We start from the raw sequence: 47785 nt of genomic DNA, 5'->3' as shown, positions 1-47785 counted from the left end.
GCTGATCGGGTTCGCCAATCTGACGGTGCAGGAGCGCGAGGAGTTGGCGGCGGTGATGCAGTCGCTGGTGAGCGGGATCGACCGCACGCTGAAGGAGATCGGGCAAACGGTGAAGACCGTCTCCGGCGTGGCGCTGCCGTTCGACAGTATGCTCGACGATAATGAGGATATTCGCGATGTGCTGGAGTATATCGGTGATACGCTGGTCAATACGTCGATGAGCTCAGAGGAGAAGACGCAGCCCGATCAGACCGCTCTTCAGCCATCGCGTGCAGAGCGTGAATCTCGCAGTCGCGCACCGCACACCGATCCGCGGGAAGCCGCTTATTATCAGAGCCGTCTCCGCACCCGGCGCCTCCAGCACAACGATGAAGATGAGGAAGATGAGTAAGGACGATGTCGCATCTTCCCGACGCTGACGGAACCCTCTCGGAACAGGATCTGTACGAGTATGCCGACATGCTGACGCTGCGGCTCTACCACGATCTTGGTCGTCGCAGCTATCTGCTGAGTCGTCAGGATATCATTGAACTCATTCATCCGTATGTCGCGCACCTCGACCGCCGCGACCGCCGTGCGCTCTCCTGGCTGGTGTGGAACCTGCTGCAGGAAGGCGCCGAAATTGAGTACGAGATCGACCAGGCATGACCACCGGACGCACCGGTATCCTTGGCGGTTCGTTCGACCCGATCCACTACGGGCACCTGGCGATTGCCGAGGAGGCGCGCGTCGTTCTTCGGTTGCAGCGCGTTCTGATTATTCCGGCAGGCGAACAACCGCTTAAGCCCGGCGGCAGTGTGGCTTCCTCAGTCCATCGCCTTGCCATGGCGCGCCTGGCATGCGCCAGCAATCCTTTCTTCGAGGTCTCCAGCATCGAGATCGATCGCCCTGGTCCGTCGTACACGTATGTCACGCTGCAGATCCTCCACGATCAGGGGTTCGATGACCTCTACCTGATCCTTGGCGCCGACTCGGTGGCCGACATGCCGCGTTGGCATGAGGTTCGACGCATCCTGAAACTGGCGCGGATCGTCGGCATGTCTCGCCCTGGCGCCTCCTTCGATCCGGCGCATCTGTCGCAGATTCTTCCTGGATTGATGGAACGCCTGATCGTGATCGATGGTCCGCGCCTTGATATCTCCAGCACCGACCTTCGCCTGCGCGTCGCACAGGGCAGACCCATCCGCTACCAGACTCCCGACGCCGTCGTCGCCTATATTGAGACGAATGGATTGTATCGATAACTGTTCGCCTTTGCGTCAGCCGCATCCATGGACGAACTGCTGAGGATTGCAACATCGTGGGAGCTGCGCCTCGATCAGCGTCAGATCGAGCGATTTGCCCGCTACAGCGCCGAACTTCGCGCCTGGAATACGCGCGTCAATCTCACGTCGATCACCGATGAGCGCGAGATCATTCTTCGCCATTTCCTCGACTCGCTGCGTTGTGCGTTGAGTTGGGGCGATACGCCTTCCCGTTTGATCGATGTCGGCAGTGGGGCGGGATTTCCAGGGTTGCCGCTCAAGATCCTGCATCCGGAATTGCACGTCATCCTTGTGGAAAGCGTTGGCAAGAAAGCGGCATTCCTCGAGCACGTCGTTGCGACGCTCGCTTTGCGCGACGTGACTGTGGTCGCTGCACGCGCCGAACTCGTGGGACACGACCCGCAGCACCGTGAGCAGTATGATGTCGTTACTGCACGCGCCGTGGCGGAACTGGCGACGCTTGCCGAATACTGTCTCCCCCTCTGTCGCATTGGCGGACGGGTCCTGGCGCCCAAGGGGAGCGATATTGACGACGAGGTTGCACGTGCGCGCGTCGCTATAGCTCGACTCGGCGGGCAGGTGATCGGCGTCGAGCCGGTGGAGATACCCGGCGTTGAACCACGGACCCTGGTGGTCATTGCCAAAATTGCTCCTACGCCTGCCGCCTACCCGCGCGCCGTCGGTATTCCTGCGAAACGCCCCATCCGGTGAGCGCGAAACACGCGGATCATATCACACGGAGGCACAAAGGCGCAGAGTGTGGGGAACAGCATTTCTCATACCAGGTGGCGTTCAGTCCGACACGATGTTCGCGCGTGCGTTGGGCAAGGCGCAACGGTCAACGCGCACCGGCAGTCCAGCGTTGTGGACGCATGACTGCGCAGCGGCGTCAGCAGCCCCGGCGGGGCTTTCACGTGCGGTGAGCGCCGTCGAACCGCGTGCGGTGAGCGCCGTCGAACCGCGTCCTCAGCGAGGGCTTCAGCCCGCAGCGCGCCGGGTGCGCAGCGGCAGCAGCAGCCCCGGCGGGGCTTTGATGTCCTCAACGAGGGCTTCAGCCCGCAGCGCGCCGGCAGTATGGTGCAAATGACCGCGCATTAGTATCACAATGCCGGCGCCCGATGGCAGGGTGCCGGCTTCGACCCGCTCAGTCCGCGCAAGACTGCACAATGGTTCGTGCAGTGTTCATGGCGCTGCAAGAAAGGTTCTGTTCCGGGCATCTCCCGCAACCGCCACCGTTGTCCAGTCCTAACCAGAACGCACTGCTACCTGATCGGCGCTGATGTACCCTTCGGTCAGCAGTAGTGCGATGCCGCCGCCATCCAGTCGATCGTCCCGTGCAGTCAGGGTGATGCTGGCGCCGTCGGGAGCGTGGATGACTGCGCTCAAATCATGGCCAGCCACGCGCAGATCAAACGTGTATGGTTGGTCATAGGTCCAGGTGAACGGCGCTTTGGCGAGCGGTGTGATCCCATCGAGCGCACGCACCAGTTGCACTGCGCCCGCCCCGTTAGCTCTGTGTATCAGTAGAAGCGCATAGTAGCGGCGCATACCCTGCACGCGCGCCCCTATGCCAAAGGCTTCCGCCAGGTGCGGCGTCACGGTTGCACCGACGCGGTAATTGCGCCACTCGCGCGCCCCCTGGATCAGTAGCCCCGTGCCCTCGTTCTGAATCAGGCGGTAGGGTGTATCAGCGCCTTGCTCGTATCCATCGACGCCATTCACCCAGGCGCGACGCCGCATATCGCCGCCGCCCGCCGGTTTGCCGAATGTCGTCTCTGGCGCACGTTCCCAGGACAGATAGTCGAGGTACACCGTTCCATGGCCGCGACCGCGCAGTTCGATGCCGACCGCTGCAATCGGCTGACCGCCGGTCTCTGGTGCGCGCCAGGCAAAGACGTGTTCTGAACCCGGCGTCAGCGTCGTTACGTCACCATATTTCCGAATGAGTGCATCACACGAGTCGTAGACCATCAGGTAGAGACAGCACTGCACCGGCGAGGGGTTAGCGCTATCGGCACATACGAGCGCCTGGATGTGCTGATCCGGATACAGCGTCGGGGAGGCGAGTATAGCATAGCCAGGCATGTGTCGCGTATCAGGCGGCAGAAACGTGGCAGTCGCCGCTCGTGCTGTGCATCCCGGCGCGAGATGACGATAATGGAGCGCCAGACTCCGGTTTCCGTGCATGCTATGGCCAGCGACGTTTTCGATGCGCAACGTCCCTCTGGCATCGGCGCTGTCGTCAACAACAAACCCCCTGGACGCTTCCCGGCAACTCGAAGTGGAAGCGTGCGGCGTGCTTCGGCGCCAGCGGCGCCTCACCTGCCAGCGCCCTGCCGATGTTGACGACGGCATACGTCTCACGTACCGCATCGGTCACTGCCCGCCCGCCGTCGGCAGTCGGCAGATACAGCCGATCCGCCACCGGACCACGCCAGTCAGGACCGGCGTCGATGCCTGCCAGCCCGTTTTTGATCCCTAACAGGCAGCCGACGTTGCCGGCGTTGCAGTCGGTATCCCAGCCAGCAGTGGCTGTGATCATGAGCGACTTCTGAAAGTCATCGTCGCCGTAGAGCAGCCCCGACAGAATCAGTGCGTGATTGGGGACGATGTGGCAGTTGCCTGGATAGCGATCATACCCATACCGTGCCACGATCTGCTCACGCGCAGCGCGCCAGTCGGGAAAGCGGGCGCGCCACTCGCACAGGTCGGCAATCAAGCGGAAAATGGTCGATTCTTGCGGAATACACCTGACAGCGGCATCGATCAGCACGTTCAGATCACGCTCGACGAATGCCAGTGACTCTATCGCTGCAATCAACCTGTGCGCCGTAGATCGCCTCGCCATCGTGACTGACCGAGGCGGCGCGACGCGCCAGGTCGGCAGCCAATTCCGGGTCGCCGGGTGCAACCATTGCCCAGCCGTCGATGAAAATCTGCGCGCCAATTTGTTCAGCGACCACCCTCCCGTTCAGCGCCGCCGAACCGCTGTGAGGCGCGGCTATCCCGCGTTTCAGGCGCAGAAATGCCGTATGTTCGGTCGAACGCCCCATACCGCCCCACCAGAGAATGGCGCGATTCTCGATGATATAGTTGAGCCAGGTCTGTCCAATTTGCGCCGGGGAGAGTGCGCGTGTGGCGCCGTAATCCGGCAGCGCTCGCAAAAAGGTGAATGTGCCGGAAATGTCATCATCGGTCACAATCAACGGCACGCCACGCCGTTCGTGAACATAGTGCCAGACTTCGCCCAACTCCGCCATGATCCGGTCATACGTCCATCCCTCGAACGGACGTCCCAGGTAAACACCGATGATCTTCCCCAGCACGCCCGCGTAGACGCGCTCAACATAGTCGGCAGGAAGCGGCATGATACAACCTCTTCCTAGCCATTGCGGCGCATGAAATCGGTCATAAACGCCGCCAGCGCATCGCACCCTTCCTGTCCCATCGCGTTGTAGATCGACGCACGAATGCCGCCGACCGACCGGTGCCCTGCCAGTCCGACCATGCCCTGCGCGGTCGCTTCGGCAACGAACCGCTTCTCCAGCGTTTCGTCCAGCAGGCGAAAAGTGACATTCATCAGCGAACGATGCTTGGGATCGGCATGCCCACGATAAAACCCGCCGCTCTCGTCGATCACGCGGTACAGCGTCGCCGCCTTACGCCGATTGCGCTCCTCAATGGCGGCGAGTCCACCCTGCTCCTCGATCCATGCAAGCACCAGGTTCACCATGTAGACCGCGAACACCGGCGGCGTGTTGTAGAGCGAGCGGTTTTTCGCGTGCGTGGCATAGCGCAACATCACCGGCAGATGTGCCGACGCGCGCTGGAGGAACGCATCACGAACGACTACAATCGTGACCCCTGCCGGTCCGAGGTTTTTCTGGGCGCCGGCGTAGATCAGCGCAAAACGATGCATTTCGAGCGGGCGCGAGAGGATGTCGCTGCTCATATCGGCGACCAGCGGCACATCCCCCACGTTGGGCCAGGCGTGCCACTGCACGCCCTGGATCGTCTCGTTGCTGGTGATGTGGACATACGCCGCCTTGGGATCAAGCGTGACATCCGCCTGAGATGGCACGCTGCGATAGCCTGTTTCGGCGGTGCTGGCAGCCACCCGCGTCTGCCCGACGCGCAATGCTTCCTCATACGCCTTTTCCGCCCATGCGCCGGTAAGCACGTAATCCGCCGATGCACCTGGCGGCAAGAAATTGAGCGGCAGCATGGCAAACTGCATGCTGGCGCCGCCCTGCAGGAAGAGCACATGGTACTCCTCGCCGACACCGAGGAGACGTTTGAGGCGTTCCGTCGCTTCGGCGTTGATCGCCTCGTATTCAGGCGAACGGTGGCTCATCTCGAGGATCGACATCCCGCGACCCTGGTAGTCGCGCAGTTCACGCTGCGCGCGATCCAGCACGGGCGCAGGGAGGATCGCCGGACCGGCGTTGAAATTGTAGATGGCGCTCATATGGTATGCCTCCTGATAGTTCCTGGAACAACCACAGTGTAGCATATGCCTCTAATACGTTCGTTGGTTGCGACACTGTCTTGCATATTCCCGCTAGAGTCCGATGCTGCTTGACAACCGGCAAAACACTGATACTCTTCTGACAGAGATTTTACACCATCTCAGATGGGGAGTAGCCTTCCACTCTTTGCGTGGAACTGAGCGTCGCCAGTACGGCTGAAACGCCGTGATGGTCTCGCTTTTTGGTGTGCACGAGATCTGACAGCTGGAGGGCAAACCATGGATTAGGTTACGACTCTGCTGATGCTGGCGACAGGGCTTGCGCTGCTCGCGGCAGGTGGTGAGTTGCTGGTGCGAGGGGCGTCAAGCGTTGCGGCGGCCTTCGGCATCTCGCCGCTGGTGATTGGTCTGACGGTGGTCGCCTTCGGGACAAGTTCGCCAGAAATGGCGGTGAGCATCCAGGCTGGTCTGTCGGGCGACCCCGACATCGCCGTCGGCAACGTGGTGGGATCGAACATCTTCAATGTGCTGTTTATTCTGGGCGTCTGCGCCCTCATTCTGCCGCTGGTCGTCTCGCTGCGCCTGGTGCGGCGAGAGACGCTGATCATGGTGGGTGTGTCGATCCTGTTGCTGTTGCTCTCTCTCGACAGGAGGATCGGCTTTCTCGATGGCGCCCTGCTCTTTGCAGGGATCGTGGTCTACATTGTCTGGTTGATCGTGCAGAGTCGCAAGGAGACAGCGGCACGTGCGGCAGTTGCGGATGCGACAACCATCGACGCCATCGCGGGCAAGAGTCCGCTCTGGCTCGGCGGGGCGGCGGCAGTGGCGGCTCTGGCAACCGCTGGCTATGTTCTGGGATGGTTCAGCATAGTAGTAACTGGCTTCGTCGTCGTGGGCGCCGGGCTCTTCATCGCTGGCTCGCTCTTTGGCAAGGGCGGAACGACGAAAGGCGGCGACATCGCTCATCAGGTCGGTTTCATCGCGGCAGGGCTCGGCGTTCTGGCGCTCGGATCTGACTACCTGATCGCCTCATCCACAAGCATTGCCCGCACCTTTGGCGTAAGCGACGTGATCATTGGACTGACAATCGTCGCCGCTGGCACCTCGTTGCCCGAGGTAGCCGCTTTGATCATCGCCACCATTCGTAAGGAGCGCGACATCGCTATTGGGAACGTCGTTGGCTCGAACATTTTCAACATCCTTGGCATCATTGGACTATCGGCGATGGTTACTCCGGGCGGGCTCAGTGTTCATCCGCTCATTATTAGATTTGACATGCCAGTAATGATTGCTGTGGCGGTGGCCTGTCTGCCGATCTTTTTCACTGGCTTCGCCATTGCCCGCTGGGAGGGCGTTCTGTTCCTGGGCAGCTACATCGCCTACGTGCTCTTCCTTATTCTGGTCGCTACCCGCAATCCAGCATTGGAGACCTTTACCAACGCGATGTTGCTGGCGTTGCCGCTGATCGCCGCAACCCTGATCTGGACCAGCGTGCAATTCTTCCGCACCTGGCGCAACACCCGCTCGTCAAAGAGTGGAAGTTAAGGTAACTGTTCACGGTTGAGAGAAACGATGCCGCTCCTCAGGATGCCAGGGCGTTTTTTGATCAACTGGCGAAAAAGTCCGGCAAAATATGCGGGTGAGAGCACATGTCGCCCGGTGGCGCGGTGCGCCGACCCGCCCAGCGACGAAGGTCGCAGGCTGCGAGCAGCGCCCCCCGCCGGGCCTGGTGTGCTCCTGCACCAGGACACGCCGCGCTTGCCTGCAGCGTCTTGCCCAAATGCGGCTTTTGACAATGCGTGAGTGAAGCCTGCACCAGGACACGCCGCGCTTGCCCGCAGCGTCTCCCGCGAGCGCGGGCAGCCCCGCAGGGGCTTGGGCGTCCTCAGCGAGGGCTTCAGCCCGCAGCGCCCCTCTCGCCCGGCGGCTGAAGCCGCAGGCTACGGCGGTTCCCAACAAACCAAAACAGCGCTCCATCTCTCTACTTGACAACCGGAATAATCGGCGCTATGATTACCTTCGCTATGAATCAGACGCCTGACAATCTGCGTACACTGCGTCGCTTCCGTCGTCCGGGTCATGCCGGTCTGGAGGGTTAGCCGCGCGTGCGCAGCACGAGTGCATCGGGCAAGAGAAGCGTCAGCGTGATGATCCACCCTTCGGACAAAAATATAGTCCGAAGGGCTTTTCTTTGGAGGGCGCATGATCCGCGTCGGCATTTTTGGCGCAACTGGGTATGCCGGGTATGAATTGCTCCGCTGGCTGCGACGACATCCGGAAGTGCGCGTTGTGTTCACCGCCTCCGAGTCGTCGGCTGGGGCATCGCTCGCTGATGTCGTGCCTGGTCCCCTCGATGCACCGCTGGTTGCGCCCGATGATGCACCGCTCGGCGATGTCGATCTGGTCTTTCTGGCGTTGCCACACGGCGCTGCGGGAACGATGGCGCGGCGCGCGCGCGCGGCTGGTGTGCGGGTGATCGATTTCTCCGCCGATTTTCGCCTGACCACGCCTGAAGCCTATCGACGCTGGTATGGGCATGACCATCCGGCGCCTGAGTTGCTGCCGGCGCCCTATGGCTTGCCGGAACTCAACCGTGAGGCGCTGCGTGGCGCTGCGCTGATTGCCAACCCCGGCTGCTACCCGACCGGCGTGCTGCTGGGGGTTGCGCCACTCCTGATGGCGGGCGCATTGACCGATCCGCTGATCATCGTCGATGCCAAGTCGGGGGTGTCGGGCGCAGGGCGCGCGCCGAAGCAGAATACGCACTTCGTCGAGGTGAACGAAAATCTCGCGCCATACAATATTGGGCAGGTCCACCGGCATGTCGGTGAAATGCTCCAGGAAGCGCAGCGGATCGCGCGCGGCGTAGCGCCGGAGATCGTGTTCACGCCGCAGTTGCTGCCGGTGAGCCGCGGCATCCTGAGCACGATCTATCTGCGCATCCCGGACGACTGGAGCGAAGATCGGGTGCGGACGCTGTACCGCGAGCAGTACGCTGGCGAACCGTTCGTGCGGGTGTTGCCGGCGGGCGCGCTGGCAACCCTGGCGCACACGACGCACACCAATGTCTGCGCCATCTCGCTGACCCTGGCGCGCCCCGGATTGCTCATCGTCGTCTCCAGTGAAGATAACATGGTCAAAGGTGCAGCCGGTCAGGCGATCCAGAATATGAACCTGATGTTCGGGCTGGACGAAACAACCGGGTTGGCGTAAGGGTCGAGGCGAGAGGCGAGAGGCGAGAGGCGAGAGGTGAGAGGCGAGAGGTGAGAGGCGAGAGGCGAGAGGTGAGAGGCGAGAGGGGAGCGTTGAAAGCGCAACGATACACAAATGCGCAGCAGCTGCAAAGCCCGCCTGCGCGGGCTGCACCGGGCGATGCCGGATGATGTGCTCAAAAACCATTGCTATAAAAAGGCTTAACCACCAAGGACACGAAGCGCACGAAGGTAAATAAACATGAAGTGCATTTCCTTTGTGTCCCTTTGTGACCTTCGTGGTTGCCGCTTTTTGCAGTGAAGTCATATATTGTACAAATGACCGCGCATTAGTACCAGTTCTCGGTTCTCAGTTCTCGATTCTCAGTTCTCAGTTCTCGGTTCTCAGTTCTCGGTTCTCAGTTCTCGGTTCTCAGTTCTCGGTTCTCGGTTCTCAGTTCTCAGTTCTCAGTTCTCAGTTCTCAGTTCTCGGTTCTACAGGAGAGAGGAGATGACAGACCTGAACGATCACCAACCAACGCTGGTGATCAAAGTCGGCGGCAACGAACTCGACGACACAGCGTTCGTTGGCGAGCTGGCGCGTATCGTGGCTGCGCTGCGTCCGTATCCCGTTTTGGTGCACGGCGGCGGTAAAGAAATCGGCGTTTTGCAGGAAACGCTCGGCAGCACCCCCCGGTTTGTCGGCGGGCTGCGCTACACCGATGCAACGGCGCTGACCGCTGCGGAGATGGTGTTGTGCGGTAGCGTCAGCACCCGCCTGGTTGCGGCGCTCATTGCTGCCGGCGCCGATGCGATCGGCATCTCCGGCGTGGATCGCGGTCTCATCCGGGTGGTGAAACAAGAACATCCGGCGGGCGATCTGGGGCGCGTCGGACGACCAACCGCCGTGCGGCGCGAGGTGCTCGCTGAGTTGCTCGGGCACGGCGTCATTCCTGTCATCGCGCCGATTGCGCTGGGGTCGGACGGACCATACAATGTGAACGCCGATGAAGCGGCAGGCGCCGTCGCCGCTGCTCTCGGCGCCGACGAGGTCGTCTTTGTGACCAATGTGCCGGGAGTGCTGGTGAATGGCGATGTGATGCGCCTGCTGACGCGCAGCGACATTGAACGGCTGATCGCCGATGGGACCATCAGCGGCGGGATGATTCCCAAAGTGCGCGCGGCGCTCACGGCGCTTGACGCCGGTGTGCGCGCCGCACGTATTACCAATCTGGAAGGCATGCTCGAACACGGAACCACGATCGTCACGGAAAGGAAACCACACGAATGACCGTACACGTCCGCGAATCGCAGGTCTTTGTCGTGCCGCCGCGCGCGCCGGACATCATTGTGCGCCGCGCTGAAGAGGACGATGTTGACGCCATTGTTGCGATTGTCGCTGAGAATGCCCGTCAGGGTCATCTGTTGCCGCGCAGCGCCGATAACATCCGCGCCACGTTGTCGTCGTGGCTGGTGGCGGAGGTGGATGGCAATGTTGCAGGCATCGGCTCGTTAGTCCAGATGAGCCCAACATTGGTCGAAGTGCGTTCGCTGGCGGTTCTGCCTGCGTATCGCGGGCTGCGTATCGGGCAGGCGATTGTCCGCGGATTGGTGGAAGAAGCGCAGCGTCGCGGGTTTCCAAAGGTGTTTGCGCTGACACGCGCCGTTCCTTTCTTCGAGAAACTGGGTTTTCGCATTACTTCGAAAGAGGACTTCCCTGAAAAAGTCTGGCAGGATTGTGCGATTTGCCCGCTTCAGCATGCGTGTGATGAAACGGCGGTGGTGGTTGAGTTTGAGGGGTGAAAGAGGTCTGGCATGAAACAACGCACACCCGCGATGCTGGCGCTGGAGGATGGCACGATCTGGCACGGATATGCCTTGGGGGCGATTGGCGAGCGCGCCGGTGAGTTGGTGTTCAACACCTCGATGACCGGCTATCAGGAAGTGCTGACCGATCCATCCTATTATGGTCAGATTGTGGTGATGACGGCGCCGCATATCGGCAATACCGGCGTTAATTGCGAAGACGAAGAAAGTCGCCATCCCTGGGTCGCCGGTTTCGTTGTGCGCGCCGCCAGCCCATATGTCTCCAACTGGCGCGCTGCACAGTCGCTCGACGAGTACCTGGCAGAGCATGGCATCGTGGCGATGACCGGGGTTGATACCCGCGCGCTGGTGCGCCACATTCGCACTCAGGGTGCGATGCGCGCCATTATTTCGTCGCAGAACCTGGAACCGGATCGCCTGATCGCCGCTGCACGCGCTGCGCCATCGATGAATGGTCTCGACCTGGTACCGTATGTGACCTGCGCTGAACCGTACCATTGGGTCGAAGGCAATCCGGGGGAGTGGGGTCCGGGTGAGACGCCAGCGCAACGCGGGGAACCCACGTTCCATGTCGTTGCGTATGACTTCGGCATCAAGCGCAATATCCTGCGCCTGCTGGCGGAGCATGGCTGCCGCGTCACTGTCGTGCCAGCCACAACCCCAGCCGCCGATGTGCTGGCACTCAAGCCCGATGGCGTGTTTCTCTCGAATGGACCGGGCGATCCGGCGGCGGTGACGTATGGCGCTCAGGCAGTGCGCGATCTCCTGGGCAAAACGCCGGTGTTTGGCATCTGCCTGGGGCATCAGATTTTGGGTCTGGCGCTCGGCGGTACAACCTATAAACTGCACTTCGGCCACCGCGGCGGCAACCAGCCGGTGCGTTTCAGCGACACGATGCGGGTGGAGATTTCCAGCCACAATCACGGCTTTGCAGTTGATGAGGCGTCGTTGCCGGAGGGGGTCGAGATTACGCATATTAACCTGAATGACGGGTGTGTTGAGGGGTTGCGTGCGCCGGGTCAGAGCGCCTTCAGTGTGCAGTACCATCCTGAAGCCGCGCCAGGACCGCACGATGCACGCTATCTGTTTCGCCAGTTTGTCGAACTTATGGCGCAGGCGCGCAACCGGCGTTCGGCGTCGAGCGGTTGAAGAATGAGGCGATCGCTCGCTGCCTGAAAGCGCCGTTGGCTGACGTTAAACTGTGGTTCATGCGATGCTGCCAGGAGCATGAACCCGACATCAGGGAGAAACGCTATGTCGCTCTACCAGCGCCTGCGACCGTTCTGCCAGCGTTCGCCGGCAGAGCGTGTGCAGATCATGCAGGCGGAACTTGCCGCGCCGCTCGGTATGTTGCGTTGTGCAATTGATGAATTGAGCCGGTTGAGTGCGGATCAGACCGCCTCATTGATGGGAGGTCGATTCGAGGAATTGATCGATGTGCTGCGTGACTCAATGGCACGCCTCGATACGCTGGTTGCTGAAGGCGTTGACCGCTGTGAACGCGCACGTGCGGTCGGCGGGTTGAGCGACCATGAACTGCACGTCTATCGCCATGACCTGCTGACGCCACTCAACAATCTGCGCGGCGTCGCCCGGCTGGCGGTCCGAGTCAGCGATCCCGGTTTGCCAGCGAGTTTTGCGCAGACGACTCGTGATCTGGATACCGCATCCCGTGATGTTCTTGATGTAATCGACGCGCTGACCTCGTCGCAGGAACGAAATGGGTGAGGCGAGCGGCGAGAGGCGCACAGGCAGAGACGTTGCACCGTAACGTCTCTTCTGAACCTGACAGGAGATTGTTTCAGCGTCTTTGGATCGGATTCTGGCGCATGCCACATACCAGGACATCGAGAAGAGAGACAGATTATCAATGCCGCGACGAACTGATATTCATACGATTCTGATCATTGGCTCCGGTCCGATTGTCATCGGTCAGGCATGCGAGTTCGATTACTCCGGCGTCCAGGCGTGCAAGGTGCTGCGCCGCGAGGGGTTCCGCGTCGTGCTCGTCAATTCCAACCCGGCGACGATCATGACCGACCCGCAGATGGCGGACGCCACCTATATCGAACCGCTGACCCCTGATATTATCGAGAAAATTATCGAACGCGAACGGCCCGACGCGCTGCTCCCAACCGTCGGCGGGCAGACCGGGCTCAACCTGGCGATGAAACTGGCGGAGAGCGGCGTGCTCGACCGCTATGGCGTTCAACTGATCGGCGCATCACCCCGGGCAATTGCGCTCGCCGAGGACCGTGAACTGTTCAAGCGCGCCATGCTCGATGCCGGGTTGCGTGTGCCGCTCGGTGAAACCGTCACGACCGTCGATCATGCGCTGGAGGTGGCGGTGCGGATCGGGTACCCGGTGCTGGTGCGTCCCTCGTTCACCCTTGGCGGCAGCGGCGGCGGCGTGGCATACAGCGAAGCGCAATTGCGTGAAGTCGCGGATCGCGGCTTGCGCGCCTCGCCGGTGACGCAGGTGCTCATCGAACAGTCGGTGCTCGGCTGGAAAGAGTACGAACTCGAGGTGATGCGCGACCGGATGGACAACTTCGTGGTCGTCTGTTCCATCGAAAACCTCGACCCGATGGGGGTCCATACTGGCGACTCGATCACCATTGCCCCGGCGATGACCCTGACCGACCGCGAGTATCAGCGGTTGCGCGAAATGGCGAAGATCGTCATTCGCACCGTTGGCGTGGAGACCGGCGGCTCGAATATTCAGTTCGCCGTTAATCCGCGCGACGGCACGCCGCTCGTGATCGAGATGAACCCGCGCGTCAGCCGCTCGTCGGCGCTGGCATCCAAAGCCACCGGTTTCCCAATTGCCAAGATCGCGGCGTTGCTTGCCGTTGGCTACACGCTCGACGAAATTCCGAATGACATTACCCGTGTGACGCCGGCATCGTTCGAGCCGAGCCTGGACTATATCGTGGTCAAAATCCCGCGCTGGGCGTTCGAGAAGTTCCCCGGCGTCGATCCAACCCTCGGACCGCAGATGAAGAGCGTCGGCGAGGTGATGGCGATTGGCGCAACGTTCAATGAGGCGCTCCAGAAGGCGATCCGTGGTCTGGAGATCGGCACCGTCGGGTTGGGTGCGTTTGCCGGGAAACGTCTGAGCGCCGAAACGCCATCGGAGCCATTAGAAGACGACCTGCGCATTCCGACCGCGCAGCGCATCTTTCACGTCGCCAATGCCCTGCGCGCCGGGTGGGACATCGAGCGGATCGCCGCGCTGACCGGCTATGACCCATGGTTTGTGGCGCAGATGCGCGCGATTATCGACCTCGAAGCGGCGCTTGCGTCTCACACGATCGAGACGCTCCCCGCCGATCTGCTGCGCGAGGCGAAGGAAAACGGCTTTTCCGACGCACAGATCGCACTCGTTCTGCAACCGACCGTGCGCGATGGCGCGCCCCACGCTCCCACCGAAATGGATGTGCGGGCATATCGCAAGGCGCTTGGCATTCTGCCGGTCTACCATCGGATCGATACCTGCGCCGCCGAGTTTGAAGCCTATACCCCCTATCTCTATAGCACGTATGCGACATCCGATGAATCGGCGGTGACTGACCGACCCAAAGCCATTATTCTCGGCGGCGGACCCAACCGCATCGGGCAGGGGATCGAGTTTGACTACTGCTGCATCCATGCCAGTTTTGCGTTGCGCGACCTCGGGTACGAGACGATCATGATCAACTGCAACCCGGAAACCGTCTCGACCGACTACGATACCAGCGACCGCCTCTACTTCGAGCCACTGACCCTCGAAGACGTGCTCAATGTCTGGGAGAACGAGTCGGGCATGCGAAATGGCGGAACAGGAACGCCTGTGCCAATGCTCGTGCAGTTTGGCGGGCAGACGCCGCTCAACCTGGCGAAAGGGCTGGCAGCGGCTGGCGTGCCGATCTGGGGCGCCTCGCAGGACTCAATCGACCTGGCGGAGGATCGCGGGCGCTTCAGTGAATTGCTCCGGCAGCTCGACATCATGCAACCGGAGAGCGGCATGGCTGCTGATCTCCAGGCTGCCCGGCGGGTGGCGCAGCGGATCGGCTACCCCGTGCTGGTGCGCCCCAGTTATGTGCTTGGCGGGCGCGCCATGGCGATTGCCTACGATGATGAAGGGCTGGCGCAGTATATCCATGAGGCGACGCAGATCAGCGCCGGTCAACCGGTGTTGATCGACCGCTATCTAGAAGACGCCTTCGAACTCGATGTCGATGCCGTCGGCGATGGCGAGCGTGTAGTGATCGGCGGCATTATGGAGCACGTCGAAGAGGCTGGCGTTCATTCCGGCGACTCGGCGATGGTTATGCCGCCGTACAAGGTGAGCGCCTATCACCTCTCGATCATCCGTGACGAAACGATCCGCATCGGCGAGGCGCTCGGCGTCAAAGGGTTGATGAACATTCAGTTCGCCATCAAGGACGACGAGGTCTATGTGCTCGAAGTCAACCCGCGTGCGTCGCGCACCGTGCCGTTCGTCGCCAAAGCCACCGGCGTGCCGCTGGCGCGGATTGCCGCGCAGGCAGCAGCCGGCAAGAAACTGACCGAACTGGGGTTTACGCATGAGCCGTCACTCAACGGTTTCTTCGTCAAGGAAGCCGTCCTGCCATTCGATAAATTCCCCGGCGCAGCGGTCTTCCTCAGTCCCGAAATGCGTTCGACCGGCGAGGTGATGGGGCACGCTTCGACCTTCGGGCATGCTTTTGCCAAAGCTGAGATGGGCGCTAACCAGCGTATTCCAACCGGCGGCGGCGCGCTGCTGACCGTCAACGATTACGACAAGGGCGCGATTGGGCGCATTGCCCGCGACCTGGTGAAACTCGGTTTTACGATCTACGCCACACGCGGCACGGCGGCATGGCTCCATCAGCTTGATCTACCGGCGATCACGGTCAACAAAGTCTCCGAAGGCTCACCCCACACCGTCGATCTGATTGCGTCGGGCAAGGTCGGGCTGGTGATCAGCACCCCGCTCGGCTCGCGCGCCTATGCCGACGGACAGGCGCTGCGCTCGGCAGCCATCCGCTACGGGGTGATGCTGGTGACGACCCTCACCGGCGCTGCGGCGACGGTCAGCGCCATCAAGGCGTTGCGCCAGAAGGAATTGCGCGTCCGTTCCTTGCAGGAACATTATCGTCTGACGATGACGGCAGAACATCATACAGCGGGCACATCCCTGAAGATCAACAAGGAACAATCATGAGCATCAGAGTCAACAAAGTCGTTCTCGCGTATTCCGGCGGTCTCGACACCAGCATTATCGTCCCCTGGCTCAAACAGAACTACGGCAACCCGGAAGTCATCTGCTACTGCGCCAACATCGGGCAGGATGACGAACTGAGCGGGCTGGAAGAGAAAGCGATTGCGACCGGCGCCTCGAAGTGCTATGTCGAAGACCTGCGCGAAGAGTTTGTGCGTGATTTTCTCTTTCCGCTGCTCCAATCCGGTGCGGTCTACGAACGCACCTACCTGCTCGGCACATCGGTGGCGCGCCCGCTGATTGCCCGCCGTCAGGCGGAAATTGCGTTGCAGGAAGGCGCCGATGCGCTGGCGCACGGTTGCACTGGAAAAGGGAATGACCAGGTGCGCTTTGAACTGACCTATATGGCATTTGCGCCCCATCTGAAGGTCATCGCCCCCTGGCGCGAGTGGAATATCCGCAGCCGTGAGGACGCACTCGATTACGCTGCCGAATATAATGTTCCGGTGACTGCAACGCTCAAATCAATTTACAGCCGCGACCGCAACATCTGGCACATGTCGCACGAAGGCGGCATCCTCGAAGACCCCTGGCAGGAGCCGGAAGAGGCGATGTACACGTTGACGACCGCGCTTGAAGCGGCGCCGCACGAACCGGAGTATGTAATCGTCGGGTTTGAACAGGGTGTGCCGGTGAGCGTCAACGGCGAGCGCCTGGGACCGGTCGATCTGCTGCTGATGCTGAACGACATTGGCGCACGACATGGCATCGGACGCGTCGATCTGGTCGAAAACCGACTCGTTGGCATGAAGAGCCACGGCGTGTACGAGACCCCTGGCGGGACGATTCTGCGAGTGGCGCACCAGGGTCTCGAACAACTGACGCTCGATCGCGATACGCTGCACTACAAGGATGTGATCGCCCATCGCTACGCTGAACTGGTCTACTATGGGCAGTGGTACACGCCGCTGCGCGAGGCGCTCGACGCCTTTGTGCGCGTGACTCAGCGCAACGTCACCGGCGAGGCGCGCCTGAAACTGTACAGGGGGAACGCCATGCTCGTCGGGCGACGCGCCGCGAAGAGCCTCTACAACCCCGATATCGCCAGTTTCACCATGAGCGACAGTTACAATCAGAAAGACGCCGAAGGGTTCATCAAGATCTTCGGATTGCCGGTGAAGGTGCAGGCGTTGCTGGAGGGGCGGTAGGGGTTGAAGGTTATAAGGTTGAAGGTTGAAGGTGGGGCAGGTAGGGGCGTTGCACCGCCACGCCCACGACAGCGTTGCCCGTTGCCCGCGGGACAGCGCACGTAGGGGCGCGCCAGCGGCGCGCCCACCCGACCGTCGCACATCGCCCGTGGGACCGCTATCCGCCTACCCGCCCGGCGACTGAAGTCGCGGGCTACGGAAAGCGAAGCCCGCCTTCGCGGGCTGGACGTGGCGATACCGGATTATTTTCTCAAAAATCATAAGCCGCGGGCTACGGCTGCGAAGCCTGCCTTCGCAGGCTCTACCGGATTTAATTCTTAATGTTCATAAGCCCTTGCTTAGGTCAGGCAAGCCCCTGTGGGGCTGCCACAGGCTCAAGAGCCATTGGCTGCGTGGAGAGATGGCGCAACCTTGTCCGTCATCGCGCTTATTCTTAGCGATTTGGAGCGGCGTCCAGCGTGCGAATCAGCCCCGGAGGGGCTTTCACATTCTCAGCGAGGGCTTTAGCCCGCAGCGGTACGGCAGTTCCTGACACATCATGTCTGCACCCCCGTCACCGCGCAGAGAACCATTGGTGTCTGCACTGCGCAGCGCTTCCGGCAGGGCGGTGTGTTTGGTGCGCACAGAGACGGTCACCCTGGAGTCCTCTCTGAGTTCTCGGTTTGCAGTTCCCGGTTCTCAGTTCTCCCATCAACAGGAATATGACGACAATGTACACCGAGGCAGATATCTTCTCCCTTGCCCCTGGTTTCACGGCGACAGCAACCGCCTGCGGCTTGAAACCGAATGGCGCGCTCGATATGGCGTTGATCGCCGCAGACGCGCCGTGCAGCGCCGCCGGTCTTTTTACCACTAATCGCGTCAAGGCGGCGCCAGTGATCTATGACCAGGACGTACTGGCGACGAATGCAGGGTCTATCCGTGCAGTGGTTGTCAATGCAGGCAACGCCAATGCCTGCACCGGACCGCAGGGCGCCGCCAACTGTCGCGCGATGGCGGAGATGACCGCCGAACGCCTTGGATGCCGCGCCGATCAGGTGCTGGTGCTTTCGACTGGTGTGATCGGCAGGCAACTCGATATGGCGAAGGTCGCGCAGGGAATCGCCGCCCTGACCGGACCGGGCGCGCAACGTGGGGCAGGCGCTGCTGCGCGCGCCATCATGACCACCGACACTCGCCCGAAAGTCGCTGTGCGCACTCTTCCGGTCGCCGGGAAGACCGTCACGATTGCCGGAATGTGCAAAGGCGCCGGGATGATCCATCCCAACATGGCGACGATGCTGGCGATGGTGACCACCGATGCGCAGGCGTCTCCCGCAATCCTTGACCGCGCCCTGCGCTATGCCGCCGACCGCAGTTTCAACCGCGTCAGCGTCGATGGCGACACCAGCACGAATGATACGCTCCTCCTGCTGGCATCGGGAGCGTCTGGCGTTTCGGTGAGCGATGCGTTTGTAGAAGACGAGCTTGCATTCGAGCACTTCGCGGCAGCGCTCACTGAGGTGTGCATCGACCTGGCGAAACAGATCGCGCGCGATGGCGAAGGCGCCACCCGCCTGGTGGAAATCACGGTCAGCGGCGCGGCGGATGAGCAGCAGGCGCACCAGGTGGCGAACGCCATCGCGCGCTCGCCGCTAGTGAAAACCGCCATCCATGGCGGCGACCCGAATTGGGGACGCATTGTGTGCGCCGCCGGGTACAGCGGCGCCGCCATCGCCCCTGACCGGCTGGCGCTCTGGTTTGGTCCGGCGTCGTCGCCGATCCAGTTGGTTGCCAATGGGTTGCCGCTCGATGCCGATCTGGCAGCGGCATCGGCGCTCCTGCGGCAGGACCCGGTCTTCATCACGCTCGACCTGGGGCTGGGCGCTGCGCACACAACGATCTGGACGTGCGATTTCAGCAAAGAGTATGTTGAAATCAATGCGCACTATACCACGTAGGGGTGTGGCAATTGCCGTCATCTGTCTGAGCGCAGTGATTTTTCTCTGGCGTCCGCTCATCGGTGGCGAGGTCTTCCTGCCGCTCGACGCCCTGCTGCACCTGCACCCGTGGCGCTACTCATATGAGCGCGTGCCGGTCAATAACCATATTTCGACCGACTCGATCCGCCAGATCTATCCCCGGCGCCTGCTGACGAACGAAATGGTGCGCCAGGGCGCCTGGCCCCTGTGGAACCCCTCGATTCTGAGCGGCGTCCCGTTGCTCGATGATGGGCAGATCGCCTTTTTCTACCCGCCCAATCTCATCTTTCTCATCCTACCGCTCGATAAGGCGCTCGGCGTCTACGCCTGCGTGCAACTGATCATCGCCGGGTTGGGCAGTTATGCGTTTGCGCGGCGCATCAGGTTGGACGAAGGACCGGCGACGCTGGCAGGCATTGCCTATATGTTCACCGGGCATATGCTCACCTATCTGCCGTTCCCGGAACTTTCGGGCGCGACTGCGATGCTCCCATGGTGTTTCTGGGGCATTGAACGCGCAATACACAGCGGCGCCTGGCGGAGTTGGGCAGCTGCAGCCGCGATGTTGGGGCTCGTGGTGCTGGCGCAGATTCAACTGGCGTTCTACACATATGTGGCGACCGGGTGTTACGCCCTGTTCCGCATCGTGCAGCGCGACGAAGGGCGCACGACGCCGCGCTGGCGCCTGCTGATCGGGCTGGCGCTGGCGTATGCGCTGGGTCTCGGCTTGAGCGCCGTGCAACTGTTGCCCGCAATGGCGCTATCGGCGCAGGGGCAGCGGAGCGACATCGGCTTCTCGCTGGCGCCGCCGGAAGAGCACTTCGGCAGCATGCTGCGGCTCATCTTTCCCGCACTCGGCGGCTTCGAGCGGATCGGACCGCCGCCAGCGTGGGGACCGCCGACCTTCCAGGTTCCTTATCCCTACGTCGGGCTGGCGCCGCTGGCGCTGGCGATCATCGGGCTGGCGCTGGCGCGTCACCGTCTGGCGGCGTTCTTCGGCGTCATGGCGGCGGCATCATTCGCGCTGGCGGTGCGCACGCCGCTGCTCCAGGTCTTCATCGCCCTCATCCCACCATATCGCCAGTTCGAGGATCATACCCGCTGGTACATGGTGTGGGGCTTTGCCGTGGCTCTCCTGGCCGCCATTGCGGCGCAACGGCTGTATGCGCCTGCCAACGCCAGCGCGTGGGAGAGCGCGCCTCCCGGAACAGGCTGGCGCGCTCGCCTGCCAGCCGCTCGTCTCCTGCTCCTCGCTGTCGGCGTGTTCATTGCTGGATGGTCGCTCCACCATCTGGCGCTTTTCACGCCACAGTCGCGGTTCGGTCAGTATCTGACGATGATCCGCACCCAGCAACTGCTTCCGCCACTGATCTTTAGCACCATTGGTCTGGCGAGCATTGTGTTCTTGCGGTTCTACCGGCGCAACGCCGCCGTCGCGTTTGCGCCAGTGATTGCCATTGCTGCGCTGGATATGTGGTGGTACGGCGCTGGATTCAACACCTCGGTCCCGCCGTCGATTGCACAGCCGACGACCGATCTGACCCGCGAACTGGCGACCTATCCGCGTGACCTGCAACTCTTCCACGTCCTCTACCCGCCGACTCGTCAGATCGCGTTCCTGCAAGCGCAACCAGGACCATTCCGCATTCATGGCGCCGACTACGACGCGCTGCCGCCGAACCTGGCGAGCGCGTATGGTCTGGAAGATGTGCGCGGCTACCATTCGCTCTACCCGGCGCGCTACAATCGCCTGGCGCGGCTGATCGACGGCAAAGACTACCGCCGCACGAGCGAGGGGAACGTCAGCCTGCGCGCCTTCCTGACGTCGGCGTATGAACGTCCGCGATTGCTCGACATGCTCAACGTGCAGTACCTCATCTTCCCGCCGGGCAGCACGACCGAGGCGCGCTATCCCGGTCTCGAACTGGTTCACGAAAGCGACGAAGGACGCATCTACCGCAACCCCACAGCGCTCCCACGTGCCTGGCTCGTCTATCGCGTCGAAACCATTCCCGATGACGACGCGCAACTCGATTACATGGCGCGCCCCGATTTCGACCCGGCGACCGTGGCGGTTGTGCCGGACCCGCTGCCCGCAGCCGGACCCGCCCCCGCAACCCCTGATCCAACCCCCACTGTGCATTACACACCGAATGCCGTCACGGTCATCGCGGCGCCTTCCGCACCGGCGCTGTTGATTCTGGCGGACAACTACTACGACGGGTGGGAAGTGATAGTCGATGGAGAGCCAACGCCGATCGTGCGGGCAAACTACGCCCTGCGCGGCGTCTGGCTGCCGCCCGGAACCCACACCGTCGAATTCGTCTACCGTCCGCGCTCATTCCTGATCGGCGGCATGATCAGCCTGGCGGCGCTGGCAATGGTGGCGATCGGGGGAGTGGTGCGGCGATACCGTGGTTGACCTTCCCTGGCGGAGGAATATGCCTGCTTCATCTTGCCTTCGCTTGCCCAACTGCGCCTCGTGAGGCGAGATTTCAGGCACGCTCTCATAGAGCGATCAACCTGATGTTGAACAATTATTGCTCGTATTGACCGTCTTGCGGCTGACGGTGGCTGAGCCTGTCGAAGCCCACGGTGGCTGAGCCTGTCGAAGCCCGCGGTGGCTGAGCCTGTCGAAGCCCACGGTGGCCGCTCCACGTCCTTGATGGTCCAGGTTGTGGGTAATCGCTCTACGTAGAGCCTATTCGAAAAATCGCTGACTGAAGTGCGACCGGGTAGGCGAAGGCATTGCCTTCGCCTACCCAACCTTGAATTGGCAGTACGACGTTGCCGCACGTTTTGACAGAACCAACAAATGCGCCATCATGCAGGTCCTTTCAAATGGATGGTAAAAAATATCTTTCTGTTGATGAAAATTGCCAAAACATATTGACTTTTTCTGATGGCATGATAATATATTGCAAAGAAATGGCCTGAAACGCCATTCAGGTTGAAAGGAGGTGAACGCAATGCCGCTGACCTTTGAGCAATCACTGGACATGGCGCGCGAACGGTATCAGACCTTGCTCGCCGAGGTGGCCGCCGCGCGGAAGGCGCAGCAGGCGCGCACCGTCCCCGCCCGTTGCCCTGCACGACTCGCTGACACAGGGTGGGGCGAACCGGCGCGCGCCGCTGGCGTGTGATGGTTGGTAACGGTGATGGAGTTTGATTATTCGGCTATCCGCCTTGTAGCCCGGCGACTGAAGTCGCGGGCTACGGGAAGCGAAGCCCGCCTGCGCAGGCTTGACCGGGCGATACCGGATTATGTTCTCAAAAACCACAACAGTTACGGTATTTCTTACAATGCTCGTCCTTGCGCATTGCCGGATGCGCAAGGGGCGTTGGCTTCGGCAGGCTCAGCCCACGCCTGCTGCAAGGACGTCGCTCGTCACTTATCACTGACCTCTGAAGACAGGAGATGCCACCTATGAACCCCCTCCTCACCATATGCCCGGTCTGCGGTGAGGCATTGCACGTCACTCGCCTGGAGTGCGACGCATGCCACACCGCGATCGAAGGGCGCTTCGCGCTTGGTCGCCTGGGGCGCCTGTCGCGCGAGCAAGTGGAGTTTGTCGAGTTGCTCGTTAAGAACCGCGGCAATATCAACGGCGTCGCCAGCGACCTCAAAGTTGCCTACAACACGGCGCGCAGCCGACTTGACGACATCGTCGCTGCGCTCGGGTACGGTCCGCCAGCGGAAGAGGCGCGCCCTGACCGGCGCGCCATTCTCGACCGCCTAGCGGCGAAGGAGATTTCGGTCGAGGATGCGCTGCGGTTGTTGAGATCGTAAGGAGCATCGTATGACGACGACCGATGATCGTCTGCGCATCCTGCGGATGATCGAGCAGGGGCAGATCTCTGCCGAAGAAGGAGCGCGCCTCCTCGAAGCCATCGCTGATGAAACAGCGCGCGCCCGCGCCCGAGCTGAAGCGCGCACCCGTTCGCTGCGCGTGGTGGTCACCGACCTGCACTCGCGCCGGCAGAAGATTAATGTCACTATCCCCGCCGGTCTGGTAACCGTCGGTCTCAAGTTGGGCGCGCGCCTCCTTCCACGCGACGCCAGCGTGACGAACGACGATGTGCTGCGCGCCATCGAGCGCGACGCGCCAGGACGCATCTTCGAGTTGCAGGACCTCGAAGAAGGGGAGCGTATCGAGATTTTCGTAGAATAGGAGCAAGAGAATGCCAGCCAAAAACATATCTGTTGGTGATGCGCCGCGCATCCGTTTTGATCGCTGCACCGGCGCACTCCGCGTCGAGCCGGGCGAATCCGGCGTGGTGGAGGTCTGGACCGAAGAGGAGTGTGAAATTGCGCTGGAACGCGATGAACAGGACATCGTGATCGCTGGCGACATCGAGGGCGACATCCGTCTGCGCGTACCAGCGACCGCAACCGTTTCCGGTGGAACCGTCGAAGACGCTGTTCTCGTGACCGGGATTGCGTCGTTCACCCTCGACTCTGCCGAAGACGATGTGCGGATCGAAGGTGTCGGTGGAATGGTGACGCTTGGTAATATCGAGGGTGATCTTGCCGTCAATCGCGCTGCGGCGTTGAGCGTCGGCGATGTAGAGGGAAATGTACAGACGGCAGCAGTGGATGAAGCCGTCGTGGTGCGCCGGATCGAGGGCGATCTGATGGTCAGTAGCGTCGGTTCGCTCGAGGTGCAGTATGTCGATGGCGATCTGCGCGTGGCGGATGTACGCGGCGAAGCGTTGTTCGAACGCATTGCCGGTGATGCGCTGGTCGAGCGGGTCGGCGGTCTACGCGTTGCTGAAGCCATCGACGGTGATGTGCAGATCAACCGGTCTGGCGTGGTGGTGCTGAACGATGTCGCTGGCGACATCGGCGTCGATGAGGTGCAGAGTCTTGCGATTGGCGCAATTGCTGGCTCGCTGCACGCCAGCAGCGTGGCAGAGGTCGTGCGCTTCCGCGATCTGGACGGCGACCTGCGCCTGCGCCGGAGTGATCGTGCTGCTCTCGAAGGGGGGAGCGTCGGCGGTGATGTGCGGATCGATCAGGTGCGTAGCGTGAAGCTTGGTTCTATTGGCGGCGATGCGGATATGCGCGCCATCAGCGGCGATCTCAGCATCGGCAGCATCGGCGGCGATGCTGCCTTCATCGACATTGGCGGCGCACTGAACGCCGGCAGCATCGGCGGCGACCTGACGCTGCGCAATGTGACGAGCGCAACCCACATCGGGCATATCGGCGGCGACCTGGCGTTGGCGATGCGCTTCCCGCCCGATAGCGTCACGAAACTGAATGTCGGCGGCGATGCGCGGATCGAATTGCCGCCCGACGCCAGCCTGACCGTGCGGGCAACCGTCGGCGGGTCGGTGCGCGGTTCGGGCGTGACCGCCGGTAGCGGGATGTTCAGCGCAGTGTACGGCGAGGGGGCGGCGTTGCTCGAACTGTTCATCGGTGGAGACCTGTCGCTGCGTGGACCAACGCCGCGCAGCAGCAGTTCCATGGGCGAAGGCGCTGCCCGGTCTGCCGGCGCCGGACGAACGCCTGATGACGACATTGGGCGCTGGGCGGAGCGGTTTGCCGAAGAAATGGGACGCTGGGGCGAGCAATTTGGTCGGGATATGAGCCGCTGGGCAGAGGAGTTCAGCAGAGAGATGGGCGGGCGCAGCGACGAATGGGTGCGCCGCTCGCAGCGCAAAGCCGAGCGTCTGCGCCAGCGGATCGAGCGCGAGATGCGTGAAGCGACGGAACGCGCCCGCGAAACCGCGCAGCACGAAGGGCGTCCCCGCGAAGTTCGCGTGCGTATCAACGACCGTGAGTGGCGCTTCGATAAAGAGCGGCTGGAACGGATGAAGCGTGAAGCCGCTGCGGCCGCGCAGGCCGGGATTGTTGGCGCACTCGAGGCGGTGGAACGCGCACTCGAGAGTATGGGCATCCCGCGGACGCGACCACCGGCGCCGCCACACCCGCCGCACCCGCCGGAGAGTGCGGGCATCCCGCGTCCTCCGACGCCGCCACTTCCGCCCGAAGCGGCAACGGGTGTCACGACTCGGATCCATGTCGAGCAGGTTGCCGGCGAACCTGAGCCTGCTGCGGTGGAAGAAACGCCGGCGCCGCCAGAGGGGGCCACGCCATCCGATGTGACGACTCAGCCGTCCGGGACAACCCTCGAAGAGCAACGCGCTGCCATCCTGCGCATGGTCGCCGAGGGACGCATTACGCCCGAAGAAGCCGATCTGCTGCTTGAGGCGTTGGGGTAGGGGACAGGAGAACCAAGAACCAAGAACCGAGAACCGAGAACCAAGAACCAAGAACTAAGAACTAATAGGAAGATCGATCTCAACCTCGACAATCAGCACCCGTGGAGCGGTTGGCGTTGGCTGAGCCTGTCGAAGCCAACGCCGATCACGAGATTGCCCAATATCTGGTTGATCTTCCTACAAGACCTGATACTCATGCGCGGTCATTCGTACAATACTGTTGATGCACGGTGCTCGTTGCGCGACGCGAACCGGCGCTCGAATATCTTGCATGACTGACCACCGTTGAGTGTGAGAATCAAGAACTGGGAATTACTCCCCACCTTCAACCTTCCCGCCTTCAACGTGCAACGGTTAACAGACGCCGCTGCCCCCTCTCGCTTCTTTCCTCGCACCTCATTGTTCGTCATTCATCACTCACCCCGCCTCGCATGCCTTTCCGCACTGCAAAGTGGTATAATGATCGTGCAGGTTGCAGGAGCACGTTATGGATGCCTACATGTCAGATGATGTCAGTGCCGAGCTGGAGCGACTGGCGGAGGAGCAGATCATCGACCTCGACGCCGACGCTGAGGATCGCTTCCGGCGCGGTCGGCAGCGTCGTGCTCGCGTCGCAACCTTGTATGCGCAGGGGAAACTGCAAACCGAGCGCGACTTTTACCATGCCTCGCTGGTGATGCTCTACGGCGAAGAACCGGCGCACTGGGAATTGGCGCGCCTGCTGGCGCGCCGCGCGGCGAACCTGGGCGATCCGCGCGCATGGTCGATTATTGCCGCTGCCTGGGATCGATCATTGCTGGCGCGCGGGCAGCCGCAGCGCTTTGGCACACAATTCATCCGCGAAAATGGACGGTGGACGGTCGGGCGTGTCGATCCCGCCGTCACCGACGCTGAACGCGCCTTCTACGGCGTGCCGCCGCTCTGGGTGCAACGGCAGGCCGCCGAACAACTGCAACGTCGCGAAGAGAACCGGTGATACGCTCAGCGACGTGGTGCGCCAGCAGCGAAGAATGCGCGTTGCTCCTCATACCGCTGTGGCGTCACAACATCGAGCGACGCCAGCACCTTCAGCAACTCGGCTCGTGTGTACCCCTGCGCCTCTACTTGCGCAACATATTCCCTTAGAGGCGACCGTCTCTCTGCGAGAGTCGCCCAATACGTCCGTGAATATGCGTCGCCGCCATCTCCAGGCGCTCCCCATAACGGCGACTCTCCATCGACGACAATCGCCTGATAATTCCAACGGAGACCTGGACGCAGCCAGACCCCATACGCTCCCACACGAACCCGATCAACATCGGCGTTGATGAACTCGTCCAGCGCCTGAACGTCAGCAGCAGGCAGCACCCTGATGCTCAACCGTCGCCCTGAACCAATGTAGATCGCAATGTGCCCGCTGCCAACATACCATGCGTCGTCATCAACGCTCCACGCGCCGCGCGCCAGGATTGCCTCGACGGTATCAGGCGGCGGGTCGGGGAGCACGATCATCTCACGCATCGCCTCTTCGAGTGGAATGATCACCTCCGGCGGTACAAGCGGAAGATAGGGCGAGACAATCTCGTCCCGCGCGGTGAACGTTCCCCGACCATTCCACGCAAATGCAATGCCAAAAATTCGCGCTTCCTCGCGCGGATCCACTTCGCGCCCGCCGTCAAATGTCCAGACTGTGCGGCTCACCTGCTCGCCCTCAGATGGACCGATCAGTTCACGGATTTCGCGCAAGGAACCGGTCGCTCCATCGATCGCCAGCAGAATCGTGGCGCTTGTGTCGCCAGCATTGGGTGCATCGGGAGGGAAACCAAGCAGGCTTACGCCGCGAAATCCGATCACCTCGACCTGTGTGCCGTCGTCAAGGTGCTGTCGTCCCCAACTCTGCACCTCTGCCGTGCGCGCCTGCGCCAGATAGAGGCGCGGCGTCGCCCACGCTCCGCTGTTCAACCGCGCCCCTAACAGACGCTGCCGCATGTCAGGGTCGGCATTCGCCTGAATGCCCTGTGAGTCTTCGCCCGCGAACGGCAGTCCCAGCGTTGCGCTGTAGGCTGGCGCGACTGCGTACCACGCTTGATCCCGGCTATCGGCCAGTTGAAATTCGTAGGGAGCGCCCCCCTGCTGATGAACCAGCTGGATGCGGTGCTGCCCGGTCTCGCGGTCGATCCAGAGATCGCCGCGCAGGTTGGCATACGTCTGGTCGACAAACGTCCAGCGAATGAGATACCTGCCCTGCCAGCTTCCCTCACCAGGCGATGGGGTATACAGGGTCTGCTCCACGCGTGCGAGCAATTCGCGGGGCGAATAGGCGGGAACAGCGGGAACGGACGACTCCTCCGCCTGCCCGCGGGGCCAGACGATCAGTACGATCAGGAATAGCACTGCCAGTGGTAGCAACGCACGACGCGACCAGCGACTTTCGATCAGGCGCCGTCCAATTGGACGCGGATCATGACGCGCTGCGGCGATTGCCTGTGCCGCAACGTCTTCCGGCAGCCGACATGGGCGCAACGCATCGCGCAGCGTCTCTTCCACGTGCATCGCCAGTCGCCGCCAGTTGCGCGCCGCCTGCCGGCACGTCTCGCAGAGCGCCAGATGCCCGCGCACTTCGGAACGCTCGGAGGCGGCCGTCAGGTCGAGGATCAGCGCCGCTCGCGTTGCCCGACATTCTTCGGGCGCCTGATCGGGATCGAAGCGTGATGGATCGATCTCAGGATCAATGGCCGGCAACGACGACAACAGCGCATCCCTCACCAGCGCGCGCCACTCTTGCCCGGCAATGGCGTATGCTGAACGATCCGCGCCATCGAAGGCATGCAGCACCGTCATCCCCAACGCGAACCGTTGTGCATCTGGTAGGCGCGCAATTGCAGTAAGCAACGGCGCGGCCTCGGGCTTGACGTCAGGCGCAGTCGTCCAGCCAGGTGATGCGTTGCGGCGCAGCGGGTTGTGTCGTGTGTATGCATGTTCGAGCAGGGCGCGCGCCACTTCGAGCACATCGGCAGGGTTACGATCACGAAAACGGCGGGCGACCCGCTGCGTGAGCGCATTCGCTGCGGTTGGATCGGGCGTCAGCAACACCGCAAGGCGATAGAGATCGTCGCCGTGCTGACGTATGATCTGTTCAAACGAATCCACGTCTGTTTCTTTGCGCCTTCGCGCCTTTGTGTGAGAGATGCCTGCAATGCAGAACCGTTGCAACGGCGCTACGGACCGACGACCACGGTATGTTCCGCCTCCGTCTCGTTTCCCGCGCTGTCACGCGCCGTCATGCGAATATGGTATGCGCCGGGTGTGAGGTTATCCAGCATCAACGCCTGCCCTGCATCCGCAGGTGTGCCGTTGACGCTCCAGCACAGATCCGCGATAGCGCCATCCTCGCGGTCCGAAGCCCGCCCGTAGAGGAGCAACGGCGCGCCAGCTGGCAGCGTGGCAGGTCCATCGATCCACGCCTGCGGCGGAACGTCAATTGCAGCAACCGTTGGCGCTCCATTGACGGTGAGCGTGGCGCCGCCAGATGGCACGACCTCGAATCGTCCCTGCCCGCCGCCAGGGAGCGTCTGCGGATCGATGACCAGTCGCCCGCCGACCAGATCAACGCCAAGGGTCGTCCAGTGCACGTCGTCGTGCGTGTAACGCACGAGCACTGGTACAGTCGCATTCGACCAGGAGAGCACCCAGAAGGCGTTCTCCTGCGCAAGCGCTGCCTGAGTGACTGCCGGCGCTGCGCCATTCCTGATCGATCGCTCCGCGATCACGACGCCATCGCGCACCAGACGCACCCGCATCGCTATTCCCGCCGGCGCAGGCACGATGGCGATCACCGAACGATAGGTATGGTCATGGTCGTGATGCACCGGCGCCTCGCCGTAATAATACGGTCCTTCGGCTTCGACGGCTGTGACGGTGTGAGAGGCAAGCACGGTTCCGGCGGCGTCCAGCAATTCGATAGTATACTCGCCGGACTGCGGCGCGTCCAGGGCAACATGGTCGAGGGCGTACACCGGTTCCAGCGTAGCCGAACCATCTTCCGCCAACACAGCGCGCACCAGATACCCGGTTCCAACCGGCGCAACGCTGGCGCCATAGACGCGCTGATTGTTCAACAGCCCCTGGTAGGTGAAATCCGAGACCCACTGCGGTCGGCAGTAACTCATCAAGTCCTTCGTGTTATCTGGTGCGGTTGAGGTCCAGACGCGCGCGCGGCTGATATCCAAACCATACACATCTGGTCCAATCGAGCCATTCGCATAGGGAAAAGGTTGCCGTGGATCGCCGCTGACGCCGCATGGCGCGTGGTAGCGCCCCAGGTTGTGGCCGATCTCGTGCGCCGCTAATTGACCGGCAGCATCCGCAGCGCTGGTCAGATCAAGTCCCAGCGAGGCGCGCAGGCCAATCCAGCCAATGCCGGCGATGCCGCTGCTGAACCAGCGGTCGCTGCCGTTTGCAATCGGTATCAGACCGTAGTACACCCGCGAGGATCGCGCACCATCACCCTGCTTGACTGACGTGATCACGTTGAGGAGGCGCTCCCATTCAGCGCCGCTCCGCAGATCGCCGGTGAACGATAGTGGCGCACACAGCCGCACGTTGACGCCGTTGATCGGGTAGGCGCGCATGATCCAGTCGCTGACGGTATCGCGCGTCGGCGCCGGGTACGTGCGTCCGTTCGGCGTATGCGTATACTCGATCGGCACAATTGTCAGATCGAGCTGCGGCACTGCCAGAAATTCCAGTGTGCGCGTCAGGCGATTATTTGACTCGTTCAATTCCACGATCCGGTTGTTGGGATCAACGACAACGCTGACTTGCACATTTCCCGACAGCCATTCAGACGGAAGGGCGATATTGAAACTGCTGGCGTAGTTCGCGCGTGAAGCGCTGGTTGTGACCGTTCGTGGACCCGAGCGGCGCGGCGAACCGGGCAACGGCGCGCCGTTGCGCGTTGCTGAAGCCTCCACAACCACATCGGACAGTTCCGCCGCACCGGATACGGTCACATACACCCGCATCACGGTCGCGCGTCCGGTAACCAGCGGCACGCTGTTACTGCTGTTCTGCACCGATTGGGTGATCTCGACCTGGTTGAGAACCAGATCGACCGCCGCGGGGCGCGTGACGAATGGGAGATAGACCGATGCGCCAGATGCGGGATATGCCACATCCGCGCGCACCGGCGGATTGCTCAATGTCAGTAGCAATCCAGGCAGCGCGATCAGGATCAGCGCCAGGAATGAACGACGTGAATGCATGCAGGTTCCTCTCTTCTTGCTCGGTTTGGTATGGGGCATGCGGGTTTGAAGCGTTGCGTAGAGGTTTCTGCCAGGAATGAGCGCACAAGAGCGCTCATTCAGAACCGGCGGGTGGTTTCAAGGCAGGTTGTGCTGCTTCAATATTGTATCGACAGGTTCATTCTATCATGTTTCGTCATACCGGATGAGTGTTCACAAAAGAGGGTCTATATTTGTCTGATGTATCACGATCGACGGAGAAAGGCGCTTATCGATGACTTGATCACTCTTTGAAGGTCTTGATCTTCGTAGCGATGTGATCATATAATAATTGCTATTCCGGGTATTTTGTGAGCAACTGACACGAATGGCGCCCACACCGCTCTTTGGACTGACAGCCGTTCGCAGGTGAAGTCCGCATGCGTATGAAAAAGCCGCTATCCGCCCGGTCTTCTGAACCGGCAGACGGGGTTGCAACCGTCTGGATCAACCAGGTGCGGCAAGCGCCAGCTCCGCCTGCGATTGCTGAGGAGGCGCCGTTTACGCCAGAGCAGCAGCGAGACGGTGATCAGACATTCGGGCATCACTTCGGCGACTTCCGCCTCCATTCCGGTGCAGAGACAGGTCTGACGCCTTCGACGCCGCCAGGTGCGCCGTTGACTGCGTTTCACCGCATCACCATTCAGACCCAACGCTCTCCCGGATCAGCACGGCCCACCCTTCGCCAGGGATCGCCCCACGCAGAGGATATCGAATTTCTCCAGGAACGATTGAATACCGACGGCGCCACGCCAGCGCTCAAGGTCGATGGTATCTTCGGTCCGCTCACCGATGCCGCGACGCGCGAATTTCAGCGTCGCCACGGACTGATTGTCGATGGCATCGTTGGACCGCAGACCTGGGGCGCTCTCAATGCCCTCGAACGGGCAAGCATTGCCGGACCGGAAGATGTGATGAGCGGCACACGCCCGGTGACTGCTGAACAACACCTCGAAGTTGAGCAGGCGCTGCATCCGAATGCGCAAGTTTCCGGCGGCTCGGTCACCACGCCGCCGATGACCGGCGCAGGGGTTGGCGGCGAGTTTGAACAGCACATGATCGCGGCGCTCGATGCATTTATCAACAGCCGGGTTAATCCCGAAAACGAAATGCCCGCTTCGCCTGACCTGATGGACCCGATTCGTGAGATCGCCGATGCAGCGCAGCAGACAGTGGAAGATTTCTACGCACGTTACATCATCATGGCCAGCCGTACGCCGACCGGTTCGTACCATCCTGGCAGTTTTCGCATTCCCCTTGGTGATGCATCAACACGCCCTGTCTCGCGGGAATATGCTGCTGGATGGGTCGACTATTTTATGTCGGAGCCATCCTATGAACCGAGCCAGGTGCTGACTGACCACAACGTCGATACATCGCGCGACCGTCCGGATCGTGCCGAGTATACCCGTGTGCGCGATCTCTATGTCCGCAATGATACGCGGTTTCATAACGTGCGCAATGTGATTCGCGGCTGGCCCGCTGAAGCCGGGACCGGAACCGTGTTTGTTCAGCCGCGTGAGTACCAGGGTCTGGTTGGCAGGTGGTCGCTCTTCAAAACCATGATGCACGAGTTTCTGCACCTGGTGACCCATCCGAATTATAAGCGCGCTGCGGCAGCGATCGGCGGCAGCGCGCGCCAGGCGCTGATCGAAGGGTTCACCGACCACTTTACGCTCCAGGTGTGGCATCACGTGCGCGACTCGCTGGAAGCGAATCGCGCACTCCGCCAGCGCGTCGAGGGCAATCTGTTCCAACCCGATCTGGACCCCGCCATTCTCGACGATCCGTCAACATATTCTCAGGAAGCGCCGGAACTCATTGTGGCGGCTGTCGGTGAGGAAAACGCGCGGGTGGCCTATTTTATGGGTCACGCCGATCTGCTTGGGTTGGGTGCAGGAACATCGAGTGAGGCGCCGTTGACCGGCATTGCGACCTGGGAACCGACCGATAGTGATACCGCTGAACAGTATACGGTCCGCGCCGGCGGCGAGACGGTCGCTCAGATTCGTGAGCGCACCAATGCAGCGACCATCACAGAACTCGATGGCACTGGGGTGATGGATGATACACAGCGGTTTGCCGCCGGTCATCGTCTGCACATTCCGGGCATTCGCTGGCATCGCGCGATCGCCGAAGATACACGGGCGCAGGTCGCCGGGCAGCACGGCATTACGCTCGAACAACTCGAACGGGCAAATGGCTGGACGCATCGCCGGGGCAATACACCGATCCCGGCAGGCACGCGCGTGCTGATTCCGCGACACTAGAGCCTGTTATGCACTTCAGAGATAAACGTGGTATGATTTCAGTATGACACGTAAACCCTATCCAAGCGATGTGAGCGACGAGGAGCGGGCCTTCGTCGCTCCCTCCCTGACCTTCATGACCGAAGACGCCCCGCAGCGCGACCACGCGCTGCGCGAGGTCTTGAACGGATTGCGCTGGATCGTCCGCACGGGAGCGCCCTGGCGTATGATGCCCAACGCTCCGCCGCCGTGCGCCGTGGGGCGCCGTCTATCAGCAAACCCAGCGCTGGCTGAAGGCCGGGGTCGGTGCGACGCTCGTCCATGATCGGCGCGCGCTGGTGCGTGACATCGAAGGGCGCGCGCCTGCGCCGCGCGCGGTGATCTTTGACGCGCGCACGATGCAATCGCCCCCCCCCCAGGGGGGGAAAGGGGGGGCGCGGCGCGCGCGCCGGCGATGACGGGCATAAACGCCGCAAGGGCAGCAAGGTCCACGTGGCGGTTGATCCGCTGGGCCAGTTGCTGGCCGTGGTCGTCACGCCCGCCAACAAACAGGAACGCGCGCAGGTCGCCGCGTTGGCGGAACAGGTCCAAGCCGTCACGGGCGAGTCGGTCGAAGCGGCGCGCTGAGCCTGCTTGCGCTGAGCCAGCCGAAGCGTCGAAGCGTGGCGTTCGTCGATCAGGGCGATACGGGGGAACCACCGGCGGCCGACACCCCGCCCACGGCATCCGGCTGGAGGTCGTTAAACGGTCGGAAGCCAAACGCGGCTTCGTGCTGCTGCCGCGCCGCTGGGTCGTTGAGCGAGGCTTCGCTTGGATGGCGCGCTTTCGCCGGCTGGCACGCGATGATGAGCGGTTGCCGGAGACCTTGGCGGGATTGCATGTTCTGGCCTTTGCGATGCTCATGCTGAAGCGGTTCATTACCGTTATGCTCGAAAGTACATAACAGGCTCTAGGGGTTGCCTTGCTTCTTGACCGCGCCCGCTGCCAGCAGTTGAGGGGAGAAGAGATGTCCAGTCTTGAAGTTGCGCTGCGCGGCGACTGGCTCCGCTGGAATGGGCTGGAAGCGGGCCTGACCGGTCAGGCGCTTCAACATCTGCTTGGACCGGACGTTATCGCGGAGGCGCGCGAGCCGGCCAGGTTGTCGCTGCAACTGGTCACCCGCCAGGTCTACCGCCGTAGCGCTCCGCCATACACGGTGGTGGCGTGGTTCGAAGATACCAGTGATCGCCTGCTCTTGATCGAACTCGATGAACCTCCGTTGCTGGCGTCGCTCGACGATATTGTGTCCGCCTGGGGACCGGCGGATCGTGTCGCTCCCGGACGCTCCATCGTCCTTGGCGCCATGACGACCGAGTATGTCTATCTGAGCCGCGGCATTGCCTTGACGATTGCCGAGTCCTACGACGATCCGCCGTCGTTTGCACCGCGCATCGCCCGCGTCCAGCTGTTTGCACCGACCGATCTCCAGGGTTTCCTGGTGCGCCTCGGTGGAGGCGATCGGAATTACGGACCGCGCTGAACCGCTCCCCAAACATGGGCGCGTGCGGGATGGGCACGCCAGCGGCGCGCGCCTGGGCACGCCAGCGGCGTGCCCCTACGTACACCCTGGGCGCGTGCGGGGTGGGTGCGTGCGGGGTGGGCACGCCAGCGGCGTGCCCCTACGGGCAACCTTCAACTTTCAACCTGCAACTCCTCCACCCTCCCACGTTCAACCTTCACCGCCATCCATGCCCCCGCCACTCCCGCTGCCAATGCCGCGCCGATCATCAACGCAGCAATCGCCGCTGCACGGAGAGGACCAACTTCACTGCGCAGCAGATACCCGATCCACAGGTCGGTTGTGTGGCGGACGGTTGGGACGAAATACCACCCCCAGCGGTAGCGCGGACTTGCCGGCGGCGGTTCGATGGCGGCATCGGAGAAAGGCAGGCGACCGCCACGATCATCAACAGCGGAAATCTCATCGACGCGCAACCCGACCATCCGCTGCCGTTCTGTTCCGGGTATCGTCTGCGCAAATGGCTGCGCCTGCAGGATAAGCGGTTCACCCGGCGGAGCAATCACCCGCACCAGGCTCCCCTGACCGCCGCGCAGGATCTCACGGCGCCCGGCGATGTCGAGCGTTGGATTGCCTGGCGGCGCACCGGCAGGACGGTCGTCGTTGATGCGAATGGTGAGGAGCGCCGGTCTGTCGCCGCGACAAACGATCACTCCCGATGCGCCGGTCATTCGCGGCAACACTGTATCACGCGCTTCCGAAAAGTAGAACCCATCGCCGAGGACGCACTGCCCGTCGCCGTATCGCGCCTGCCAGCGTTCCGCAGTGATGCGCCAGTGTGCCAGCAGTGGCGAGTGCGCCGCGTCGAAGTAGATGAGCCGGCGAGGGATGCCCATATTGAGGTAGATCGCCGGATTGACAATGACGCCTGCCAGTGCATTGATCGTCCCAAACGCCAGGATCACGCCAATGACAGGACGGGTCACGATGTTGCGACCCGCCGTGGCGCGCTCGAACACCGGCGCCGCCAGCACCGCCAGCAACGGCACGATCGGCAGCAACAGGCGCGGTCCCCAGACCCCGCCACCGTCCCAGGCATGCCAGTGCGCGTAAAGTAGCACATTTGCAACGACCAACCCGATCAAGAGCGCCGTCTCCAATCGCCGGCGCCGCCAGAGGAGCGGCGCTCCCGCCAGCGCCAGCAGCGCCACTGGCGCGTAGAGAAAAAGGCTCTTCCCGGGGCTGAGCAACAACCCGGTCAAGCCGCTCAGCAACGGCGTTGTGAATGCGCTCGCCTCGTCGCCATACCCGCTCGCCAGTGGTGTGCCGAAGCGCGCCAGGTTGTAGCCAATCACCAGCGTCACGCCGGGAACCAGCCCCAAACTCCAGATGCTCAGGCGTGTCGCGACGGCGCGCAACCTTCCTGTTGTACCACTGTGTGACTGATGAGCGGAATGGTGCGACCACGCGGCCATTCCCACATACAGCGCCAGGAATGGCAGTGCAATGGCGGCTGCGATGCGCGTTGCAATCAGCAACCCTGACGTAATCCCTGCAATCAGCAGTGCACGCCGGTCATTCCGCACACGAGCGGCATACGCCCGTTCCACCGCGCACAGCAGCAGCAGACCGGTCAGCGGTTCGGAGAAGAACGTCCGGGCATAGGGCCACGCCAGGCTTGCGACGCCAAACGCGCCAGCCGCCAGCCACGCAGCGCGTCGGTCATACCCCAGTGCTGCCACGAATGCGAACAACACAGCGCCGGTTGCAGCAGTCACCACCGCATTCAGGAGACTGACGCCGAAGCGGGTGAGATACTCATAGACCTCGACCGGCGCGCCGCTGGAGAAGAGCGCGCCGAGTGCAAAGAATGGGAGCGCCGCCAATGATGGGAGAATGCCATACGGCGAAAACCTGCGCCCATCACGTCCTTCGCGCAGCGGCATCGGCGTCAGATCGCCGTCTTCGATGGCGACATCGGCGCGAGTTGCGATTGTGCGCGTCACATAGTACATCGCCTCTTCATCGGGGGAGTAGAAATGGCCGCTCGCAGTGAGCAGATAGAGGGCGAGAAGACAGCAAAAAGCGGCAAGCGGGGCGCGTGCGGTCATGATTCGACAGATGGCTCGATCAAAGGCGTTCCATGAGCGTGCATTCACACGTTTCCCGGGAGCGCGGGCATCTTGCCCTCGCACACTGACGCAGGCATCCCGCCTGCGCTCACAGGTTTGGAGTTACCCAACGCTGAACACGTGCTTCCATCAGCGTTTCAAAAGAATGTTGGGCAGGCGAAGGCATTGCCTTCACCTGCCCGGCGGTCGCTGAGCGGGCCGAAGCGCCGCGCGTCATGTGGCAATGTTTCGGACAGGCGCTTACTCACGCCGGGCATTATACTCCAGGATGTACTGCTGGATCGCCCAATATGCCGGACGCGGCGTGTAATCGGTGTTGATGATGCTGAACGATGCCTGTTCGTGCCACGGTTCGCCGTTGCGCGCGCGCAGCGGCGCAAAGTTCAGGTTCCACAAAAACACCGCATCCACCCACGGATGCCGTTCAGCCGTCCATTGCATAGCGCCGACGATATACTGCGCCTGCTGTTCATATGATACCTGGTTGCCAAACTCGAATCCAGGCGTGTTGTTGCGCGTCGCCCACCCGAATTCGGTGATCCACACCGGAATATCTGCCAGACCATACTCTTCCATCAGACAGCGAATGCGCTCCACATTGCGGAAGTAGAACGTCGGATGGTCGGTCCAACCCTGCGCCGGGCTGGGCGCGTCGGGCCAGAAGGTCTCCGGCGGATTGGCGGAACCGCCGGGATGCACGCCGAGCGCATCGACATAATTCCGAATAACGCCGTTCTCATAGGCGAACATGGCGCTGTAGTAGCGAATGTCGGAAATCGCGATGCCGGGGCTATCGACGGCGGTGGAAGCTGGCGCGCCGCTGACCACAATGATCGTCGGGTCAACCTCCTTGATACGCCGGTACGCAACTTTGAGGATTTCGACATAATGCCGGGCATCATCGGTCGAGACGTAGCCGCCATTCTCGTATGCCAGGTTTTGCTCGTTCCAGATCTGAATGGCGTGGATGCGCCCCTTATACCGCTGCGCCAGCGCTGCCACGAAGTTCCCTAGCGCCTCGGGGTTTTCCGGCAACCCATCGCTGCCGCCGCGCCCATAGAAGTTCGGCGACCGGACGACCGAAATCATCAGTTTCAGCCCGCGCGCGTTGACATCGGCAATCAGTGCGTCGAGTTCCGCGCCCCAGGCGTAGAAGCCGGGCGGACCCTCCTGATCTTTCCAGTGGATTTGCTGGCGAATCCAGCCAAAACCGGCATCCTTCGCCAGACGCAACGGTGTCGCGCGATCAGTCCAGAACAGATGGGCATGGACGCCGAATTGCAACCGGCGGACGCGCAGTGGATGCGGCATACCGCCCGGACCAAGCGGCTGCATCGTCGGCGGGATGGGGGTTGGGAATGGCGTGGGGAGGGGTTGGAGCGTTGGGGAAGGGGTCACATTCGCGTATGAAAAGGCCGGCACGCCATCCGGCGCCACTCGTGGCGGAAACGGCGCCTGATCCCAGACAGCCGCAGTCGGAACAGCGGCATCCGGCAGCGGCATGGTCACGACTGCCGGAGTAGCGACGCATGCAGCCAGCAACGACAGAAGCAGCGATGCCAGCAATGCTGCAATGATGACAAAGCGCGTGAACGAAGCCATACCGACACTCCTGCACACGAAGCGAATCGTCAGACTACTAATACTGTAGCCAGACGTGACCGCTGCGACAATCCCAGCAGATAACGCCAGCGTTACGCAAAAATGGCAGGCGCCTGAGAAGTGCGTGATACAATGGCGCGCAACAGGTTCCGTACTGAAAGAGCAGGGGGCGAGCGTATGGAGCAGCGCGAACGGATTGGCTTCATCGGTCTTGGCATCATGGGGCGCGGCATGGCGCGTAACATTCTGAAGGCAGGATTTCCGTTGCGGGTATGGAACCGCACTGCCAGCCGCATGGACGAACTGGCTGCGGAAGGCGCCGGACCAGCCAGCAGCCCCGGCGATCTGGCATTCCACAGCGACATCATCATCACCTGCGTCAGCGACACACCCGATGTTGAGCAGGTCATTCTGGGCGAAGGCGGCGTCATCCACGGTGCGCGCCCTGGCTCGCTGGTGATCGACATGAGCACCATCAGCCCGCGCGCAACCCAGCGGATCGCGGCGCACCTGGCGGAACGCCACGTCCATATGCTCGATGCACCGGTCAGCGGCGGCTCGGAGGGCGCCGCCCGCGGCACGCTCAGCATCATGGTCGGCGGTGATGCCGCACAGTTCGAGCGCGCATTACCGGTCTTCCAGGCGATGGGCAAAACCATCACTCACCTGGGTTCAATCGGCGCCGGACAGACGACCAAACTGGTCAACCAGATTCTGGTGGTGGGGCACGCGCTGGCAATGAGTGAGGCGCTGCTGTTCGCGCAGGCAGGCGGCGTCGATCTGCATAAGGCGCTCGAAGCGGTTGCAAGCGGCGCAGCGGGCAGCTGGATGTTGAGCAACCGCGGACCGCAGATCCTGGCGCGCGACTGGCGTCCCGGTTTTACCATCGATCTCCAGCAAAAAGACATCCGGCTGGTTCTGCAGGAAGCCGACCGTCTTGGCGTACCGTTGCCCGGAACGGCGCTGATCCACCAGCTCTACCGCACCCTTCAGGCGCGCGGTCTTGGGCACGAAGGCAACCATGCACTGATCAAGGCGCTCGAAAACCTGGCCGGGATTGAGGTGGGGGTATGGGGCGAGGGGTTGTAGCCCCATGCAACCGTCGTCTCGCGTGTGCTATACTGTACAGTATAGAGAAGAATAGAAGCGTGGCATCACGCTCCGGCAGGCAGTTATCGGGCGTGGAAAAGTTCATTGCCGTCCGCAAGCGGACGCGAAGCGCGGCATTTGCCCTGCACGAAGCGGCAATTGCCGAAAAGCGCGTGGAAATCATGCGCGACGCGCAAACATCGCGTCGCGCGATGGAATTGATCCGGCTTGGTCTGCGTCCCCATCTGCCCGGGCAGCGCAAGCCGGTCGGACACGGGTTTGAGCGCCTGGGTCATGTCAGTTGCTACATCGTCAACGCCCCAACCAGTCAACAGGCGGAACAGGCGCGCGAAATCCTCGCGGACGACTACCTGATCGTGCCGGATGTGTCGCTTTCGTTGCCGGTCGCGCGTGTTGGCGCCGAAACCAGGGTTCGCCGGCCACGCGCACCAGAGTGGCCAGCCGTCAGCGGCATTCAGGAAGCGCACCGCCTGGGCATCAGAGGAAGGAACGTCATCGTCGGTGTGCTGGATACCGGTTGTGACGCGGATCACAACGAGTTTCTCGGAAAACGGATCGAGTTCCGCTACGTTCCCTTCGTTCCCACGCCCGGAAGTATGCGGGCTGTCAATGGCTTCGATACGCACGGGCATGGAACGCACGTTTGTGGAATAATCGCCGGGCGGAATGTCGGTGTCGCGCCGGATGTCGATCTTCTGGCAGCGGCAGTGATCGAAAGTGAGACGGTCAAAACCAGTCTGGAACGGATTGTGGTCGCGCTGGACTGGATGCTGTCGCACTTCAGCCTGATGGAAAATCAGGACAAACCGATGATCATCGGCATGTCACTTGGTTTTCGACCGGAGTGGATCGGCGCGCCGGCATTCAAGACGGTCACCGAAGGTATGCGGTTACTGCTGCGCACGCTGGTGGAGGATTTCGATGTCCTTCCGATCATCGCCATCGGCAACGACGGTCCTGGCGTGGTCCGCGCCCCTGGTTCCTACGCCGAAGCGCTGGGGGTTGGCGCCGTCGATTTCGATCTCAACCCCTGGTCCAGCAGCAGCAGCGGGCAAACGCCCGACGGACTGCACAAGCCCGATATTGTCGGCTTCGGAGTGAATGTCATGTCGAGCCTGGAGCGCGACCTTCAGCGCCGCAGTTTGTATGCCCGGATGAGCGGCACAAGCATGGCGGCGCCTTATGTGGCAGGCATTGCTGCGCTGATCGCTTCCGCCAACCCTGGTTTGCAGGGGGCTGCCCTGCGTCAGCGGCTGCTGGAAACCGCGCTTCCGCTATCGGCGCCCGCCGAACGGGTCGGCGCCGGGTTGGCGAGGTTTGTCCTATGAGCACGAAGCACGAGCAGACTCCTGCGCCACGGAGCACGAAGCACGAGCAGACTGCTGCGTCACAATCCAACAACCGTGTGCGCGCTCTGGTTCGTTCGGTTGTGACCCTGCAGCGCCCCTCCGCTGAGGAACTCGCGCACTGCACCCGTGCCGAGAAATACCGTCGCTTGCGCGAACACAACGGGCAGGCGCGCACTCGCCTGCTGCACTGGATCGATGAGCATGGCCTCAGTGACGAGGTTGTGCAGGTCAGTGAACCGACGGCCTTCAACACCCTCTTCGTCGTCGGCACCCGCCATGCGATCGACGAACTCTCCCACGCCCCCGATGTGCTCCACGTCGCTGAAGACGGCGACATCACCACCGACCTGCCGCGTGCCGATAGGCGCAGCGTCCCGACCCATCCGCCTGTCGATCAGTCCCGCGACGAAGAGGAAGGACGAGAAGCGCATTATTCAGGCTTACATCAACCGGAGCGCCAGATGCAGACCTATCTCTTCTTGATGACTATTGGACCGGTGCAGGACTTCATCGCCGCTGCCCGACGTTCGCGTGACCTGTGGGCCGGGTCGCATCTGCTGAGCGATCTTGCCCGACAAGCGGCTAAAGCTTTGCAAAGCGAACGTGCGACGTTGATCTTTCCTGACCAGGGTGATCTCGATGCGCATGACGTCGTGAATCGGCTCCTCGCCGAAACGACCGTACCACCCGACCAATTGGGACCGCGTGTAGAAAAAGCTGTGCGCGGCCAACTTCAGCAGCAAGCCCGAGACCTCTTCGACGGAATACCCGGTCTGCGCAATGAACCATCATTGGCCAACCAGGCGCTCCAGCAGGTTGATGATCTGCTTGAGATCTTCTGGGCTTGCGTCCCCCGAACAGAGAACTACCAGCAGGATCGTGATGATCTTGAGGCGGCGCTGGCGGCGCGGAAAAACACGCGCGAATTCCGCCAGCCCGCATACGCCGCGATGGTTCCCAAGTCCTCGATTGATGGCCTGCGCGAGTCTGTCATTCCCGAAGAGTACTTCCCTAAACCGGGTTCGGACGAACGTGAGCGCAAACTGCAACAACTGCTCGGATTATTTGGCGCAAAGAAGGCCGAACGCCTGTCAGGAGTTGATTTGCTCAAGCGCCACCTTCCGGGAGCGGGAGGCATTACCGATTTTCCCAGCACCTCACACTTTGCGGCGTTGCCCTGGCTGTATCGCCATCAACAGTTTGCCACCGCCTTCGATGCATACCTCAAGGATGTTCAGAAATACTTTCAACCAGAGCGGATACACCCGCATCGCTTCCGGTATCTGAACCTGTTTCAGGAAATTGACGCCTCGATCCTGTTCGCCGAACGTCTGGCGGAAGAAGTTGATGCTGCAGACCTGAACGAGGTGCAGAGCAGGCTGAATGATCTTGTCAGAGCCATTGGTTCCTGTCCTGAGCCATACTATGCCGTTCTACACGCCGACGGCGATCGTATGGGTCAGGTGATCGACACGCTTGCGCGGATGCCGGATGGTCGCCAGCAGCATCAACTCTTCTCCCGCGCGCTCGACACATTCGCCAGTGGTGTGCGCACAATCGTTGAAAGCGAAGAGCATCGAGGAGCGCTCGTGTATTCCGGCGGCGACGATGTCCTGGCGTTTCTGCCAGTGGATACGGTCATTTCTTGCGCGAGGCGACTGGCGGAGGGTTTTGCAGCGGCGCTTCAGCCGTACAGAAGTGCAGATGGTCTCTCGCCGACCCTCTCAGTCGGCGTGGTCATTAGCCATCACCTTGAGCCGCTTTCGTCGGTGCTGGATCTGGCGCGCCAGGCGGAGAAGGTTGCCAAACACACCCGTAATGCTCTGGCGATCATCCTGAGCAAGCGCAGCGGTGTTGATACGACCATTAGCGGTGAGTGGCAGAGCGGTTTTGTGGAACGTCTGGAGCGGTTCATCAAACTGCATCAGACCAATGCCTTTCCCGATGGCGCGGCGTTTGAATTGCGCGATCTCGACGAGCGGGTGGGACGCATCATTTCTGACGAGGCGTTGGTTGCCGAGGCGTTGCGTATTCTGAAGCGAAAACGCGCACAGCATGGTCAGGCTGCGCTGGCCGAAGACGATCTGAATCTGATCAAACGGACACTGGAAGATGGTGCAAGCCGCCACCGCTGGGGCGTCAACGAGTTGGCGGACGAACTGATCGTGGCGCGTGAATTCGCCCGCGCTCGCGGTTTGCGACGGAATGAGGAGTAGAGTCGCATGATCTGGATCATCGAACCGCGCGACCCCTTGATTGCGCGCGACGGACGACCATTCGGACCTGATCCTGGCGCACGCGCCAACACGCTTCCCTTTCCCCCGCCTTCGGTTGTGGTTGGCGGGTTGCGCCACAAGGCTGGCATGGATGCAACTGGCTTGTTCGATGGGACTCCTTCCACCATTCAACGGATCAAGCAACTGACCCTGCGTGGTCCGTTGCTCGTCGAACTTGATCAGGAGACCGACGGCATCAGACAGTTCCTGTTTCCTGCGCCTGCCGATGCGCTGGCGCTAGACCCTGCCGATACAATAGCGGGTTCCAGTGCATTGCGCGTCATCCGCCTGGCGCCACACGATCTCGATGCCGCGCCGGTGACCAATCTGCCAGATGGTCTCCGACTCGTGACGCCAGCGGTTCGCGCACCGGACAAAGTCAGCGCGCGCGCTCCGCGTTTCTGGCATCAATCTGCCTTTGAACGCTGGTTGGTGAGTCCGCACGACGATCACACCGTAACACTCGACGAGCTTGGTATCGCTGCACTCGAACAGGATGTGCGCATGCATGTCAGTGTTCTGCCGGAAACGCAAACAGCGCGCGAGGGCGCCCTGTTTCAGACGCGCGGTCTGGAGTTTACCTGGCGGGATCATCAGAAGGAGTCACGGTTCGTTGTTCGTCGTCTGGGGCTGGCAGCGGCGTTTGAAGATGAATCAGGCGCATATGTTCCACCCAACTTTGCGAGAGGTTTCGCGTCGCTCGGTGGAGAACGGCGCCTGATGCTCTGGAAAACCATTGCCGCGACCCTGCCGGCGCCACCTGACGGTCTGATTGAACGGATCGTCGCTGACCGGCGCGCACGGGTGATTCTGGCATCGCCTGCCATCTTCAGGGAAGGCTACCGTCCACCGCTGGCGTGGGAGCGCGGCGGCGTGAGCGCGCAGCTCATAGCCGCAGCCGTGCCGCGCGCTCAGGTGATTTCCGGTTGGGATCTGCACCTGGGTAAACCCAAGCCCACCCGCCGTCTTGCGCCTGCCGGATCGGTCTACTTCATCGAATGGCCCGAAGGCGCTGATGTGCGCGCCTGGATTGAAGCAACCTGGATGCAGAATGTCAGTGACGATGACCAGGATCGACGGGATGGATTTGGTCTGGCCGTTCTGGGGGTCTGGAATTGAACCGCGAATGAGCATTACCTCGTCTTCCGAACAGACACGCCGGTTTGTCAATGGCACAGGAGAACGCCCGATGACGCGAAAACCACCTGATATCCAACTGCCTGGGTTCCAGATCCGTGGCGCTGCGCCACAGGTGCATATTCGCTCCTACAAGATCATCACTCCCTTGTTCGGCGGCGGGGTCGAACCACAGCACGCCGATCCCATAAGCGTGGTGCGCGCCAGTGAAATCCGTGGCCAGCTCCGCTTCTGGTGGCGCGCAACCCAGGGGGGACGGTACGAACTCAAGGGTCTGGCCGCTATGAAGCAAGACGAAGATGCCATCTGGGGTTCTACGAGCCGCCCGTCGCTGGTTCAGATTGAGGTGCGCAACGTCACACGAGGAGAGCCTCTTACAAAAGCGGGTGGAAATAACGGTTTCTTCTTCGGCGACCCGATCAGATCGCCAATAAGCTACGCGGCTTTCCCTCTCCGTGAGGCCTCTGGCGGACCGGCGCCAGGCGGTCTGGTGTTCGGCGTCGAGTTTCAACTGGCTATCACCCTGCCCGCAGAGCAGATATGGCGTGATCAGGTCATCGCCGCCCTCTGGGCGTGGGAGACGTTCGGCGGCATCGGGGCGCGCACCCGCCGGGGTTTCGGGGCGGTTTTTTGCCATCATGTCGAAGGCGTCCAGGGCGCCGGACCCTGGCTGCCATCGAACAGTGATGAACAGACCGTCCAGCAATGGTTGCATGACCATTTGGAGCGCTTCGTGCAGCCAGGCAATGGTCCCGGAGATGTGCCGCTGCTGGATCGAAAGCCCCTGCCGACCATCGGGAAGAATACAAACATCGAGACGTTTCAGAAGAACTTCGAGGAGAAAATGCGCAAACTTCTCATTGACAGCGGATGTCTGAAGGCGCAGGTTGATAACTGGTTGCCGGCGCTCATTGCCTGGTATTATCCGATTGAACAAATGCGCAAGTTTCGTCAGAAGCGACATGATAATGCTCAAGGCAAACCGTTTGGACGAAGCCACTGGCCCGAACCTGATGAGATCCGCTGGCGCTTTCCCAACGGTTTCCGTGGACGTCACGCTCAGCCAGCGCCACCCAATCGACGGCGAACGAACAAATTTCCCCGCGCCGCCTTTGGGCTGCCGATCGTGTTCCAGTTCAAGAATGGCGTGGACCAACCAAGAGGCAGCAAGATTGATCCGCCCCAGACGATCCTTCAGGGAGACCATCATGATCGTCTTGCCAGCCGCCTGATCCTGCGCCCGCTGGCGTGCGCTGATGGAGGCTTCGTCAGCATGGCGCTCGTATTAAGCGCGCCCTCCCTGCCGCCCCGAGGATTGAAGCTTGAAGGCGCCAATCAATCGGGCGGTATTGATACGCAACCTCTGACAGCGACAGAGGCGAGTTTTCCGCCACTGAATGGTAAGCCCGATGTGCTGCGGGCATTTCTTGATACACTTTGAGGAGCACCCATATGGCAAACGCGCGTCTGTACTTTGTGCATGCCCTCTCGCCTCTCCACGCCGGTACGGGGCAGGGCGTCGGCGTCATTGATCTGCCGATTGCCCGTGAAAAGGCCACCGGCATCCCCTACCTGCCCGGCTCATCGGTCAAAGGGGTCTTGCGTGACAGTATGCAGACTGGCGGTAAGAATGGCGCTGTCAAAAACCTGTTCGGTCCCGATACGAGCAATGCCGCAGAGCATGCCAGCGCCGCGCAGTTCGCCGATGCGCGCCTGCTGTTGCTGCCGATCCGCAGCCTGCGGGGCACATTTGCCTGGGTGACATCGCCATACCTGCTGCGCCGCCTGATCCGCGACGCTGCAGAAACCGGTCTGACACCGCTTGGCGCGCTGCCGGTTCCTTCCCATCGACAACAGGCGCTCATCAGTGGCGACGCGATCCTCTACAGCAACGGCAATCTCGTTGTTCTGGAAGACCTTGACCTTAGCGCTGAACGGCATGATGACGTCAGCGCATGGGCAATGCGGATCGGCAATCTTGCGTTTGCCAGTGATGATGAACGCGCTATGCTGGGGGAACGGCTCTGCATCGTCCACGACGATGTGCTCAGCTTTCTGCTCACAACGGCAACCGAGGTGGTCGCGCGGATCCGGCTGCAGGAAGACAGCAAAACGGTTGCAGAAGGCGCGCTCTGGTACGAAGAGGCGCTGCCGGCGGAGACACTGCTGTACGGGGTCATCTTTGCGCAGACCATTTGCGAATATAGAGCGCAGCAGGCATTCGTCGATCTCAATTCCTTCAACGGAAGGGTCTTCCAGTTCGGCGGCAAGGCGACGGTTGGGCGGGGTCTCTGCCGGTTCCAGATGGCGGGAGGAGCACAATGACCGAAGAACGCTTTATGACCCGCGAGCAACGCTATGCGCAGGCAGTATATCAACAGATCCAGCCGCTGATCAATAAGCCCGAACAGGAACGCAAGGCATACGGTTCACTGGCGCACAAACTGCCGGTGCTCATCCGCACCTCTGGTCTGGCGCAGGCGCTGGCATTCGTTCGCGCGCGCAATAAAGAGGGCACGCCACAGCAACAGTTACTTGCCGATCTCGAAGCAGTGCTTCGTACAAATGGCGCACTTGCCGAAGGCGCCAATCTGGTCACTCGCAGCCGTGAAGCCGATTTTGAAGAGTATCTGCGCCTGACCGAAGCCGCGCTTCAGGCATTGCTTTGGTTCAAACGCTTTGCTCAATCGGAACTGAAGGTCGAAGCGGGGACAGAGGCCGAATAACGTAAGGAGACCGTCAAACGATGCCAGAGCATTCTCTTCGTCAGCGCCTGAGGGATCTGAGGGCCATTCGCGGAAGCACGCATCCGGGCCTGTGGCTGGAGCGCTTTCTACCCGAGCAGTTGCGCCAGGACGAGCAACCACGCGGGCGACATCCACATAGTGAACATATTGCAACGGCAGTCCAGCTCGACGAGCCGCAGGGCTACCGGCGCTTCTTCGAGCGCTGGCGCCAGGCGCTGGCGAACTTGTCGCTGCCTGAAGGGTTTGCATTGCGCAGCGGAAGAGCAAAGGCGCGCGGGCGCATTGTGGTAGGATTAGGCGCGGAGAGCGTGCTGGAAAACGCCATCACCCTGCACCGCACCTATGGTGTGCCCTACCTTCCCGGCAGCGCCCTGAAAGGACTGGCGGCGGCCTATGCCCATCAGTATCTCGATGGCGACACCTGGCGCAAACCGCCGCTGAAGGTTCCTGACGACGCTCCGTACACAGCGCACGAAATCCTGTTCGGTTCCACCCGCAGCGCAGGCTATGTCACATTTTTTGACGCGCTCTATGTTCCGGGAAGCGGCTACCGGGCTATGGGAAGGAATAACTGGACGCAACCATTGCTTCCCGATGTATTGACGGTGCATCATCCGAAGTACTATCAGCAGAATCCGCCTGAAGCGCCTGCCGATTGGGACAGCCCGACGCCGATCAGTTTCGTTAGCGCAACCGGCAGTTTCCTGGTCGCACTGACAGGACCACAGGCATGGGTTGACACTGCCTGGAACATCCTCGCCCGGGCGCTCGACACGTTGGGCATCGGTGGGAAAACATCCGCCGGTTACGGGCGCATGGATCTGGAGCGCAGCGATGGACCTGCGACACAAAGCGCCGCTGCACCTGCCAGCGCCGAAACGACCGCTCCCACAACCCCACAGTTGCCACGCGATTTTGAAATGGCGCTTAGGGCGAGCAACGCTGGATCACTGCCCAATCTGATCCAGCGCTGGCGAGGGTTACCTGATGCCATTCGCCCTGCTGCAGCGCGCGCGATGATTGAGCACGCTCGCGCAATAAAAATCAAGAATCTAGAACAGAAACCCTGG

Annotated in this window: 37 protein-coding genes and 2 pseudogenes (1 of these 39 running past the window's edge); 30 read left to right on the top strand and 9 right to left on the bottom strand. The window is 61.7% G+C overall.

The genetic code is table 11. The features are described from left to right. The 4 genes and pseudogenes from AC3EA7_RS13360 to rsmG all read left to right on the top strand — a co-directional run. Positions 1-391, top strand: a pseudogene (locus AC3EA7_RS13360) (hypothetical protein); the annotation flags it as partial. A 5-nt stretch (positions 392-396) separates the two neighbouring features. Then, positions 397-648, top strand: coding sequence for a hypothetical protein (locus tag AC3EA7_RS13355; protein ID WP_488614555.1), 252 nt, complete (start codon positions 397-399; stop codon positions 646-648). Beyond that, entirely contained in the window at positions 645-1244 is a 600-nt protein-coding gene (gene nadD, locus AC3EA7_RS13350; protein WP_488614554.1) for a nicotinate-nucleotide adenylyltransferase, read from the top strand. The genes AC3EA7_RS13355 and nadD overlap by 4 nt, the downstream gene beginning before the upstream one ends. 27 nt (positions 1245-1271) lie before the next feature. Then, positions 1272-1976, top strand: coding sequence for a 16S rRNA (guanine(527)-N(7))-methyltransferase RsmG (gene rsmG / locus AC3EA7_RS13345; RefSeq protein WP_488614553.1), 705 nt, complete (start codon positions 1272-1274; stop codon positions 1974-1976). Positions 1977-2243: 267 nt separating this feature from the next. Here the strand turns inward: rsmG and AC3EA7_RS13340 are convergent, their stop codons facing one another. The 5 genes from AC3EA7_RS13340 to serC form a co-directional block, all read right to left on the bottom strand. Next, a complete protein-coding gene (locus tag AC3EA7_RS13340; RefSeq protein ID WP_488614552.1) occupies positions 2244-2432 on the bottom strand; it encodes a hypothetical protein in 189 nt (62 codons plus the stop codon). 78 nt (positions 2433-2510) lie between these two features. Continuing rightward, on the bottom strand, positions 2511-3452 hold the full coding sequence (locus AC3EA7_RS13335) for a hypothetical protein (protein ID WP_488614551.1): 942 nt from the start codon (positions 3450-3452) through the stop codon (positions 2511-2513). Between the two features lie 55 nt (positions 3453-3507). Beyond that, complete coding sequence (locus tag AC3EA7_RS13330; protein ID WP_488614550.1) at positions 3508-4086, bottom strand: ADP-ribosylglycohydrolase family protein; 579 nt, start codon at positions 4084-4086, stop codon at positions 3508-3510. Further along, a complete protein-coding gene (locus tag AC3EA7_RS13325) occupies positions 4046-4633 on the bottom strand; it encodes an ADP-ribosylglycohydrolase family protein (RefSeq protein WP_488614549.1) in 588 nt (195 codons plus the stop codon). Before AC3EA7_RS13325 ends, AC3EA7_RS13330 begins: the two co-directional genes overlap by 41 nt. 14 nt (positions 4634-4647) lie before the next feature. Next, a complete protein-coding gene (gene serC / locus AC3EA7_RS13320) occupies positions 4648-5733 on the bottom strand; it encodes a 3-phosphoserine/phosphohydroxythreonine transaminase (protein ID WP_488614548.1) in 1086 nt (361 codons plus the stop codon). Positions 5734-6036: 303 nt separating this feature from the next. On the opposite strand from serC, the gene AC3EA7_RS13315 reads away from it, so the two are divergent. The 15 genes from AC3EA7_RS13315 (at position 6037) to AC3EA7_RS13245 (ending at position 26330) form a co-directional block, all read left to right on the top strand. Continuing rightward, entirely contained in the window at positions 6037-7278 is a 1242-nt protein-coding gene (locus AC3EA7_RS13315) for a calcium/sodium antiporter (protein ID WP_488614547.1), read from the top strand. A gap of 657 nt (positions 7279-7935) precedes the next feature. After that, positions 7936-8946 (top strand): N-acetyl-gamma-glutamyl-phosphate reductase, encoded by a 1011-nt coding sequence (argC, locus tag AC3EA7_RS13310; protein ID WP_488614546.1) that lies wholly within the window; start codon positions 7936-7938, stop codon positions 8944-8946. Between the two features lie 489 nt (positions 8947-9435). Next, positions 9436-10215, top strand: coding sequence for an acetylglutamate kinase (gene argB / locus AC3EA7_RS13305; protein WP_488614545.1), 780 nt, complete (start codon positions 9436-9438; stop codon positions 10213-10215). After that, complete coding sequence (locus AC3EA7_RS13300; RefSeq protein ID WP_488614544.1) at positions 10212-10727, top strand: GNAT family N-acetyltransferase; 516 nt, start codon at positions 10212-10214, stop codon at positions 10725-10727. Before argB ends, AC3EA7_RS13300 begins: the two co-directional genes overlap by 4 nt. A gap of 12 nt (positions 10728-10739) precedes the next feature. Beyond that, positions 10740-11900, top strand: coding sequence for a glutamine-hydrolyzing carbamoyl-phosphate synthase small subunit (gene carA / locus AC3EA7_RS13295; protein WP_488614543.1), 1161 nt, complete (start codon positions 10740-10742; stop codon positions 11898-11900). A gap of 105 nt (positions 11901-12005) precedes the next feature. Then, positions 12006-12479: a histidine kinase gene (locus AC3EA7_RS13290; protein WP_488614542.1), complete on the top strand. Its 474-nt coding sequence runs from the start codon at positions 12006-12008 to the stop codon at positions 12477-12479. Between the two features lie 142 nt (positions 12480-12621). Continuing rightward, the gene (gene carB / locus AC3EA7_RS13285; RefSeq protein WP_488614541.1) at positions 12622-15960 is read left to right on the top strand and encodes a carbamoyl-phosphate synthase large subunit; all 3339 of its coding nucleotides are present in this window, start codon (positions 12622-12624) and stop codon (positions 15958-15960) included. Continuing rightward, on the top strand, positions 15957-17165 hold the full coding sequence (locus AC3EA7_RS13280; protein WP_488614540.1) for an argininosuccinate synthase: 1209 nt from the start codon (positions 15957-15959) through the stop codon (positions 17163-17165). The genes carB and AC3EA7_RS13280 overlap by 4 nt, the downstream gene beginning before the upstream one ends. A 710-nt stretch (positions 17166-17875) precedes the next feature. Next, a complete protein-coding gene (gene argJ / locus AC3EA7_RS13275) occupies positions 17876-19105 on the top strand; it encodes a bifunctional glutamate N-acetyltransferase/amino-acid acetyltransferase ArgJ (protein WP_488614539.1) in 1230 nt (409 codons plus the stop codon). Then, on the top strand, positions 19086-21548 hold the full coding sequence (locus AC3EA7_RS13270; RefSeq protein WP_488614538.1) for a YfhO family protein: 2463 nt from the start codon (positions 19086-19088) through the stop codon (positions 21546-21548). Before argJ ends, AC3EA7_RS13270 begins: the two co-directional genes overlap by 20 nt. A gap of 547 nt (positions 21549-22095) precedes the next feature. Then, a complete protein-coding gene (locus AC3EA7_RS13265; protein ID WP_488614537.1) occupies positions 22096-22269 on the top strand; it encodes a hypothetical protein in 174 nt (57 codons plus the stop codon). Between the two features lie 284 nt (positions 22270-22553). After that, positions 22554-22916, top strand: a complete 363-nt coding sequence (locus AC3EA7_RS13260) for a DUF2089 family protein (RefSeq protein ID WP_488614536.1) — start codon at positions 22554-22556, stop codon at positions 22914-22916. Positions 22917-22926: 10 nt separating this feature from the next. After that, the gene (locus AC3EA7_RS13255; protein WP_488614535.1) at positions 22927-23298 is read left to right on the top strand and encodes an SHOCT-like domain-containing protein; all 372 of its coding nucleotides are present in this window, start codon (positions 22927-22929) and stop codon (positions 23296-23298) included. A 10-nt stretch (positions 23299-23308) separates the two neighbouring features. Then, entirely contained in the window at positions 23309-25354 is a 2046-nt protein-coding gene (locus AC3EA7_RS13250) for an SHOCT-like domain-containing protein (protein ID WP_488614534.1), read from the top strand. A 487-nt stretch (positions 25355-25841) separates the two neighbouring features. Then, entirely contained in the window at positions 25842-26330 is a 489-nt protein-coding gene (locus AC3EA7_RS13245; protein ID WP_488614533.1) for a hypothetical protein, read from the top strand. Positions 26331-26335: 5 nt separating this feature from the next. On the opposite strand, the gene AC3EA7_RS13240 is transcribed toward AC3EA7_RS13245, so the two are convergent. Then, positions 26336-28483: a hypothetical protein gene (locus AC3EA7_RS13240; RefSeq protein ID WP_488614532.1), complete on the bottom strand. Its 2148-nt coding sequence runs from the start codon at positions 28481-28483 to the stop codon at positions 26336-26338. A gap of 68 nt (positions 28484-28551) precedes the next feature. Beyond that, complete coding sequence (locus AC3EA7_RS13235; RefSeq protein WP_488614531.1) at positions 28552-30597, bottom strand: CARDB domain-containing protein; 2046 nt, start codon at positions 30595-30597, stop codon at positions 28552-28554. Positions 30598-31001: 404 nt separating this feature from the next. Here AC3EA7_RS13235 and AC3EA7_RS13230 point away from each other — a divergent pair, with 404 nt between their 5' ends. The 3 genes and pseudogenes from AC3EA7_RS13230 (at position 31002) to AC3EA7_RS13220 (ending at position 34383) form a co-directional block, all read left to right on the top strand. Further along, positions 31002-32885 (top strand): peptidoglycan-binding domain-containing protein, encoded by a 1884-nt coding sequence (locus tag AC3EA7_RS13230; RefSeq protein WP_488614530.1) that lies wholly within the window; start codon positions 31002-31004, stop codon positions 32883-32885. Between the two features lie 43 nt (positions 32886-32928). Next, a pseudogene (locus tag AC3EA7_RS13225) lies at positions 32929-33807 on the top strand (IS5 family transposase). A gap of 63 nt (positions 33808-33870) precedes the next feature. Next, complete coding sequence (locus AC3EA7_RS13220; RefSeq protein WP_488614529.1) at positions 33871-34383, top strand: hypothetical protein; 513 nt, start codon at positions 33871-33873, stop codon at positions 34381-34383. Between the two features lie 152 nt (positions 34384-34535). Here the strand turns inward: AC3EA7_RS13220 and AC3EA7_RS13215 are convergent, their stop codons facing one another. Continuing rightward, entirely contained in the window at positions 34536-36473 is a 1938-nt protein-coding gene (locus AC3EA7_RS13215; RefSeq protein WP_488614528.1) for a hypothetical protein, read from the bottom strand. A 261-nt stretch (positions 36474-36734) separates the two neighbouring features. Beyond that, positions 36735-38096: an endo-1,4-beta-xylanase gene (locus AC3EA7_RS13210; RefSeq protein ID WP_488614527.1), complete on the bottom strand. Its 1362-nt coding sequence runs from the start codon at positions 38094-38096 to the stop codon at positions 36735-36737. 132 nt (positions 38097-38228) lie between these two features. Between AC3EA7_RS13210 and AC3EA7_RS13205 the strand changes: the two genes are divergently transcribed. The 8 genes from AC3EA7_RS13205 to cmr6 all read left to right on the top strand — a co-directional run. Next, positions 38229-39185, top strand: a complete 957-nt coding sequence (locus tag AC3EA7_RS13205) for an NAD(P)-dependent oxidoreductase (protein ID WP_488614526.1) — start codon at positions 38229-38231, stop codon at positions 39183-39185. Positions 39186-39244: 59 nt separating this feature from the next. Then, positions 39245-40534: a S8 family peptidase gene (locus AC3EA7_RS13200; RefSeq protein ID WP_488614525.1), complete on the top strand. Its 1290-nt coding sequence runs from the start codon at positions 39245-39247 to the stop codon at positions 40532-40534. Further along, on the top strand, positions 40531-42771 hold the full coding sequence (gene cas10, locus AC3EA7_RS13195; protein ID WP_488614524.1) for a type III-B CRISPR-associated protein Cas10/Cmr2: 2241 nt from the start codon (positions 40531-40533) through the stop codon (positions 42769-42771). The genes AC3EA7_RS13200 and cas10 overlap by 4 nt, the downstream gene beginning before the upstream one ends. A gap of 6 nt (positions 42772-42777) precedes the next feature. Then, positions 42778-43950 (top strand): type III-B CRISPR module-associated Cmr3 family protein, encoded by a 1173-nt coding sequence (locus AC3EA7_RS13190; RefSeq protein WP_488614523.1) that lies wholly within the window; start codon positions 42778-42780, stop codon positions 43948-43950. Positions 43951-44020: 70 nt separating this feature from the next. Then, complete coding sequence (cmr1, locus tag AC3EA7_RS13185) at positions 44021-45409, top strand: type III-B CRISPR module RAMP protein Cmr1 (RefSeq protein WP_488614522.1); 1389 nt, start codon at positions 44021-44023, stop codon at positions 45407-45409. Between the two features lie 11 nt (positions 45410-45420). Next, positions 45421-46293: a type III-B CRISPR module RAMP protein Cmr4 gene (cmr4, locus tag AC3EA7_RS13180; protein ID WP_488614521.1), complete on the top strand. Its 873-nt coding sequence runs from the start codon at positions 45421-45423 to the stop codon at positions 46291-46293. Beyond that, a complete protein-coding gene (cmr5, locus tag AC3EA7_RS13175) occupies positions 46290-46694 on the top strand; it encodes a type III-B CRISPR module-associated protein Cmr5 (protein WP_488614520.1) in 405 nt (134 codons plus the stop codon). Before cmr4 ends, cmr5 begins: the two co-directional genes overlap by 4 nt. Positions 46695-46714: 20 nt before the next feature. After that, positions 46715-47785, top strand: the 5' portion of a protein-coding gene (cmr6, locus tag AC3EA7_RS13170; RefSeq protein WP_488614519.1) for a type III-B CRISPR module RAMP protein Cmr6. 42 nt of this gene lie beyond the right edge of the window; 1071 of the gene's 1113 nt are visible here — the first part of the coding sequence; it begins with the start codon at positions 46715-46717; its stop codon lies beyond the right edge, outside the window.

It is taken from the genome of Roseiflexus sp. (assembly GCF_057785375.1).
The sequence above is the reverse complement of the archived record's forward strand: the minus strand, read 5'-3'. Positions and strand labels throughout refer to the sequence as shown.

Bases quoted from the DNA above. Each gene is read 5' to 3' on its own strand.
- AC3EA7_RS13355 (WP_488614555.1), top strand. From the start codon at position 397: ATGTCGCATCTTCCCGACGCTGACGGAACCCTCTCGGAACAGGATCTG.
- nadD (WP_488614554.1), top strand. From the start codon at position 645: ATGACCACCGGACGCACCGGTATCCTTGGCGGTTCGTTCGACCCGATC.
- rsmG (WP_488614553.1), top strand. From the start codon at position 1,272: ATGGACGAACTGCTGAGGATTGCAACATCGTGGGAGCTGCGCCTCGAT.
- AC3EA7_RS13335 (WP_488614551.1), bottom strand. From the start codon at position 3,452: ATGCACGGAAACCGGAGTCTGGCGCTCCATTATCGTCATCTCGCGCCG.
- AC3EA7_RS13325 (WP_488614549.1), bottom strand. From the start codon at position 4,633: ATGCCGCTTCCTGCCGACTATGTTGAGCGCGTCTACGCGGGCGTGCTG.
- serC (WP_488614548.1), bottom strand. From the start codon at position 5,733: ATGAGCGCCATCTACAATTTCAACGCCGGTCCGGCGATCCTCCCTGCG.
- AC3EA7_RS13315 (WP_488614547.1), top strand. From the start codon at position 6,037: ATGCTGGCGACAGGGCTTGCGCTGCTCGCGGCAGGTGGTGAGTTGCTG.
- argC (WP_488614546.1), top strand. From the start codon at position 7,936: ATGATCCGCGTCGGCATTTTTGGCGCAACTGGGTATGCCGGGTATGAA.
- argB (WP_488614545.1), top strand. From the start codon at position 9,436: ATGACAGACCTGAACGATCACCAACCAACGCTGGTGATCAAAGTCGGC.
- AC3EA7_RS13300 (WP_488614544.1), top strand. From the start codon at position 10,212: ATGACCGTACACGTCCGCGAATCGCAGGTCTTTGTCGTGCCGCCGCGC.
- carA (WP_488614543.1), top strand. From the start codon at position 10,740: ATGAAACAACGCACACCCGCGATGCTGGCGCTGGAGGATGGCACGATC.
- AC3EA7_RS13290 (WP_488614542.1), top strand. From the start codon at position 12,006: ATGTCGCTCTACCAGCGCCTGCGACCGTTCTGCCAGCGTTCGCCGGCA.
- carB (WP_488614541.1), top strand. From the start codon at position 12,622: ATGCCGCGACGAACTGATATTCATACGATTCTGATCATTGGCTCCGGT.
- AC3EA7_RS13280 (WP_488614540.1), top strand. From the start codon at position 15,957: ATGAGCATCAGAGTCAACAAAGTCGTTCTCGCGTATTCCGGCGGTCTC.
- argJ (WP_488614539.1), top strand. From the start codon at position 17,876: ATGTACACCGAGGCAGATATCTTCTCCCTTGCCCCTGGTTTCACGGCG.
- AC3EA7_RS13270 (WP_488614538.1), top strand. From the start codon at position 19,086: ATGCGCACTATACCACGTAGGGGTGTGGCAATTGCCGTCATCTGTCTG.
- AC3EA7_RS13265 (WP_488614537.1), top strand. From the start codon at position 22,096: ATGCCGCTGACCTTTGAGCAATCACTGGACATGGCGCGCGAACGGTAT.
- AC3EA7_RS13260 (WP_488614536.1), top strand. From the start codon at position 22,554: ATGAACCCCCTCCTCACCATATGCCCGGTCTGCGGTGAGGCATTGCAC.
- AC3EA7_RS13255 (WP_488614535.1), top strand. From the start codon at position 22,927: ATGACGACGACCGATGATCGTCTGCGCATCCTGCGGATGATCGAGCAG.
- AC3EA7_RS13250 (WP_488614534.1), top strand. From the start codon at position 23,309: ATGCCAGCCAAAAACATATCTGTTGGTGATGCGCCGCGCATCCGTTTT.
- AC3EA7_RS13245 (WP_488614533.1), top strand. From the start codon at position 25,842: ATGGATGCCTACATGTCAGATGATGTCAGTGCCGAGCTGGAGCGACTG.
- AC3EA7_RS13235 (WP_488614531.1), bottom strand. From the start codon at position 30,597: ATGCATTCACGTCGTTCATTCCTGGCGCTGATCCTGATCGCGCTGCCT.
- AC3EA7_RS13230 (WP_488614530.1), top strand. From the start codon at position 31,002: ATGAAAAAGCCGCTATCCGCCCGGTCTTCTGAACCGGCAGACGGGGTT.
- AC3EA7_RS13220 (WP_488614529.1), top strand. From the start codon at position 33,871: ATGTCCAGTCTTGAAGTTGCGCTGCGCGGCGACTGGCTCCGCTGGAAT.
- AC3EA7_RS13215 (WP_488614528.1), bottom strand. From the start codon at position 36,473: ATGACCGCACGCGCCCCGCTTGCCGCTTTTTGCTGTCTTCTCGCCCTC.
- AC3EA7_RS13210 (WP_488614527.1), bottom strand. From the start codon at position 38,096: ATGGCTTCGTTCACGCGCTTTGTCATCATTGCAGCATTGCTGGCATCG.
- AC3EA7_RS13205 (WP_488614526.1), top strand. From the start codon at position 38,229: ATGGCGCGCAACAGGTTCCGTACTGAAAGAGCAGGGGGCGAGCGTATG.
- cas10 (WP_488614524.1), top strand. From the start codon at position 40,531: ATGAGCACGAAGCACGAGCAGACTCCTGCGCCACGGAGCACGAAGCAC.
- AC3EA7_RS13190 (WP_488614523.1), top strand. From the start codon at position 42,778: ATGATCTGGATCATCGAACCGCGCGACCCCTTGATTGCGCGCGACGGA.
- cmr1 (WP_488614522.1), top strand. From the start codon at position 44,021: ATGACGCGAAAACCACCTGATATCCAACTGCCTGGGTTCCAGATCCGT.
- cmr4 (WP_488614521.1), top strand. From the start codon at position 45,421: ATGGCAAACGCGCGTCTGTACTTTGTGCATGCCCTCTCGCCTCTCCAC.
- cmr5 (WP_488614520.1), top strand. From the start codon at position 46,290: ATGACCGAAGAACGCTTTATGACCCGCGAGCAACGCTATGCGCAGGCA.